Raw genomic sequence first — 57,671 nt, forward strand, 5'->3', positions numbered from 1 at the left:
CGCCAGGTGCCAAGCTGCCGACCAAGCGCGAGATGTGCGCGCAATACGGGGTGAGCAGCCAGACCATCGAGTCCGCCATGCTGGTCCTCAAGACCGAGGGCCTGCTCGACGGCCGCCAGGGCAAGGGCGTCTACGTCGCCCGTCCGGAGAGCGAAGGGTGACCGTCGACCTCATCTCGGTCGACGACGTCGAAGCGGCGGCCCGGGCGATCGCCGGCTCGGTGGTGCGCACCACCGTGTTGCCGGCGGCCTGGGCCCCCGGCCTGCACCTCAAGCCCGAAAGCCTCCAGCCTGTCGGTTCGTTCAAGCTCCGCGGCGCCACCAACGCGATCTCGCGGCTGACACCCGAGCAGCGCGCCCGCGGCGTCGTCACGCACTCGTCGGGCAATCACGGCCAGGCATTGGCGTACGCCGCCCGGGTCTTCGCCGCCCCTTGTGTCGTCGTCATTCCTGAGACGGCACCGGACATCAAGATTGCGGCGGTACGCGACATCGGCGCGGAAGTCGTCATGGTCCCGCCGAGTCAGCGGGTGGTGGTGGCGCAGAAGTTGGCCGACGAGCGCGGCCTCACGCTGATCCCGCCGTACGACCATCGCGACATCATCGCCGGTCAGGGCACCGTCGGCCTGGAGATTCTCGAGGACTGCCCGGACGTCGACGTGGTGCTCGTTCCCGTCGGTGGCGGCGGGCTCGCATCCGGTGTGGCGACGGCGATCAAGGCCCGCCGGCCCTCGGCGAAGGTGTTCGGCGTCGAGCCGGACCTGGCCGGTGACGCGCACGAGTCATTGCTTCGCGGCACCATGGTCACCTGGGACGTCGCGGACCTGATCAGGACCAGCGCCGACGGCCTACGGGTGCCGCTGAGCGAGCTCACCTTCGAGCATCTGCACGCCCGGCTGGACGGCATCGTCACCGTCACCGAAGCGCAGATCACGGCGGCCACGAGTCTGTTGGTGCGGCGGTCGCGCCTGGTGGTCGAGCCGAGTGGGGCCGTGTCGACGGCGGCGTTCCTGTTCCGGCGCGACCAGTTGCCGCCGGGCAAGACGGTCGCGGTCATCTCTGGCGGCAATGTGGACCCCGCGGTTCTCGCCGCAGCGGCGGCCGCCTGAATATCTTCGGGCCCGGTTGGGTACTGACGCTCCATCCACAAACCTGGAGGAGTGCCGGCATGTCCTACCCGACCAGTCCCGCGCGGCCGCGTAGCTCGGCCGCCCGCATCTGCACCATCATCGCGTTCGTCTTCGCCGTGCTCGCGGTGCTCATCTCGCCGCTGATCTTCGGCCTGCTCGGCCTGATCCTGGGCGTCGTCGGTGCGGTGCTCGGCGACAAGCCGCTCGGCTGGTACGCGGCCGGGGCCAGCGTCGCCGGCGCGGTGCTCGGCATCATCATCAGCTCCGCGCTGATGAACTGACGAAGGAAGGGTCCCTTGTTATCGCTTTCCGCATAACAAGGGACCCTTATTAACGCCCCGCGAAGTCAGTCGGCCAGGCCGACACGGTCGAGGACCCATGCCGCGATGAACGCCTCGTCCTTCCAAGCGTCGTAGCGGCCGCTCGGCCCGCCATGGCCCGCGCCCATCTCGGTCTTGAGCAGATAGTGCCCGCGCGGTGCGGTGGCCCGCAGCCTGGCCACCCACTTCGTCGGCTCGTGGTAGAGCACGCGGGTGTCGTTCAGGCTGCTGGCCGCCAGGATCGCGGGATAGTCCACATCAGACACGTTCTCGTAGGGCGAGTACGACTTCATGTACGAGTAGACCTCGGGGTCGGCGAGCGGGTTGCCCCACTCTTCCCACTCCATCACGGTCAGCGGCAGCGACGGGTCCAGGATGGACGTCAACGGGTCCACAAAGGGCACCTCGGCGACGATCGCGGTGAACGCCTGCGGTGCGAGGTTGGCGATCGCACCCATCAGCAGGCCGCCGGCCGAGCCGCCACGGGCGACCAGTCGGTCCGCCGAGGTCCAGCCGGCCTTCGTGAGGTGCTGGGCGCAAGCGACGAAATCGCTGAACGTGTTCTTCTTGGCCAGCAGCTTGCCGTTCTCGTACCAGTGACGCCCCATCTCGCCGCCGCCGCGCACGTGTGCGACCGCGAAGACCATGCCCCGGTCGAGCAGGGACAGCCGCGGCACGGAGAACCACGGGTCCATCGAGGCCTCGTACGAGCCGTAGCCGTAGAGCACGCACGGCGCCGAGCCGTCGCGCGGCGTGCCCTTGCGGCGGATCAACGAGATCGGCACGCGCGTGCCGTCGTCGGCCAGCGCCCACTCGCGGTGCTGCTCGTAGTCTTCCGGGTCGAACTCGCGCCCGTCCGGGCCTGGCTGGACCGGCTTGCGCTTGCGCAGCACCAGCTCGCCGGTGGCCAGTTCGTAGTCGTACACCGACTCCGGCGTGGTCAGTGACGTGTAGCGCAGCCGTACGCTGCCGGTCTGGTATTCCGGGTTGGCGTCGAGGTTGACGCTGTAGATCGGCTCAGGGAACCGCATGTCGTAGCCCTCGGTCTCGCCGAGCGGCAGGATGCGCAGGCCACTGAGGCCGTCGCGGCGCAGCGAGACGACCAGGTGCTCGGCGAACGCGTCGACCGACTCCAGCCGCGTGCCGGGCTGGTGGGGAACCATCGTCACCCAACTGGACGGGTCGTCGATCGACGTGTACGCGAGCTCGAAGTCCTCGGCGCCGTCGTTGTGCAGGATCAGGAACCGGTGTCCGTGGTGCTCGACCGAGTATTCGATGCCCTGCCGGCGGGGGGCGATCAGCGCGGGCTCGGAGGCCGGGTCGGCGGAGGAGATCACCCGCACCTCGCTGGTGATCTTGCTGCCGGCCTCGATCAGGATGTAGCGCTGCGAACGGGTCAGGTCGACTCCGACCCAGAAACGTTCGTCGGGCTCCTCGTACACGATCACGTCGTCGCTGGTCGGCGTCCCGACCGAGTGCCGCCAGACGCGGTAGGGGCGCCACGCGTCGTCGACGGTCAGATAGAAGAGCGTGCCACCGTCGTACGACCAGGCGGTGCCGTAGAAGGTGTCGGGCACCTCGTCGGGCAGTACCTCGCCGGTGCGCAGGTCCTTGATCTTCAGCGTGAAGCGCTCGTCGCCGATGAAGTCGGTCGAGTAGGCGAGCTGGTTGCCGTCGGGGCTGACGTCGAACGCGCCCAGCGAGAAGAACTCGTGCCCGTCGGCGAGGGCGTTGCCGTCGAGCAGGATCTCCTCGCCCGGCAGCGGTGCGCCGTCGCCGGTGGTCGGCGGTGTGGTCTGCGCGGGGTCGCCCGCCGGCACGCGAGCGTGGATCGGGTACTGCTGCCCCTCGACCGTGCGGGTGTAGTACCAGAAGTCGCCCATCCGGGTCGGCACCGAGAGGTCGGTCTCCTGCGTGCGCATCCGGATCTCGCCGAACAGCTTCTCCCGCAGCGGGGCCAGATGCGCGGTCACCGCTTCGGTGTACGCGTTCTCCGCCTGGAGGTGCGTGAGCGTGTCGGGATCGTCCTTTTCCGCGAGCCACGCGTAGTCGTCGATGATCGTGTCGCCGTGGTGAGTGCGTTCCTGCTGGACCCGCTTGGCGACAGGGGCTTTCGGCTCGTCGGTCACGCAGTCACGCTACCCGGCCCGGCGTTCGATGGCGTTGCGGGTCGTTCGAACATGTGTACGATTGCGCCATGACTTTGCCGGGGGGCTCCGACGTGGGGAGGCGGCTGGCTTCGATCTGTGGTGAGGGGTTCGCGCGCGAGGCCGGCCCCGCCGATGACGTGGTCGGCGTCCCCGCACGGTGGGTGGCCGCACCCGGCACGGTGGAGGCGGCCTCGGCGGTCCTGGCACTGGCCGCCGCCAACGATCTCGCGGTCGTCCCGCGCGGTGCGGCGACCAAGCTCGACTGGGGGGCACCGCCCGCCCGGCTCGACTTGCTGGTCGACACCGGTCGGCTGGCCGGCATCTGGCACCGCGACGCCGGCGAGCTCAGCGTCGAGGTCGGCGCCGGCACACCCGTGCGTGCCGTGCAGGCCGCGCTGGGCCAGCGTGGCCACCGGTTGGCCTGCGACCCCCGCTCGATCGGCGCGACACTCGGCGGCATCCTGGCGGCCGACGAGAGTGGCCCACTGCGGCACCGCTACGGCACGCCGTGCGAGCAGGTGGTCGGCGTGAGCTATGTCGACGCCGAGGGCCGGCTGCATCACTCCGCGGGCTGGTCGATGCGCGGTGCCGACGGCCCCGGGCTCAACCAGGTGCTGTGCGGCTCGCAGGGCGCGCTGGCCCTGCTGGTCTCGGCGACCCTGCGCACCCAGGCGGCGCCGGCCGCCCGGGTCTGGGTGACCCGCTCGGTGTGGACCCCGCTCGAAGTGCACGACCTGGTCCGCCAGGCGCTGGCCGCGTCGGTGGCCCCGTCGGCGATCGAGGTCGACCTGCCGGCACACCGGGCGATCCTGATCCCGCGCCAGCGCAGCCGCCAGGGTCCGGGCACCGTGGCCCTCCTGTTGGAGGGCTCGCGTGCCGACGTCATCGAGCGGGCCGAGCAGGTGGTCGGGGTGCTCGGCGGCGATGCCCGGGCGGTGGAGACGCCGCCGCGCTGGTGGCATCGCTATCCGTTCGAGCCGGGTGAGGTCGCGCTGCGCCTGTCGGTTCCGATCAGCGACCTGCACGCGGCCATCTACGCGTTGCGCGACGCGGTGGGCGGCCCGGTGCCGGTGCGCGGCGCGGCGGGCATCGGCGTCGTCCACGCGGCGCTACCGGCGAGCCTGGGCGGCGAGCGGGTGTCCGCGATCCTCACCGCCGTCCGTGGCGTGCTGCTGTTCCGCGGCGGCACCTGCGTGGTGACCTCGGCGCCGCCGGCGATCCGCCAGGCGATCGACATGTGGGGCCCGGTGGCCGCCCTGCCGACGCTGCGGGAGGTGAAAGAACGCTTCGACCCGCAGCGGCGCATGGCGCCGGGCCGCTACATCGGTGGCCTATGAGGCCTTCTTGCCGGGCGCGACGATCTCGTGCACCAGGCCATACTCGCGGGCTTCCTCGGCGGTGAGCTGGCGGCCGCGCGACAGGTCGTCCTCGATGCGGCTGCGGGGCTGGCCGGTGGCTTGGGCGATCCGCACGATCAGGTCGTCCAGGACACGCAGGTGATGGCCCGCGGCGTGGGCGACGTCCTCTGCGGTGCCGGAAACGCCCGCGGCCCGTGGCTCCCGGAGGCGGAACCGGGTGTGCGGGAAGGCCCGCCGGTGCGATGCGATCGCGTACAGGCCGACTGCCGCGCCGCCGATCTCGGCGGAGGCGAGGGCGTGCACGGGCGCGTGCATCACGTCGACGGCGTCGATGACGGCGAAGACCGCGTCCAGGTCGCCGTCGGGGCTGCGCAGGTGCAGCTCGACCGGGTCCTGGCCCTGCGCGTCGAGGGTGAGCAGCGTCGCGGCGGTCCGGGTGGCGGCCGCGCCGGTCACGATGCCCTGGAGCAGGACGATGCGCCGGTCGAAGAGCTTCTCCTCGAGCCACGGCGCCAACGGCGGCGCGCTGTCGGCCGGTTGCTGCTCGGACCACTGCGGTGTCCCGGGCGGCAGGTTCCACCGGCGTGGGTGCTCGTCGAGGGGCATCGTCAGTCCCTTCCGTCGTGGGCGCGACCGAGTCACCGGGTGCTCCGATGTCGACGGTCGTCGCCGCGGGTAGCTGAGACGGACCGGGCGGTCGACTGGGTGTCGAATCGCCGCGCGGCTGCGTCGAGCCCTCCGCCGACCGTATACCGGGCAGGCGGCACAGGCCGTGATCGTTCGCGCGCGGCGAACACCCTGGGCGGTCGGGTCTTGTGGCAGTTGCCTGCCGGGGCCGATTGGGTGGGCGGGTCAGGCGGGGGCGACCGGGGGATCGAGGGGTCCGCCGGCGTTGTCGTCGTCGCGGCGCGCGGCGCGGGTCGGGGTCTCGACCGGCTCGGTGGCCTCGTATTCGACCTTGCCGCCCGGGTGGAAGAGGGCGAAGCAGAGGGCCACGAACAGCGCGACGGCCATGCCGTAGAAGACCACGCGGCTGGCTTCCGCGTAGTCGCGTTGGATGGCGGCGAACGCGGCATCCCGGATCGAGGGCGGGAGCGCGGACGCCGCGTTGCTGGCACCGGTCGAAGTCATCAGGGAGTTGGCGGCGGTGGCCGCGTCGGCGCTGGGTACGCCCAGGCCGGACAGCGACGTCGTGATCTTGTCCCGGCCGACCTGGAGGAGCACCGTGCCCAGGATGGCCAGGCTCAGGCTCGACCCGTAGTTGCGCAGCGTCTGGGTGATGCCGGTGACCTCACCGTACGAGGCGTTGATCGCGCGGTTGACCGCGTCCGTGCTGGCCGGACCCAGGAAGAAGCCGATGCCGGCGCCGGAGAGGATGATCCAGTACCACTGGCTGCCTTCGGACAGGGTGGTCAGGCTGCGGGCCCAGAACGCGAAACCGATCGTGCCGAGCACGCAGCCCACGATCATCGGGCGGCGGGCGCCGCCCTGGTCGAGCATGCGGCCGCCGATCTGGGCCGCGACCACGAAGCCGCCGAAGAAGATGAGCAGGTAGAGCCCGGCGCCGCTGGCGGACTGGCCCAGTGAGATCTGCGAGTAGACGCTGGCGAAGAAGAACAGCGGCACGAAGGCCATCAGGCCGAAGAACAGGACCGCGTTGTCGATGGTGAACGCGCGGTCCCGGAAGATCCGCACCTTGATCAGCGGGGTCTCGGTGCGAAGCTCGACCAGCACGAAGATCACGAGGATCGCGAAGCCGGCGACGATGCACAGCCAGGTGCGCCAGCTATCCCAGCCCCACGAGCTCGCCTGCTGGAGGCCGAGCACGCTCAATGCCATGCCGGCGACGATCAACCCCGCGCCGCGCCAGTCGAGCTTTTCGCGGCGGTGGGCCGGGTTCACCCGGGCGTACCAGGTCAGCACGATCGCGATGATCGCCACCGGTACGTTCACCCAGAAGATCGCCCGCCAGGTGTACTGGGTGAGCCAGCCGCCCAGGATCGGCCCGATCGCGGTCAGGCCGCCGCTGATGCCGAAGAAGATCGCCAAGGCCCTGCCTCGCTGCCGCAGCGGAAAGGCGGCGACCACGATGGCCAGCGCGGCCGGGAACAGCAGCGCGGCGCCGAAGCCCTGGATGACCCGGAAGATGATCAACCACGCCTCGGCCCCGTCGCCCTCCGGGGTCGCGCCGCACAGGGCCGACGCGACGGCGAAGATGGTCACGCCGATCAGGACCATCCGCCGGTGGCCGAGGATGTCGGCGAGCCGGCCGCCGAAGGCGAAGAAGGCCGACAACGACAGCAGATAACCGTTGATCACCCACTGGATCGCGGACGCCGAGATGCCGAGCTCTCCGGAGATGTCGGGCACGGCGATCGACACGATCGTCTGGTCGATGAACGTCATCGCGACGGCGAACACCATCGCCGCGAGCGCGGTGTACTTGTTCGACCCGGGCTCAGCGGTGGGTGTCATCAATACACGCTAAACGGGCATAGCCCTCAGCGGGTTGTATTCGGTGGCGTGGCGGCCACGCACTGCAAGCCGTCGGCCGAGGTCACAGCGGTGTCGAACCCGGCAGCCACGAAACGCGCCGCCGCCCGCGCCGCGATCTCGTCGGACCGCCCTGGCGTGGGTCCACGGCCCCAACAGGCGTACATCGTGCCGCCCGGCACCAACAGCCGCCGCAGCAAGGCAAGCTCCTCACGCGCGGGCGTGGTCCAGAACAGATTCACGTTGATCGAGAAGATCTTGTCGAAGCGGCCCAGCTCACCGACCCCGTCGAGAGTGAACGGTGCCTGGACCACAGCCAGCCGCCCGGCCTCGACGCAGTCGGCGTTTCGGGCCAGCGTCTTCTTGACCGCCGTAAGCGATCGATCGATCGCTGTCATCGACCCGCTACGCAGGCGTCCACAGACCAACGCGGCCGCCGTCCCGCCACCGCAGCCGATCTCCATGATCCGCTCGGCCGGACCAGGATCGACCCGGTCGACCGACCACCGGATCCGATCCACGAGCTACCTCCCAGGTCCGTCTCCTACCGATCATCGCAGCCCTCGCTGAACCGGACCGCCGCCAACGAAGCTCCAGATCCCTTGATCACTTTCCAGCGGACGCGATCAAGCGCATGTCGCCCAGGTTGCTGTCGCTGGATGGGTGGCGTGGGCCGGTGGCGGGCGGCCATGCAGGGGTGGCTGGGCTGCTGCGGTCGGGTGGGTGCGGGGGCAGGGGCGAGCGGCCCGGGTGGTGGTGCGGGGCAGGTGGCGAGTGATTGTGGGTGCGTGGCCAGGGCTGTTGGCGCTGGGTGGGTGGCCAGGGCTGGTGATGCTGGGTGGGTGGCGCGGGCCGTTGACGAGTGGTCGTGCGTGGTTGGTTGGGCTGGTGGCCGCCGGTGGCTGGCTCGGGCTGTGCCCCGCCGATCGTCGCGGCCAGGCATGGCCGCGCTTATGGTCGACGACCCGCTGGCGTGTCGGCCGCCCGCGAGTGGCATCGCCTGGGAGCACACGTGTTCTTGCATGTACGTACGTGCAAGAACACGTCGGGGTTGGAGAACATCACCCGTCCCCGCGCGACACGCTCGCAGGAACGCAACACGCCGTCGCGACAACCTGGATGGGACGTCTCGGCTGACGAGGATCGGCCGGGCGCTGGGGCGGCCAACGGGCTGAATCGCCGAGATCGATGAGACATACGGCAGATGCCCTAGGCCGGAGGCAACCGCTCCGGGAGGGGGCGGCTAGTTGGGCAAGGCGTCGTTGCGGAGGACGAGGATCGCGATGTCGTCTCGGGGGGTGTCTGCGGAGAAGCCGAGCACAGTGGTTTTGAGTCGTGCCGCGACTACGTCCGCCGAGTACCCCGCCAACGGAGCCGCCGCGTCGCGTAGGCGTTCCGGGCCGAACAGGTCGCGTCCCCGGCGTCGCTCGGTGACTCCGTCCGTGTAGAAGACCAGGGCGTCGCCTGGGCGCAGGGTCAGCTCGGCCACCGGGGTCGCTACTTCGTCTAGCAGGCCGAGCGCAGTGCCACCCGTACCCACGAACGTCGCTCGGCCGTCGGCGCGGACCGCGACCGGGCGGTCGTGGCCGGCCAGGTGCAGTGAGACCGCGAGGTCGCCCTCGCCCGACGGGGCGGGGCCGACCGCGGCCAGCGCTAGCGTGCAGTAGCGCCCGCCGCCGCGTTCGACCAGCGTCTCGTTGAGTCGGGCCAAGGCCTCGGGGAGCGGCCGGCCGTCGTGGACCAGCACGCGGATCACGTCGCGGACCAGGCCGGTGACCGCCGCTGCCGGCACGCCCTTGCCGGAGACGTCGCCGACCACCACCAGCCAGCGGTCGTCGGTGAGTGGGACCACGTCGTAGAAGTCGCCGCCGACCTCGGCCGCGTCGCCTGTCGGCACGTACTCCGCCGCGAAGCCGATGCCCTTGACCACCGGTAGGACCGGCGGGAGCAGCGACTGTTGGAGGGTGTGTGCGACCTTGCGGCGCTCCTCGTGGATCCGGGCGTTCTCGATCGCCAGGCCGGCCCGTCGGGCCACGTCCTCGATCACCGCGATCTCGTCCGGGTCGTGGCGGTGACGTTGGTGCCGGCCTACCGCCAGCGTGCCGAGCCGCTGCCCGCGGGCCACCAGCGGCACCGCGAAGCCTTCCATGGGCGGACCGAGCGGCACCTGCGCCTCGGTCCGGGACGCCTCGCGCAGCCGGGACAGCATCGACTCCGGGCCGGACTCCGCGAGCACCGCGTGCAGGCGGGGGAGCATCGACTCGTCGGCGTGGCTCGCCGCGGCGAGGTGCAGCCGGCCCCACTCGTCGGTGGTGTGCACCGCGCACCACTGGCCCAGCCGGGGCACTACGAGCTGCGGGATCAGGGCCATTGTCAGCTGTACGTCGAGCGACTGGGCCAGCAGTTCGCTCGCCTCGGCCAGGAACGTGAGCCAGCTCTGGCGCCGCATGTCGGCACGGCGCAGCCGGTCGTTCTCCACATAGAGCGAGAGCCGTTCGGCCACCAGCGCGGCGAGCGGCTGGGCGTAGCTGGACGGCGCGGCGTCGAGCTCGAGCTCGCCGCTGTACGGCCGGTTGACCGCCAGCGGGGTCCGCAGCAGCTCGTCGTCCGGCCGGGGTGGGCGGCCGTAGCGCGCGAGTACCCGGGAGCCGGCACCGTCGCCGCGGTCGAGGCGGACCACGCCGCCGGCCGCGCCGACCATCTCCGCGACGCGGGAGAGCAGGTCGTTGGCGAAGTCGGGCAGTGGATCATCGGCGTACGGGTCCGGGGCGGTCTGGCTGAGCTGGGCCATCTCGGTCGCCGTGGGGGTCGGGCCGGGAGTGGGCGGGGCCGCGACGGGCACGCTGCCGAGCACCGCGCCGGTCGCCAACTGCCGGGGTACGACCGCGTGTGGCGAAACTGACCCGTCAGATCTGTCGAGCCGGAACCAGACGCCCTTGCGTGCCCCTTCGTGGATCGTGCCCCAGCGGGAGGCGAAATGGTCGACAAGCAACAATCCACGCCCCCTTTCCGAAATTTCGGAAATGTCCGAAGCGTCGGCTCGGGGTCTCGCCAGCACCGTCTCGATCGGCCCGCCCGCGAAGTCAGTGACCGTCACCGTCAGGCCGACGCCGTCGGCTGACACCTCGATATCGAGGTCAGTCCCCGCGTGGACGACCCCGTTGGTCGTCAACTCCGTGGTCAGCAGCAACGCCTCGTTGCTCAGGTCGTCGAGCCCGGCTTCGGCCAGAACGGCACGCACCAGGGCCCTCGCGGCAGCCGGCGTGCGCCGGTCGGCGGGCAGGCGTACATGACGGACGTGCTCGACCTGGCCCGCGACGCCCTCCCCTGACACGCTTAGCATCCTGCCCCGAAGCGGCGGAATGTTCCAAGCCGCCCGGTCTGGCAGCGGTAATCCGGAGGCGTGGCCTCGCGCCCGGCATGCGGCAAAGGCCATGATGGGAAGGCTGCCGGCGGCATCCCCCCGTCGACATCTCCCACGCAGACCGAGCGACCTCCCCACGCAGACCGAGCGAGGAACCATGACCACGGCGAAATCGATCACCGCCGCGGACCAGTCCGCCGCCGAAGACCCAAAGCAGCAGGCCGAGGCCCACGAGGCCCGCGAGGCCCGTGAGGCCTACGACGCCGACTCCAGGCAGCAGCGGCAGGAGCTGGCTGACGCACGGCGACAGCTCGACGAGCTGTCCGAGGGCCTGCGGCGAGTTGCCCGGGGCGACCTCAAGGTGCGCCTGCCGCGCCGGGCCGGCCTGGCCGGCGAGGTGGCCGACGCGTTCAACGACGTGGTCGCCACCCAGGAGCGGCAGCACCTCGACGTGCGCCGGATCGCCCGGATCGTCGGTCGCGACGGCCGGCTGACCGAGCGGCTCGACGAAGAGGGCTATGACGGCTCGTGGGCGGAGAGTCAGCGCGCGATCAACTCGTTGATCGACGACTTGGGCCGGCCGACCACCGAGATCGCCCGGGTCATCGTGGCGGTGGCCGACGGCGACCTGTCGCAGCACATGGCCCTCCAGATGGACGGCCGCCCGCTGCGCGGTGAGTTCCTGCGCATCGGTCGCACGGTCAACACGATGGTGGACCAGCTCAGCAGCTTCTCGAACGAGGTGACCCGCGTCGCCCGCGAGGTGGGCACCGAGGGTGAGCTCGGTGGCCAGGCCGACGTACGCGGCGTCGCCGGTACCTGGAAAGACCTGACCGACTCGGTCAACACGATGGCGTCCAACCTGACGCACCAGGTGCGGTCGATCTCGGCCGTGGCCACCGCCGTGGCTCGGGGCGACCTGAGTCAGAAGATCACCGTGAGCGCGCGAGGCGAGGTCGCGGCCCTGGCCGACACGATGAACTCGCTCACCGACACGCTGCGGCTGTTCGCCGAGCAGGTCACCCGGGTGGCCCGCGAGGTGGGCACCGAAGGCAAGCTCGGCGGCCAGGCGGCGGTGCCCAACGTCGCCGGCACCTGGAAGGACCTCACCGACTCGGTGAACTCGATGGCGAGCAACCTGACCGCCCAGGTCCGCAACATCGCCCAGGTGTCGACCGCGGTCGCGAACGGCGACCTCAGCCAGAAGATCACCGTGGCCGCGCAGGGCGAGATCCTCGAGCTCAAGGACACCGTCAACACGATGGTGGACCAGCTCAGTTCGTTCGCCGACGAGGTGACCCGGGTGGCCCGCGAGGTGGGCACCGAGGGCAAGCTCGGCGGCCAGGCCCAGGTGCGCGGGGTCTCCGGCACCTGGCGCGACCTCACCGAGAACGTGAACCAGCTCGCCGGCAACCTGACCAGCCAGGTCCGCAACATCTCCCAGGTCAGCACCGCGGTCGCGAAGGGCGACCTGAGCCAGAAGATCACGGTCGACGCCCGGGGCGAGATCCTCGAGCTGAAGAACACCGTGAACACGATGGTCGACCAGCTCAGCAGCTTCGCCGATGAGGTGACCCGGGTGGCCCGCGAGGTGGGCACCGAGGGCAAGCTGGGCGGCCAGGCCCAGGTCAAGGGCGTGAGTGGCACCTGGCGCGACCTGACCGACAACGTCAACTCGATGGCGTCCAACCTGACCAGCCAGGTCCGTAACATCGCGTCCGTCACCACCGCCGTCGCCAAGGGTGACCTCGGCCAGAAGATCACGGTCGACGCCCGGGGCGAGATCCTGGAGCTGAAGTCGACCGTCAACACGATGGTGGACCAGCTCAGTTCGTTCGCCGACGAGGTGACCCGGGTGGCCCGCGAGGTGGGCACGGAGGGCAAGCTCGGCGGTCAGGCCCAGGTCCGGGGCGTCGCGGGTACGTGGCGTGACCTCACCGACAACGTCAACTTCATGGCGTCCAACCTGACCAGCCAGGTCCGCAACATCGCCCAGGTCTCGACCGCAGTGGCCCGGGGCGACCTGAGCCAGAAGATCACGGTCGACGCGCAGGGCGAGATCCTGGAGCTGAAGAACACGGTCAACACGATGGTGGACCAGCTCTCGAGTTTTGCCGACGAGGTGACCCGGGTGGCCCGCGAGGTCGGCATCGAAGGTCAGCTCGGCGGTCAGGCCCAGGTCAAGGGGGTCAGCGGCACCTGGCGCGACCTGACCGACAACGTGAACTCGATGGCGTCCAACCTGACCGGCCAGGTCCGCAACATCGCCAGCGTCACGACCGCGGTGGCCCGGGGTGACCTCGGCCAGAAGATCACGGTCGACGCGCAGGGCGAGATCCTGGAGCTGAAGAACACGGTCAACACCATGGTCGACCAACTGTCGAGTTTCGCCGACGAGGTCACCCGGGTCGGCCGGGAGGTCGGCATCGAGGGCAAGCTCGGCGGCCAGGCCCAGGTGAAGGGCGTGAGTGGCACCTGGCGCGACCTGACCGACAACGTCAACCAACTCGCCTCGACGCTTACCACCCAGCTCCGCGCGATCGCGGAAGTCTCGACAAGTGTTACGCGCGGCGACCTGACCCAGCGGATCACCGTCGAGGCCCAGGGCGAGGTCGCTGACCTCAAGGACAACCTCAACCAGATGATCGTCACCCTGCGCGAGACGACGAAGAAGAACGCCGAGCAGGGCTGGCTCGACTCGAACGTGGCCCGGATCGGTGGTCTGTTGCAGGGCCAGCGGGACCTCGGCGAGGTGTGCCGCATGATCATGACCGAGGTGACCCCGCTGGTCGACGCCCAGCTCGGCGCGTTCTTCCTGGCCGACACCGACGAGGGTGTGGTCCGGCTGCGGCTGACGGCCTCCTACGGCTACGTCGCGCGCGACCACCACGTGATCTTCGGACCCGGCGAGGGCCTGGTCGGCCAGGCGGCCCTGTCCCGCCGGCCGATCCGGGTCGGCGCCGAGCCCACCGGCACGCTGACCCTGCGCTCAGGGATGCTCGACGCCCGGCCGCGTGACCTGGTCGTGCTGCCGGTGCTGTTCGAGGGCGAGGTGCTCGGCGTCATCGAGTTCGCCTGCATCGACGCGTTCTCCGACCTGCACCTCACGTTCCTGGAGCGGTTGGTCGCCACGATCGGCATCGCGCTCAACACCATCCAGGCCAACCGGCGCACGGAGGAACTGCTGGCCCAGTCCCAGCGGCTGGCGCACGAACTCCAGGAGCAGTCGGCCGAGCTGCAGCGCACCAACAACGAGCTGGAGGAGAAGGCGAAGCAGCTCTCCGACCAGAACATCAACATCGAGACGAAGAACCACGAGATCGAGCTGGCTCGGATCGGCCTGGAGGAGAAGGCGCGGCAGCTTTCCGCCGCGAGCGCGTACAAGACCGAGTTCCTGGCCAACATGAGCCACGAGCTGCGTACGCCGCTCAACTCCCTCCTACTACTAGCCCGGCTCTTGGCCGACAACACCGAGGAGAACCTGTCCGCGAAGCAGATCGAGTTCGCCCGCACCATCCACAGTGCCGGGTCCGACCTGCTCTCGCTGATCGACGACATCCTCGACCTCTCGAAGATCGAGGTCGGCCGGATGGACGTGGAACCGACGGAACTGAGATTTGACGAGATCCGGGGGTACGTCGAGCAGGCGTTCTCGCCGCAGGCGGAGGACAAGGGGCTGCGCTTCGAGGTGATGGTGGCGCCGGAGTTGCCGGACATGCTGATCACCGATGCCCAGCGGCTCCAGCAGATCCTGCGCAACCTGCTCTCGAACGCGGTCAAGTTCACCGACAGCGGCGAGGTGACGCTGCGCATCCAGGCCGCCGAGCCGAGCCAGGACCTCGACGCGCCGACGTTGCAGGCGGCCCACACCGTGTTCGCGTTCTCCGTGACGGACACCGGCATCGGGGTTCCCGACGACAAGCTCAGCCTGATCTTCGAGGCGTTCCAGCAGGCCGACGGCACGACCAGCCGGCGGTACGGGGGCACCGGGCTTGGCCTCTCGATCAGCCGCGACCTGGCCCGGCTCATCGGCGGCACGATCACAGTCGTCTCCGAGCCCGAGGTCGGTTCGACGTTCACGCTGCTCGTACCCGATGTGCTGGCTCCGGACGCGGTCGTCGCCCCGATGCCCGCACCAGCTCCACCGCGCACCACGGTGCCGCCGCTGCTGCGGCCGACCACCGAGCCGGTGCGCCAGCCCAGCGCGGCCAGCCGCGCGCTCGACGGCGCCACCGTGCTGATCATCGACGACGACGTCCGCAACGTGTTCGCCCTGACCAGCGCACTGGAGCTGCACGGCATGTCGGTGCTCTACGCCGACAACGGCGGCGACGGCGTGCGCTCCCTGGCCGAGCACCCGGAGGTCGACATCGTGCTGATGGACGCGATGATGCCGGACCAGGACGGCTACGAGACGACTCGGGTGATCCGCCGCAACCAGCACAACGCGGGCCTGCCGGTGGTCTTCCTGACCGCGAAGGCGATGCCCGGTGACCGGGAGTCGGCGATCGCGGCCGGCGCGAGCGACTACATCACGAAGCCGGTTGACCTCGACGAGCTGATCGACCTGATGGCGAGCTGGGTCCATGGCACCGCCGACCGCTTAACCCAAGAGGGAGGAGCCCTCGACGGCTAGGGTGGGGCGGTGAGTGGGACCGCGAAAGCACTTCTGGTCGATGACCGTAAGGAAAACCTCCTCGCGTTGGAGGCGATCCTCCAAGGTCTGCCGGTCAAGTCCGTGGCGGTCGAAGGCGGTGAGGCCGCGCTGAAACAGCTTCTCGTCGACGACTTCGCGGTCATCCTGCTGGACGCGCAGATGCCCGATATGGACGGCTTCGAGACGGCAAGCCACATCAAGCGGCGCGAGCGGACCCGGCACGTCCCGATCATCTTCCTCACCGCCGCGGACCGGGACGCGCAGCTCGCGTTGCGTGGTTACGCGGCGGGAGCGGTCGACTACCTGACGAAGCCGTTCGATCCGTGGGTGTTGCGCGCCAAGGTCTCGGTCTTCGTCGACCTGTGGACCAAGAGTCGTCAGCTCGCCGCGCACAGTGAGGACGTCCGCGAGCGGGACGCGCGTTGGAAGGGCCTGACCGAGGCCGTCGACGCGGCCACCGCCCTGCTGCGCTCCGACGAGGAAGGCTCGCGCGACCGCGCGATCGCGATGCTCGAACAGGCCCGCTGGGGCTAAGCCGCGGGGTCGCCGTTCTTGACCATCAGCGCTGAGCGGAGGCCGGTGATGTCGAGCACCCGCATGAGGAAGTCACCCACGTTGGTCAGCACGAGCACGCTCTGTGCGTCCCGGGCCTTGCGGCTGAGGACGACGAGCGTGCCGAGGCCCGTGGAGTCGCAGAACGTGACGCCGCCGAGATCGAGCGTGATCCGTGGGGTCGGCTCGGTCAGCACTTCGGTGATCGCGTTGACCAGACGGTTGCCGGTGAGCATGTCAATCTCGCCGACGAGACTCAGCACAGCCTCTTCGGGCGTGCGCCGCACGGTGATCGACAACTCCGGACGTTCCACGCCAGCAGCCTATCGCGATCTACCGTGCCCGGCCTGTCGAGAGGGTGTGGCAGGGGCGCCTGCCTGCCATCTCCTACACGCTGTCAGAATGGCAGCACCGTGACCGAAACATATTCGGCCGGCACCGCGCCGGCATCCGAGGCCCTGTTCCGCCGCGCCCGTGAGCTCACTCCGGGCGGGGTCAACTCACCTGTGCGTGCGTTCCGTGCGGTCGGCGGCACCCCACGCTTCATGGTCCGCGGCGAAGGCCCCTGGCTGTTCGACGCCGACGACCGCCGCTACCTCGACCTGGTCTGCTCCTGGGGCCCGCTGATCCACGGCCACGCGCATCCCGCCGTGGTCGACGCGGTCCAGAGCGCGGCCGCCCGCGGCACCAGCTTCGGCACGCCCACCCCGGGTGAGGTCGAGCTTGCCGCCGAGATGATCGCCCGGACCCCGATCGACCAGGTCCGCCTGGTCAACTCCGGCACCGAGGCGACGATGTCGGCGATCCGGCTGGCCCGCGGCTTCACCGGCCGGTCGAAGATCGTCAAGTTCGCCGGCTGCTACCACGGGCATGTGGACGCGCTGCTCGCGTCGGCCGGCTCCGGTGTCGCGACCTTCGCGCTGCCCGACTCGCCCGGCGTCACCGGCGCGTCGGCGGCCGACACGATCGTGTTGCCCTACAACGACCTCGCCGCGGTCGAGGCGGTCTTCGCCGCCGACGGTGCCGAGATCGCGGCCGTGATCACCGAGGCCGCGCCCGGGAACATGGGCGTGGTCGCGCCCCGAGAGGGCTTCAATGCCGGCGTCGCCCAGATCGCCCATGCCCATGGCGCGCTGTTCATCGTCGACGAGGTGATGACCGGCTTCCGGGTGACGCGGTCCGGCTGGGCCGGCATCGAAGAGACCGGCGCTGACCTCTTCACCTACGGCAAGGTGATGGGCGGCGGCCTGCCGGCCGCGGCGTTCGGCGGTCGCGCCGACATCATGGCCAGGCTCGCCCCGGCCGGCCCGGTCTACCAAGCCGGCACGCTCTCCGGTAACCCGCTGGCCTGTGCTGCCGGCCTGGCCTCGCTGCGGCTCGCCGACGATGCCGTCTACCGCCGCCTGGACGAGACCGCGGCCACCGTCGGCAAGCTCGCCGCCGAGGCGCTCGCCGCCGCGGGTGTGCCGCACCGGCTCTCGTACGCCGGCAACATGTTCTCGATCTTCTTCACCGACGCCGACGTGACCGATTTCGACGGCGCCAAGGCGCAGAACGTCGAAGCCTTCAAGGCGTTCTTCCACGCGATGCTCGACGCCGGCGTCTACCTCCCGCCGAGTGCGTTCGAGTCCTGGTTCGTGTCGACGGCGATCGACGACGCGGCCCTCGAAGTGTTGGCCGCGGCCCTCCCGGGCGCGGCGCGGGCGGCGGCGGACGCGGGGGGCGCGAGTTGACGACAACGGTGGTGCACGTGCTGCGGCACGGTGAGGTGCACAACCCAGACAAGATCCTGTACGGGCGGCTGCCCGGCTTCAAGCTCAGCGAGCTAGGCGGGCAGATGGCCAAGGCCGCCGCGCAGTCGCTCGCCGAGCGTGACGTCACGCACGTCGTGGCCAGCCCGCTCGAGCGGGCGCAGGAGACCGCCGAACCGATCGCGGCCCAGTTCGGCCTGCCGGTCGCGGTCGACGAGCGCCTGATCGAGAGCGCCAACTGGTTCGAGGGCAAGCGGGTCTCGCCCGGCGACGGTTCGTTCAGCGACCCGCGCAACTGGTGGGTGCTGCGCGACCCGCTGACCCCGTCCTGGGGTGAGGCCTACCGGGCGATCGCCGAGCGGATGTTCGCCGCCCTGCACGCCGCGCGGGTGGCCGCCGAGGGCCACGAGGCCGTCTGCATCTCGCACCAGCTCCCGATCTGGACGCTGCGCCGCTACGTCGAGCGCAAGCGGCTCTGGCACGACCCGCGCAAGCGTCAGTGCGGCCTGTGCAGCCTGACCTCGTTCCACTTCGATGGCACCAAGATCGTCGGCATCGGCTATTCCGAGCCGGCCGCGCACCTGGTCGCGCTGTCACCCAACGCCCGCAACGCCAAGGGCGCTTAGCGTGCGCCGTCGTGGGCTCCTCGTCGGGATAGCGGTCGCCGCGGTCGCGGTGGCCGCGATCGTGTACGTGGTCACCGGTCGCGGCGGCGATAGCTGGAAGGACCTGTGCGGCACCTCCAGCGAGGGTTTCATCGAGTGCACCGTCGGTAAGCGCCCGGCCGCGCCGGAGGTCAAGGGCGAACTGCTCGAGGGCGGCAGCTACGACTCGGCCGCGAGCGCCGGCAAGGTCGTCGTCGTCAACTTCTGGGGATCGTGGTGCGCGCCCTGCCGGGCCGAGATCGACGACCTCGAGGGCGTCTACGAGGCAACCAAGGGCAGCGGCGTCGACTTCCTCGGCATCAACATCCGCGACGGCCGGGACGCCGCGCTCGCCTTCCACAGCCAGCGGGTGGCGTACCCGAGCGTGTTCGACCCGTCGAGCAAGCTGGCGCTGGGCTTCCAGATCCCGCCCAACTCGATCCCGGCCACGATCATCCTCGACCGGGACGGCGACATCGCGTACGTGATCCGCCGAGCGGTCACCAAGGACCAGCTCCAGCCGATCGTCGAGCGGGTCGCGGCCGAGGCGTCCTGATGGGCGACACCTTCGGCAACCTGGCCACCAGCGGCCCGCTGTTCTTCGCGATCGGCGGGGCGGCGCTGGCCGGGCTGGTCAGCTTCCTGTCGCCGTGCGTGCTCCCGCTGGTGCCCGGCTACCTCTCCTACGTGACGGGCCTGGCCGGCACCGAGCTCGAGCGCAAGGTCCGCGAACGCAGCCGGGTGCTGGCCGGCACGATGCTCTTCATCGTCGGCTTCACCACGGTCTTCGTGCTGGTCGCGGTGCTGGTCAGCCGGGTCGGCTGGGCGATGGTCGAGCACCGCCGGGTCCTGGAGATCGTCGTCGGCTCGGTGATCATCGTGCTGGCGCTGGCCTTCCTCGGCGTCATTCCGGGTTTCCAGCGCGAGCTGCGGATCCAGGCACTGCCCAAGGCGGGCCTGCTCGCCGCCCCGGTCTTCGGTGCCGTGTTCGCGCTGTCCTGGGTGCCCTGCGTCGGTCCGACGATGGGCTCGGTCATGCTGCTGGCCGGCACGTCGGGCCAGGTCGACCGGGCCGTCGTGCTCGCCGTCGCGTACTGCCTCGGGCTGGGCATCCCGTTCGTGCTCTTCGGTTTGTTCTTCACGCGGCTGCTCGGGCTGTTCAAGCTGATCCGACGCAACAGCAAGTGGGTCACCCGGGTCGGCGGCGCGCTGCTGATCCTGATCGGTCTGGCGCTGATCACCGGCGGCTGGAACAGCTTCCTGATCTGGCTGCAGAGCAGCGTCGGCCCGGGGAGCATCGGCATCTGATGACCACCACGGAAACTCGGCCCGCACCGGCCACCGAACCGCCGCCGCGGCCGGGCTGGGGTAACTGGCTGGTCGGCCTGGCCCGCCGCCTCTGGCGGCAACTGACCAGCATGCGTACCGCGCTGGTGTTGCTGTTCCTGCTCGCCGTCGCGTCGATTCCCGGCTCGGTGCTGCCGCAGAGCAACGTCGCCGTCGAGCAGGTACAGAACTTCTACCGCGAGCACCCGACGCTGGCGCCCTGGCTCGCGAAGGTCGACGGGTTCAACGTCTTCGGTTCGCCGTGGTTCGCCGCGATCTACCTGCTGCTGTTCACCTCGCTGATCGGCTGCGTGGTGCCGCGCCTGCGCGACCACTACCGGGCGATCAGGTCGCGGCCACCGAAGGCGCCGGCCCGGCTGGACCGGTTGCCGCACCACGCCGAGGTTCCCGACTTTGACGGCGACCTGTCGGATGTCGCGGCGGCGCTGCGCAAGCGGCGCTGGCGGGTCGTCGTCAGCGACGACAGCGTGTCGGCCGAGAAGGGCTACCTCAAGGAGACCGGCAACCTGGTCTTCCACTGCTCGCTGCTGGCCGTGCTGGTCGCGGTCGCGCTCGGCTCCTGGTACGGCTGGCACGGCAACCGGATCCTGGTCACCGGCAAGGACTCCGGCTTCTGCAACAGCCTCCAGCAGTACGACGAGTCGAAGCTCGGCCCGCGCGTCGACGAGGGCAAGCTGCCACCGTTCTGCGTGACGCTCGACGACTTCGAGGCGTCGTTCCAGAGCAGCGGGCAACCCAAGCACTTCCGTGCGTCGGTGACCGTCGAGGGCGACGGGCCGACCCACAGCTCGACCTTCTCCGTCAACGACCCGCTGCGGCTCGACGGCGCCTCCCTCTACCTGTTGGGCCACGGCTACGCGCCGATCCTGCGCTACACCGACCGGTTCGGGAAGACGCAGACCAAGGAGGGTCCGTTCCTGTCCATCGACGGGATGCAGACCAGCACCGGCGCGATCTCGTTCCCGGACGCCAACGTCGACCCGTCGACCGGCAAGCGCGACGCGAACCTGCAGATGGGTTTCGACGGCATCTACATGCCGACGGCGCCTGCCCAAGCGCCGTTTCTGCGCTCGGATTTCCCGGCGGAGAACAACCCGGGGCTGCTGCTCACGGCCTATCGCGGCAACCTGGGCCTGGACGCCGGCATCCCTAGCTCGGTCTACCGGCTCGACCAGGCCCAGATCAACACGGGCCGACTCAAGCCGGTCGGCGAGGGCAAGCTGCTCAAGCCCGGCGAGAGCTGGACGCTGGACGACGGCTCGACGGTGCAGTTCGTGGGCACCAAGAAATACATCGTGCTGTCGGTGCGGCACGACCCGGGCCAGGGCATCGCGCTCGTCGCCGCGGTGCTCGCGCTCGGCGGCCTGATGGGCTCCCTGTTCGGGAAACGTCGCCGGGTCTTCTTCCGCCTGACTTCCCCGTCTCCGACATCGAGTAGTAGATTGCTCGAGGCCGGTGGCCTGCCGCGCACCGACTACCCCGGCTTCGCCGAGGAGTTCGCTTCGACCGTCGCCGCCGTGAGAGAGAAGACCTGATGGCCGCCTTGTCGGACACGCTGCTCGTAGTGGCCATGCTCAGCTACCTCGTGGCGATGATCTGCTACGCCGCCGTGTACGCGTTCGGCGACCGCGGCGCGGTGGCCAAGGTCGCGACGCGCGAGCTCGTCGGCGCCGGTGGCCCGCCGGTGGTCGAAGTCGTCTCAGAAGAGCGGAAGCCTTCACCCGGCCGGCCGTCCTGGGCCAGCCGCTTGGCCGGGGCCGTGCTGGTGCTCGCGGCGACCGCTCAGATCGGATCGCTGATCTTCCGCGGCGTCGCCGGCCACCGGCTGCCGTGGGGCAACATGTACGAGTACGTCCTCGCGGCCACCTCGGTCGCCGCGGTGGCCTGGATCATCGTGATGTTCCAGCGCCCGGCCCTGCGCCACCTGGGCCTGTACGTCGCGCTGACCCAGGTGGTCCTGCTCGGTGTCGCCGGCCTGCTCCTCTACGTGCCGGTCGGCCCGCTGGTGCCGGCCCTCGACTCGTACTGGCTGGCCATCCACGTCACAGCCGTGGCCATCTCGTCGGGCGTGTTCCTGATCGGCTTCGTGCCGGCGGGCCTGTTCCTCATCCGCTCCGGCTACGACAAGGGCCGGCACAGCTTCCCGTTCAGCCTCGGCGAGCGCCTTCCGGCCGCCGGCGTGCTGGAGCGGCTCTCGTTCCGGCTGCACGCGTTCGCGTTCCCGATCTGGACCTTCGGCGCACTGATCGCGGGCCCGATCTGGGCGGAGTCGGCCTGGGGCCGGTACTGGGGTTGGGACCCCAAGGAGGTGTGGGCGTTCATCTCCTGGGTCGTCTACGCCGGCTACCTGCACGCCCGGGCCACGCCGAGCGTCAAGCAGACGACGGCGACCTGGATCGCGGTGCTCGGCTTCCTGACGATGCTGATGAACCTGTTCGGCGTCAACATCTTCTTCACAGGCCTCCACTCGTACGGCGGCCTCTGACATTCAACCGATCGGCTGTTGGGTTGGGCCGATCCGCTCGCTAACCTCCTGATGATCATTTCTGACGGGGGAGTGAGATGCGCGTTCTTCGCGGCCTGGCGCTGTTGTGCGTCGGTGCGTTGGCGACGGCCGGATTCACGGCGATCGCCGGGAACGCCTCTGCGGCGGCCTCGACCATCTTCGTCTCGAAGGTGTGCGGCAGCGCGCCGGACGGGTCCGAGGCCAACCCCTACTGCACGATCTCGAAGGCCGCGGAGGTCGCGGTAGCCGGGCAGACGATCGCGGTGGACAAGGGCGACTACACCGAGTCGGTGGTCGTGCGGTCCGGGCAGCCGGGCAAGCCCATCAGGTACGTCGGATACCGCGGCGCCGGCGGCCAGGTGCGGGTCGTAAGCGCTGCCACCGGGAACGCCTTCGTCGTCTCCGGAGTACACGACGTCGTCATCGACGGGTTCTATCTGGTCGGCTCCGGCCTTACCCCGGCGGTGGTCGAGAGCTCGAGCGACATCACGATCTCGAACGGCTGGATTCTTTCGCCGACGGTGATCGGCATCGACATCAAGGGCGACTCGCATCGGGTGACGGTCAGCGGCATGTCGGCGTTGGGCATGCGCGCACCGCTCGTCGCGGTCGGCGCGGGCGCCACCGACACCGTGCTGGCGCAGAACAGTGTGCGATCGACGCGGGCACCGGGATACCCGCCGCACCCGGCCGTCGCCGTCACGGATGCCCCGAACACGACCGTCACCAACAACACGATCGTGACCGACTGCCTTGCCGGCATCGAGGTCACGGGCGCTTCCGGCGGGTTCGCCCTCTACAACTCGATCGTGCGTACCACCGCGGTCGGCACCCCCGGCCGGTGCGGGGCCTCGTCCGGACCTGATCCGGCGAGCGTGACACCCGTGACGGTCACGGCGTCGGCGACCACCGACGCGCACGTCGACTACAACGTGATCGACCCCGGCCATGGCGGGTCGCTGTACTCGTGGGCCGGCACGACCTACCCGAACCCTGGAGCGTTGGCCGCCGCGACCGGGCAGGGCGCGCATGACATCGGCGCCGACCCGAAGCTCGCCAACGTCTCGGACCCGCAGGCGGCGGGCTGGACGCTGACCGCCGAGTCACCGGCCATCGACTCGGCTCTGGCCGACGCGCCGGGGACGCAAGCCACGGACCTGCGGGGCAACGCGCACGCCGACAAGCCCGATACGGCGAACGCCGGAGCGGGCTTTGTCGACCGCGGGGCCGTCGAGTTCGTGCCAGCGCCCTCCCTGCGCTCGACGATGGTCCGGGCGCCGGGCGGCAGCGCGTTCGAGACGGTTGCCACCGCGACCGCGACCTCTCCCTGGACGACCGACGGACCCGTCGGCACGTTCACGCTTCACAAGAGCAACGAAAAGCGGATCGTCAACCGCACCGGCATCGCGCGGTTCTCGTTCGAAGAAGCCGGCCACGCGTGCGCCGTCGTCCAGTTCAGCCTCGACGGGTTCCGCGGCTCAGCGGAACCGCAGTACGACTCCGCCTGCATGATGCTCGGCGCCGCCTACACGGCCGTCACCCCGCGCCGCGTGCTCGACACCCGATCGGCGATCGGCGTTCCGAGCACGACGCCGGTGTATCGCAACGGCGAGGTCCAGGTTCCGCTGCCGGCTCCGGCCGCCACCGCCAGCGCGGTCGTCCTCAACGTCACGGCGACCAAGCCGACGACCGCCGGGGCGTTGAAGGTCTATCGGGAGCCCGGGTACGAGCCGAACGGCTACAGCGTCCAGTTCGCCGCCAACCAGACGATCGCGAACCTCGTGACCGTACAGGTCCGCGACGGCAAGGCCTCGATCTCCAACGAGAGCATGGGCACGGTTCACGTCGTCGCGGACCTGGTCGGCTACTACGCCGACGGCGACTCGGGGCTGCGGACCGCGACGCCCGCCCGGGTGCTCGACACCCGCTCGGCGATCGGCGTGCCCGGCACCGCCCCGATGGGCGCCCAGGGGCGCGTCACCGTCGACCTGTCGTCACGGGTGCCGGCGGGCACGACCGCGGTGGTGCTCAACCTGACGGTCACGAAGCCGACGCAGAGCGGCCACGTGACGCTGTTCCCGCCAGGGGCTGCGGTGCCCACGGCGTCGAACGTCAACTTCGTGGCCGGTCAGACCGTCAACAACATGGTGATCGCGCCGGTGGTCGGCGGCAGGATCGCGTTCGCGCACGGTGGTTCGGGCACGGTGCACGTGATCGCCGACCTCTCCGGCTGGTACGCGCCGGGTGTTGGCGACATGCTCCTGCCGACCTACCCAATCCATCTCGCGCGGCCTGGCCACATCGACGGTGTGACCGTCGGACCGGGTCAGACGCTGCGGGTTTTCGTCAACGCCAACGAATGCGGGTCGACGCCGTGCGAGCCGCGCACAGCCGTGGTCGCGAACGTGACCGCCATCCTGCCGCAGTCCGGCGGCTACCTGTCCGTCTACCCGTACGGCCAGGCGAGGCCGGTCATGTCGGCGGTCAACTTCACCGCGCACCAGATCGTCGCGAGCCAGGTCACCGTGGGCCTGCACGAGGACTCGTTCATGGTCTACAACAGCAGCTCCGGCAACGTCGAGGTCTCCATCGACCAGACCGGCCTCTACCTCGGATCGGTGAGCTAGCAACATGAAGCGCAGCTTCCTGGCATTCGTAACCGCCGGCGTCCTGGTGACGGCCGGCCTGGCCGTCACCGGCGGGACCGCCGCCGCGGCGGCGGACCCGCCGTCCACCATCCACGTGGCCACGATGTCCTGCGGCGGTGCGCAGGACGGCAGTGAGGCCAAGCCGTACTGCACGATCGCGCAAGCGATCGCGTTCGCCGTGCCCGGCCAGACCATCGCCGTCCGCGAAGGCACCTATTTCGGTACCGAGGTGCCGCGCTCCGGCGAGCCCGGCAAGCCGATCACGTTGGCCGCACGGCCGAGCAGCATGGGCACCGCCGTCACGATCATCGGTGAGCCGGCCTTCCACTTCGCGGGTGTGCACGATGTCGTGGTCGACGGTTTCCTGACCAACACCGGCGGACCTGGCGTCGTGGTCGAGAACTCCAGCGACGTCATGTTCACCAACGGCCGGATCACCGCCTCGTCGGGGCCGGGTGTCGAGATCAAGGGCGACTCGCGCCGGGTCACCGTCAGCTCCACACTCACGAACGTCAGCCGCGGGCCGGCCTTCGCGGTCGGCGGGGGCGCCACCGACACTCTGTTGGCTGCCAACAGCGTCAGGGGTATCCGGTACACCGGGGTCGCGCCCTACCCGGCCGTCGCCGTCGCCGACGCGCCGCGGACCACGGTCATCAACAACACGATCGTGACGGACTGCCTCGCCGGCGTTGACGTCAGTGGTGAATCGGCGGGGTTCGCCCTGGTCAACTCCATCGTGCGGACCACGACGGTCAGCACGCCGGGCCGGTGCTCGGGCTCACCCGCGCCCGATCCCGCGAACGTGGTGCCGGTGACGGTCGCCGGCGCGGCGACCTCCGACGGAACCATCGACTACAACGTCATCGATCCCGGACACGGCGGGGCGCTCTACTCCTGGGCCGGCGCGACGTTCGCCGACCCCAGCGCGCTCCACGCCGCCGCCGGGCAGGCGGCGCACGACCTCAAGACGGACCCGAAGCTGGCCGGCGTCGCCGACACCTCGTTCGGCCTGCGCCCCGGCTCGCCGGCCATCGACTCCGCTCTGGCCACCGCCCCGCGGCTCCCGGCGACCGACCTGCGCGGCAACGCGCACGCCGACAACCCCGACGCGGCCAACGGCGGCGGTGGCTACGTCGACCGTGGCGCGACGGAGGTCGTTCCGACTCCCACCGTCTCCTCGAAAATCGTCCACGCGGCCGGCGGCGGCGCGCTCGATGCGGTCGTCACGACCACGCGGACCTACCCCTGGCCGACCGATGGCCCGATCGGAACGTTCAGTTTTCGTGGCGACGGCCCGGCCACGGTGATCAACCGGACCGGGAGTGCGCGGCTGACCTTCGGCAACGCGGGCGCGGCCTGTGCCATGGTCATCCTCAGCCTCTACGGGTTCCCCACCGCCGCCTCGGCGTACTACGACTCGCCCTGCGTGATGCTCGGCGGCGGCTATGCCGCTGTCACCCCGCAGCGGGTGCTCGACACGCGGTCGGCGATCGGCCGTCCCGGCACCACACCGCTGTCGGGCGGCCAACAGGTCGACTTCGCCATCCCTGGTGCGGCGGCGACCGCCAGCGCGGTCGTTCTCAACGTCACCGTGACCAACCCGCAGAGCCCAGGCTCTTTGCGGGTCATGCGGTCCGACCTGTTTGAACCCGTCGGTGCCAACCTGCACTTCGTCGCGAACGAGACGATCGCCAACCTGGTGACGGTCCCGGTCCGCAACGGCAAGGTGTCGATCTACAACGACAGTGCTGGCACCTCGCACGTGCTCGCTGACCTGGTCGGCTACTACGCCAACACGCCGAACGGCCTGACCGCCGCCACGCCGGCGCGCGTGCTCGACACCCGGTCCGCGGTCGGCGTGCCGGGTACGAGCCCGGTGGGCCCGCAGGGCCGGGTCGTTGTCGACGTGTCGTCCCGCGTGCCGGCGGGCACCACCGCGGTGGTGCTGAACCTGACCGTCACCAAGCCGACCCAGAGCGGGCACATCACCCTGTTCCCGAACGGTTCCGCGGTGCCGACGGCGTCGAACCTCAACTTCGTCGCGGGTCAGACGGTGAACAACATGGCGATCGCTCCGGTGGTCGGTGGGAAGATCGCTCTCGCACACGGTGGTTCGGGCACGGTGCACGTGATCGCCGACCTGGCGGGTTGGTTCGCGCCCGGCGCCGGCGGGACGTTCCTGCCTACGTACCGGAGGCATCTCTTCGAGCCCGGCCAGAACGCGGGTGGGCTGATCGGGCCGGGACAGTCGGCGCGGGTCTTCGTCAACAAGAGCGACTGCGGATCCACTTCTTGCGAGCCGCGTACGGCCGTCGTCGCGAACCTGACCGTCGACAACGCCGGGGCGGCGGGCTACCTGTCGATCTACCCGTACGGCCAGCCCAAGCCGGTCGTGTCCGTTCTCAACTTCAACAAGGGCCAGACGGTCTCCACCCAGGCCACTGTCGGCGTCGCTGAGGACTCCTTCATGATCTTCAACAGCAGCTCGACCACGGTCGAGGTGTTCGTCGACCAGTTCGGCTTCTACTTCGGATCGGTGGCCTAGCACCATGTCCCGTCTGCGCCGCGGGCTGGCGCCGCTGATCGCCGCCGTGCTCCTGACGACGGTCGCGCTCCCGTTGGCCGGTGCCGACGCCGCCGAACCTGCGGACACCATCCACGTCACGCAGCGCTGCGACACCGTCATGGACGGAAGCCCGGAGCGTCCCTTCTGCTCGATCACCGAAGCCGTCAGGACGGCCCAGCCGGGTCAGACCGTCGAGGTGACGGCGGGCGAGTGGGGCGATGTCGTGGTCGCCACGTCCGGTTTACTGGGCCAGCCGATCACGATCAAGGGATTCCGGGGCTACGGCCAGCGCACAAGAGTCCGAAGTGTCCACCTCTCGGCCGTTCAACACGTGGTTGTCGACGGGTTCGACATCGTCGTTGACGGGTCCAAGTCGGCCGTGCTGATCGAGGACTCCAGCGACGTCACCGTCACCAACGGGTGGGCCAACACCGGGTCGGCTCCCACCGTCGACATCCGGGGTGACTCGCACCGGGTCACCGTGAGCCGCATGGTGGCCAGGGGATATCGGGCGCAGGTCTTCGCGGTGGGTGCCGGCGTCACCGACACCCTTCTGAGCCGCAACAGCGTCATGCTGGACCGCCTGTTCACCGGCGCACCGGCGGCGATCACCATCGCCGACGCGCCGCGGACGACCATCACCAACAACACGATCGTGACCGACTGTCTGGTCGGAGTGGCGGTCACCGGCGACTCGGCCGGGTTCGGCCTCTACAACTCGATCGTTAGGACCAACCTGCCGGACCGCCCGGGAGCCTGCACCCCGCCCGAGGCGCCGCTGCCGGCGAGCGCGATTCCGCTCACGGTCGAGGGCGTGGCCGCCACAGACAGCCAGCTCGACTACAACCTGCTCGACCCGGTGCACGGCGGGCCGCTCTACTCCTGGGCCGGCACGACCTATCCGAATCCGGCCGCCTTCGCCGCCGCCACCGGGCAGGGCACGCACGACATCGCCGCCGACCCGAAGCTCGTCACCGTCCAATCGACGAACGTGGGCTGGGGCCTGGGCTCCGACTCTCCGGCGATCGACTCCGCGCTCGCGACCGCGCCAGGTCTGTACGGCCCCGACCTGCGTGGTAACCCCGCGGCCGACAAGCCGGACGTTCCCAACAGCGGCGGAGCGTTCCTCGACCGCGGCTCAGTGGAACTGCTGCCCGAGCCGAAGGTCGCGCCAACAATCCGTTGGGTACTCGACTACGGGAACCCTGGAAGCCTGGAAGCTATCGTCTATGTGAACGCCGAGTACCCGTGGCTGACCAGCGCCGTTCGGGGCGGCGGGACGGCTTCCATCCAGATGATCAACACGCCCTCGGCGGAAACCGTCCTCACTGACAGCGGTTACGCCGCCTTCACCTACCCTCGGGCCGGCGTCGCGTGCGCCTCCGTCGTGTTCAGCACGGATGGGTTCCGCTCCCGCCCGCCGCTGCACCAGTCCTCGCCGTGCACCGTGCTCGGTTCCTCGTTCACCCCTTCGACCCCGCAGCGGGTGCTCGACACGCGGTCCGGCGGCGGCGCCCCGATGAGACCCAACAGCGACCTGGTGCTGCCGCTGCCGGCGCCGTTCTCGACAGCGGACGCGGTCGTCCTCAACGTCACCGTCACCCAGCCCACCGCCAACGGCTACCTGACTGTTTCGGCGCCCGGAAACAGGCCCGAGTCGTCGAACATCAACTTCGTTGCCAAGCAGACGATCGCCAACCTGGTGACCGTGCCGGTGAGCGAGGGCAAGGTGCGCTTCTCCAGCAGCGGTTCGGGCACCGTGCACGTGCTCGCGGACGTCGCCGGTTACTACGGCAACGCCGGGAAGCGCATGAAGGCGATGGCCCCGGCCCGGCTGCTCGACACCCGCAACGCGATCGGAGTGCCGGGCACGACCCCGATCGGCCCACAGGGCCGGGTCACCATAGACGCGGGGCTTTGGCTGCCCGCCGGCACGACCGCGGTCGCCCTGAACCTGACGGTGACGAAGCCGACCCAGAGCGGGCACATCACCGTGTTCCCGCCGGGCGGTGCGGTGCCGACGGCGTCGAACCTCAACTTCGTCGCCGGTGCGACCGTGAACAACATGGTGATCGCCCCGGTGGTCGACGGGAAGATCGCGTTGGCGAACGGTGGTTCGGGCACCGTACACGTGGTGGCTGACATGACCGCCGCGTTCGCGTCCGCTGGCACGAACACCTATCTGCCGACCTTCCCGACGCGGATCCTCGACACGCGCGCGAGCGGCAAACCGGTCGGCCCCGGCCAGGCGGTGCGAGTTTCGGTGGACAAGCGGGCGTGCTCCGGCCACCCGTGCGGTGCCGGCGCCATCGTGGCGAATGTGACCGTGACCGGCACGAAGTCCGCTGGCTACTTGACCGTCTACCCGTTCGAGCAGAACCGCCCGACGGCGTCGGCGATCAACTTCACCGCTGGCCAGACCGTGGCCAACCTGGTCACCGTCGGCCTGGGCGACAACTCGTTCCTCGTCTTCAACAGCAGCGCGGCCACCGTCGATGTGGTCGTGGACCAGGCGGGCTTCTACCTGTCACCGCCAATCTGAGGTCCATCACTATCCTGTCCCGATGCGACACACGTGGCGGGTATCGCCGGCCGGCCGGGTGATCGGCATCGTGTTCATGGCCTTCGGGCTGTGGGTCATGGTCCGCGCGGCGCTGGCCGGCGCGCGGGACGGTTATGACCTGGGCATCTGGTACGGGTTCGGCTTCGGCCTGGCCGCCGTGCTCGTGCCGCTGCTGTTCGCGCTGCGGCCGGCCGTGATCCTGACCGGCACCGACGTCGAGGTGCGCAACCCGCTGCGCACCCGACGCGTGCCGCTCGCCGAGATCACCGACGCCAAGACCGGCTACGGCGGCCTGCGCATCGAGACCCGCGACGGCCGCGCGATCACCGCCTGGGCGGTGCAGAAGTCCAACGTGGCCAGTTGGTCCGGTAGGCACACCCGGGCCGACGAGGTCGCCGACGCCATCCGCGCACAGGCAGTTTCCTGACCCAAGCAGCAGCCGCCGCCCCGGCGGCGTTGTCAGGGGTATGAGAGACGGGCAGGCGCATGGACGCTGATCTCGAGGCGGAGTTCAGCGAGTTCGTCGGCGCCCGGTCGCACGCGCTGTTCCGCACCGCGCTGGCGCTGACCGGACATCGCCAGCAGGCCGAGGACCTACTCCAGACGGTGCTCATCAAGGGCGCTCGGCACTGGCCGCGGATCCGCTCCGGTGCGCCGGAGGCATACCTGCGCACCGCGCTCTATCGCCAGCAGACCAGTTGGTGGCGGGGGCTACGCCGGCACCGCGAGGTCAGCACCGATGAAGTGCCGGAGACGGCCGTCGGCGTCGACCCGACCGCGACGGTCGACCTGCACCTAGCCCTGCGACAGGCGCTGCGCCGGCTCGCGCCCAAGCACCGGGCGGTGCTGGCACTGCGCTACTTCGAAGACCGCCCCGACGTGGAGATCGCGGAGATCCTCGGGTGCACCGAGTCGACCGTGCGCAGCCAGGCCGCTCGCGCCCTCGCCCGGCTGCGCGAGCTCGCGCCTGAGCTCGCCATGGCCGACGCCACGAAGCAGGAGGTGCGGCGATGAACGACCGACTCACGGGTGCGTTGCGGGAGACGTTCGAGCGGCTCGCCGACGACGGCCCTCCGCCGCAAGGGCTGGCGCGGTCGGCGCTGGCCGGGGCCCGGCGCCGCAGGCATGTCCGGTTCGGTGCCGCGGCCGGGCTGGCGCTGTGCGTCGCGCTGGTCGGCGGCATGGCTGTCGTCGGTGACCGCGGCGCCCAGCCCGCCGGAGGTCCCGGCGGCTCGGTCGTCGTCGCCTACAGCGGCATCCGGGACTGGGCCGTCGAGGATGGCAGTCGGGCCTACAACTACTCGTTGTTGCTCGACGCGGCCACCGGCACCTACCGCCGCCTTCCGTTCCCGTCCGTGGTCCCGTCGCCCGACGGGGAGCGGGTGCTGATCAGCACTGGCGACAACAGCGGAGACCACCCGAGCCGGCTCGGCATCATGGATCGCGCCACCAACGTGGTCCGCTGGATCGAGGCCGGGCAGGTGCCTCGGTTCCCCGGCGCCCAGGGCGACGGCGTGTGGTCGCCGGACGGCGGGCGGATTCTGTTTCGGTTCTCGCCTCAGGCCGCCCCGGCGGGCGTGGTGGCGGTCGACGCGGAGACCCTGCGCGCCGAGTTCGTGGCGGTCCCCGGTGTCTCCACCGGTGACGTAGGGCTGGGGTGGACGCCGGACGGCACCGGGTTCGCGTTGACGCCGTCGAGCGCGAACGAGGCGGGCACCAACGATGTCGCGGCGGAGGTGCTGTTCATGGGCCTCGACGGCCACGAGCGAGGCACTCTCAAGGTGCCGGATGATGCGCTGTGGGGCACACCGGCGTTCTCGCCCGACGGGCGGCGGCTGGCGCTGTGGGGGCCGGCCTTCAGAGACTCGCCCCTCTCGGTCGCGATCGTCGGTCCGAACACCGGCGCCGTCGAGGCCCGGTTCGCCGTTCCCGATGCCGGCAGCTTCCAGGGTTGGTCCGACGACGATCACCTGGTCTTCCGCGCCTCGGACGCCCGCACCGAGGCCGAGCAGGTCCTGATCGTCGACCTGTCGGGCGCGGTGACCAAGCGGCTGACCCCGCCCGACGGCGTCGCCGCGGACCGCGTCTACGTCGGCTCCGCGGGCGGCCTGCCGGACTCCGCAGCCGACCTGACCTTCTGAGCAGGGGGCCGAGACGGTGCGGCGCGGGTCATAGGCGAGACTGCTACCTATGGCCCGCGCCTTTCCGTATCCGGACCTCAAGGACTTCATCGCCGCCCTCGAGAGCGCCGGTGAGCTGCGGCGCGTCGGTGTGCCGGTCGACCCGACGCTGGAGATCAGCGAGGTGGTGACCCGCACCGTCCGGGCCGGCGGGCCGGCCCTGCTGTTCGAACGGCCGACCCGGGGCGAGATGCCGGTCGCGATCAACCTGTTCGGCACCGAGCGCCGCACCGCTATGGCGCTGGGCGTCGAGTCGCTCGACGAGGTCGGCGACCGGATCGGCGCGCTGGTCAAGCCCGAGCTCCCGGTGGGCTGGTCGGGGATCCGCGACGGGCTCGGCAAGGTCCTTCAGCTCAAGTCCGTGCCCCCGAAGAAGGTCAAGACGGCGCCCTGCCAGCAGGTCGTCTACCGGGGCAAGGACGTCGACCTCAACCGGCTGCCGGGGCTCCAGGTCTGGCCGGGCGACGGCGGGATCTTCCACAACTTCGGGCTGACCCACACCAAGCACCCGGAGACCGGCAAGCGCAACCTGGGCCTCTACCGCCTCCAGCAGCACTCGCACAACACGCTCGGCATGCACTGGCAGATCCACAAGGACTCGACCGCGCACCACGCGGTCGCCGAGCGGCGCGGCGAGCGGCTGCCGGTGGCCATCGCGATCGGCGCGGACCCGGTGGTCAGCTACTCCGCCAGCGCTCCGCTGCCGGGCGACATCGACGAGTACCTCTTCGCGGGCTTCCTGCGCGGCGAGCGGGTCGAGATGGTCGACTGCCTGACCGTGCCGCTGCAGGTGCCGGCGCAGGCGCAGATCATCATCGAGGGCTACATCGAGCCCGGCGAGCGGCTTCCCGAGGGTCCGTTCGGCGACCACACCGGCTTCTACACGCCGGTCGAGCCGTTCCCGGTGCTGCACGTCGAGTGCATCACCACGCAGCGCGACCCGGTCTACCAGTCGATCATCACGTCCAAGCCGCCGCAGGAGGACCACGGGCTCGGCAAGGCCACCGAGCGGATCTTCCTGCCGCTGCTCAAGCTGCTGATCCCGGACATCGTGGACTACGACCTGCCGTCCGCCGGGGTGTTCCACAACTGCGTGATCGTCTCGATCAACAAGCGCTACCCGAAGCACGCGCAGAAGGTGATGAGCGCGGTCTGGGGCGCCCACCTGCTCTCGCTGGCCAAGCTGATCGTGGTCGTCGACGACGACTGCGACGTGCACGACTACGCCGAGGTGGCGTTCCGCGCGTTCGGCAACGTCGACTACGCGCACGACCTGGTGCTCACCCAGGGGCCGGTCGACCACCTCGACCACGCGTCGTACCAGCAGTTCTGGGGTGGCAAGGCGGGCGTCGACGCGACCCGCAAGCTGCCGACCGAGGGTTACACCCGCGGTTGGCCGGACGAGATGACCATGTTGCCGGAGATCACGGCGCTGGTCGACAAGCGGTGGAAGGAGTACGGCATCTGATGGTCGCCGTGGCGGCACCGGCCCCGAACAGGGTCCGGGCCTTCATGCGGCTGGTGATGATCGAGCACTCGATCTTCGCTCTGCCGTTCGCCTACGTCGCCGCCCTGGCCGCCATGCGGCTCGACGGCGGCCGCGTGCAATGGGACACCCTGGTCCTGATCACCATCGCGATGGTCGGGGCCCGGACGGTCGCGATGGCCGCGAACCGGATCATCGACCGGCGGATCGACGCGCAGAACCCGCGCACCGCCAAGCGCGAGCTGATCACCGGCGAGGTGTCGCTGCGTACCGCCTGGATCGGCCTGTTGCTGTCCCTGGTCGTCTTCGAGGGCGCGGCGGCCGCACTCAACCCGCTCTGCCTGGTCCTCTCGCCGATCGCGCTGTTCCTGCTGGTCATCTACTCGTATGCGAAACGCTTCACCAACTACCCGCAGTTCTTCCTGGCCGCGGCGCAGGCGGTGGCCCCGGTCGGCGCCTGGATCGGCGTGACCGGGCAGTGGTCGTGGCCGGCGTTCGTGCTGGGCGTCGCGGTCGGCACCTGGATCGGCGGCTTCGACTGCATCTACGCGGTGCAAGACCTGGAGGCCGACCGTCGCATCGGCATCGGCTCGGTCCCGGTGAAGCACGGCGTACGCGGCGCCCTGATCATCTCGGCGGTGACCCACGTGGTCACGGTCGCGTTCTACATCTGGTTCGGCCTGCTGGCGGACCTGGGCTGGCTCTGGGGCGCCGGGGTCGCGATCACCACGATCGTCCTGGTCTACGAGCACGCCATCGTGAAGCCCACGGACCTGTCCCGAGTCAACAGGGCTTTCTTCACCGCGAACGGCGTGATCGGCATCGTCCTGTTCGCCTTCGCCCTCCTGGACCTGGTCGCCCTCCAGGGCCTCGGCGCTTAGGCCCGACTGCCCACCCACTCCTCGACCACGGTGGGCATCGGGTAGCGGGGGGACTCCAGCGACCAGTCGATCGTGCCGCGGACCGAGTCGGCTACGCCCTCGACGTAGCGGCGGACCGCGGCGTCGATGCGGGTGCCGAAGGCCGGCACTGCCGCGCGTAGCTCGACGAACCGGGTCATCCGCTCCTGCCAGCGGCCGATCACCTCACGGGTGGCGGCGTCCCGGGCCAGGCCCCGCTCCCGGGCCGTGGCCAGCACCAGGTTGTGTCCCGCCGAAACGTCCTCGTCGCGTTCCAGCGACAGCAGATCGTTGAACCAGGAGAGCAGGTCGTTGCCGGCCGCGCTGATCTCGCGTAGGACCGGGTGGTGGTAGACCGCCTCCGGGATCCGCATCCGTCCCGCGCCGGCGAACTCGATCAGGGCGTACGACACGTAGGCCGCCGAGGTGGCCCGGCGGAGCTGGATGTATTCCACGATGCCGGGGCGGCGGCCGACCCACTTGTTGCTGGCCTCGACCAGGATGCCGTCGAGGTGGTGGCGCAGCGCGTCGTTGATGCGGTCGACCGACATCTCGGAGAGGTCGCCGGTGATCGCCCGCCACGAGTCGAGCAGCATCGCCCGCATCGGTTCGCTCAGCCCGGGTGCCGGCTGCCGGCCGTCGCTGTCGATGGTGGCGAAGACCCCGTCGACGGTGGCGCGGACCTGGTGCAGCGGCGGTGCGGCGTCGCCGTCGACGGTGTCGTCGAGTAGGAAGAACCAGGTGAACAGCGCCGTCACCAGGCGCAGGTCGGTCTCGTCGGCGTCCGGGTAAAGGCGGCCGGCGTAGCGGGCGAAGCCGCTGCGGCGCAGCCGCTCGGCGGTCTCGGCCGCGATGCCCCGTTCGGTCATCCAACCGGTCAACCAGTTCTGCGCGGCGTCGGCGTGCGGAGAGATCCGCGGCGGGATGGGGCAGAACAGACCGGGCGTCACCATGGGCAGCGGCCTCCCGAGGGCGGGCCGGGTGGGGCACGCCCGGCTCATAGGCTTGACCGTATGCGAACGCCGTGGGTGGTAGGGGTCTCGGGAGCATCTGGTACGCCATATGCGGCTTCGGTGCTGCGCGGGTTGATCGATGCCGGGGAGCCGGTCGATCTCGTCGTGTCCCGGGCCGCTCGGCTGACGATCCTCGACGAGACGGGGTCACCGCTGCGCGACGGGCACTGGAAGGACGACCTGGCCCGCTGGCTCGGCCGCGACCTGGGCGGAGCCGACCTATTGTTCTGGCCTGCCGGCGACCTCGCGGCCGGGCCGAGCAGCGGCTCGTACCCGGTGCGCGGCATGGTGGTGGTTCCGGCCAGCACGGCGGCCTGCGCCGGCATCGCCCTGGGCCTGTCCAAGGACCTGCTTCAGCGGGCGGCGGAGGTCAACCTCAAGGAGCGGCGCCCGACGGTGCTGGTGCCCCGGGAGACCCCCGTGACCCGCAGTCACCTGCTGCACCTGCTGGAACTCGACGCCGCCGGCGCGGTCGTGCTGCCGGCGAGCCCGGGTTTCTACGGTGCGGGTGCGACGGCGACGGCGGCCCAGTTGGTCGACTTCGTGGCTGGCAAGATCCTCGACGCTATCGGCGTCGCACATGATCTTTCGCCACGCTGGACCGGCGTCATCGGCGGTACGTCCGGGAACCCGCCCAGCGGGCCCCAGACGGACGCTTGAGCCGTCAGTGCAGGCCGGCGTTCGTCGGCCCGTGGTTGCCGCTCTGTGGCGGCCCTGAGTTCGGCGAACGGTTCGCGCCGTCATCGAGGTCGTCGAGTACGCCTTCGCCCTCGAGCAAGGCACGTACCTCGGACTCCCGGAAGCGTCGGTGTCCACCTGGTGTCCGGATGCTCCCAATTCGGCCCGCCGCAGCCCATCGCGTCACGGTCTTGGGGTCGACCCGGAAGAGCGCAGCCACCTCGCCCGGCGTCAGCAGACGGTCTCCAGTGTCCACGGTCCCCTCCTCGCGTCAGCGAAAGCCTCTCGAACTGGTCTCAGATGTGCGCCCCGGCAGTGCGCGAGAGGCTTTCATAGGGACGTACGGCCATTAGAGCACCGTGAGAGTGCACTGTCCTGGAATCGGGGAAAACGCACTATGTGGGAAGATCCTCGGTAAAATTGCGAGCCGTACTCTCCTTTGACCATGTTTCACGCGGACCGGCGAATCGTCCACTCCCGGCCCCGGTTAGGGTCTACAGGACGTGGATGCCATCGACCTGCGACTCGTGGAGTTGTTGCGTACCAACGCCCGGCTGTCCTTCGCCGAACTGGCCAGACAGGTCGGCCTCTCGGCACCGGCGGTGCACGAGCGGGTCGGAAAGCTCGAATCGTCCGGTGTGGTGCGTGGCTACCGGGCCGACATCGACCCCGAGGCGATCGGGCTCGGCGTGACCGCGCTGATCAGCGTCGTCGAGGAGTCGACCACCGACGCCGACGACCTCCAGGAGCTCCTTCGCGAGTTGCCCGAGATCGAGACCTGCTACTTCATGGCCGGCGTCGAGTCGTTCCTGCTGACGGTGCGGGTGGGCACGATCGCCGAGCTCGAGCGCCTGATCGTGCGGCTGAACCGGACACCCGGGGTGGCTTCGACGCGTACCGCGATCGCCCTGTCGGCCAAGTGGGAGAACCGCCCGCGTCCGTTGTCGCCACACTCGGATTAGCCTGCACCCATGGAACAGCTCGACCGATGTGACGCCGCTGATCGGGCGTGGGTGACCGAAGCGGTCGGCGCGGTCGAAGCCGACGCGAACCGTTCCGCCGACACCCACCTGCTGCCTTTCCCGCTGCCGCGGGAGTGGGGGGTCGACCTCTACCTCAAGGACGAGTCGGTGCACCCGACCGGCTCGCTCAAGCACCGCCTGGCCCGCTCGCTGTTCCTCTACGGGCTCTGCAACGGCTGGATCGGCCCGCGCACCACCGTCGTCGAGGCGTCGTCCGGGTCGACGGCGGTCTCCGAGGCCTACTTCGCCCGGATGCTCGACCTGCCGTTCATCGCGGTGATGCCGGCGTCGACCTCGGCCGAGAAGATCGCGTTGATCGAGTTCCAGGGCGGCAAGTGCCATCTGGTCGACGACCCGTCCACGGCGGTCGACACCGCCCGTCGGCTCGCCGCCGACCTCCGCGGCCACTTCATGGACCAGTTCACGTACGCCGAGCGGGCCACCGACTGGCGTGGCAACAACAACATCGCCGAGTCGATCTTCAACCAGATGTCCCGTGAGCGGCACCCGCTGCCGGCCTGGGTGGTGGTCGGCGCGGGCACCGGCGGCACCAGCGCGACGATCGGCCGGTACGTCCGGTATCAGCGGTATCCCACCAAGATCTGCGTGGTCGACCCCGAGAACTCGGCCTTCTATCCCGCGTACGCCGCCGGCGACTGGTCGGTCAGCACCGGCCGCGGGTCGCGGATCGAGGGCATCGGCCGCCCGGTCGTCGAGGCCTCGTTCCAGCCACACGTCGTCGACCGGATGTTCGAGGTGCCGGACGCGGCGTCGCTGGCCGCGATGCGGGCGGCCTCCGCGGTGCTCGGCCGCCGCGTCGGAGGCTCCACGGGTACGAACCTGTGGGGCGCTTTCGCCCTGATCGCGGAGATGCGCGCGGCCGGTGTACCCGGCTCGGTGGTGACGCTGCTCTGTGACGGCGGCGAACGCTACGCCGACACCTACTACGCCGACGAATGGGTGGCCGCGGCCGGCCTCGACCTGGCACCGCACCTGCGGGTGCTGGAGAGCTTCCTGGCCTCCGGGCAGTGGCGGGGTTAACCCCGCTTGGCCAGCCCCGGGTAGTCGACCACGAAGCCGGCGTCGTCGACCGTGAGGTCAGCGCGGAAGCTGTCGCTCTCGTAGCGGATCCGTTTGCCACCCAGCGGCGTGTACGTGTGCTCGCCCGCGACGATCTCCAGGCTGGGCAGCAGGACCCACGCGGTCACCACGGTGTGGGGCCGGTCGGGCGCGGCGTTGAGCAGACCCAGCCGGCGGATCACCAAGGTGTTGGTCAGCGGTGAGCCACCCAGGTCGACGTCGAGCGCGCGCTCCAGCCGGGAGGCGTCATCGATGCCGGGGATGCCGACCCGCCGTTGACCGGCGGCGACCAGCGCCGCGTCCAGATCACCCTGCTCGCCGGTGGTGGCCCGCCAGCGGCCGGTGGCCCGCTGCAACCGGACCGTCCGCATCCAGCCGGCACCCTCGACGCTGACGTCCAGCCGGGCTGTCTGCCAGTTCTCGTCGACGATCAGCTCGTAGCGGGCCAGGAAAGGGATGGGGTCGACCGCCTGCTGGGTGCCGCGCGCGACCAGCCCGCGCCGATCGTCGAAGACGACGGTTTCGGCGCCGGGCAGGTCGGTGCGAGTCCACAGCAGAACCTTCGGCAACGTGGCCATGCGATCACGTTACCGAAGGTCCGGCGATCTAGTGGGTACGGCGCGGGCCGCTGCGCGGACCGCTGCGGGGTCCGCGGAAGCCGTGGCGGTCGCTGCCGCCACCGTGCCGCTCGCCGTTCGGGCGCTGCGGCCGACGCGGCTCGAGGTCCGGCTTCACCGGGACGCCACTGGGCTCCCGTGCGCCGGTCAGCTCGGCCAGCGCGGCGTCACCGGAGCGGACCCGGGTCTCGGCGGGCTCGACGCCCGCCTTGCCGAGCATGGCCAGGGTGCTGCGGCGCTGCTTGGGCAGCACCAGCGTGGCCACCGAGCCGGACTCGCCGGCCCGGGCGGTGCGCCCGGCACGGTGCAGGTAGTCCTTGGCGTCGCGCGGCGGGTCGATGTGCACGACCAGCGTGACCCCGTCGACGTGGATGCCGCGAGCGGCGACGTCGGTGGCCACCAGCACGGTGGTCCGACCCTCTTTGAACTCGGCGAGGGTGCGGGTGCGGGCCCGCTGGGTCTTGCCGCCGTGCAGGCCGCCGGCCCGGACACCGACCGCCGCGAGCTGCTCGACCAGCCGGTCGACGCCCATCTGGGTGCGGGCGAACATCATCGTGCGGCCGTCCCGAGCGGCGATCGACGCCGCGACCTGGAACTTGTCGTGCGGCGGGATCAGCAGCAGGTGGTGATCCATCGTCGTGACGGAGGCGGAGGCCGGCTCGGTCGAGTGCGTGACCGGGTCGGTCATGAACCGCTTGACCAGCGAGTCGACGTCGTTGTCCAGGGTCGCCGAGAAGAGCAGCCGCTGGGAGCCGGCCGGCGTCTTGGCGAGGAGCTCGGTGACCTCGGGCAGGAAGCCCAGGTCGGCCATCTGGTCGGCCTCGTCGAGGACCGTGACCTCGATGTCGTCGAGCGAGCAGATGCCGCGGTTGATCAGGTCGCCGAGGCGGCCCGGGGTCGCGACGATGACCTCGACGCCGCGCTGCAACGCGTCGATCTGACGGTCGTACGGCACGCCGCCGACCGCGGTCTTGAGGAAGACGCCGAGCGCCTTGCCCAGCGGCAGGAGTGCGTCGTTGACCTGCATGGCCAGCTCGCGGGTGGGCACCAGGACCAGTGCGCGCGGGTGCTTGGGCCGAGCCCGCTCGCCGCGGGCGACCCGGGCCAGCACCGGCAGGCCGAAGGCGAGCGTCTTGCCGGAGCCGGTCTGGCCGCGGCCGAGCACGTCCTTGCCGGCCAGCGCGTCCGGGACGGTGGCCTTCTGGATCTCGAACGGGGTGACAATGCCTTCCCGGGCCAGGGCCCGGACCAACTTCTGCGGCAGGCCGAGCGCCGCGAAGCCTTCTTCGGCTGTTTCAGTGCCCTCGGGCGCGGCAGACGGGTCAAAGATGGACGGAAACGTGCTGGCGTCAGCAAACGCGGTCAAGTGGGGCCTCTCGTGGGCGGGCCATCTCGCGCGTCAACATCAAAAGTTCAGGGTGCACGCTTCGCAAGATCGCCCATGGGGCGCGGAAACGCGCCGGTCTATGAACTTGACGAGTGTACGGTGCGTGGCCGCCTGACGTCATATCGAGGCGGCTACCCGTGTGCGGCATCACGCCCGCGAGTTACCCGAGGAACCCCGTGATCGAGTTGCTGACGAACAGGACGACGAGCACCCCGATGCCGATCAGCACGCCGAGGCCCACCGCGAGGAACAGGCCGACCTTGGCGTAGCTGCGCTTGGCCGGGGCCGGCTCGGACCGCCCCTGGGCCAGGATGTGGCCGGTCAGCGAGCCGGAGTTGTCCAGCGTCGCGGCGGGATAGGCCGTCGTCATCTGCGCCGGCGGCTCGTCCGACTGGCCGTAGAGCCGGCCGGGCCGCTGACCCTGCGCCCACCGGTGGTAGTCGGCCGCCGCCGGTGAGGTGCCCGGCGCGGTCGGGTTGATCGACTCAGGCCAACTCGGCAGCGCCGGGGCAGGTGTCGTCGACGCGGCCGCAGCGGTCACCGGTGGCGGTGGGAACGGCGGGGCGGGTGACGGGCCCGGTGGCGGACCGGGTGGCGGCACCGGCGGGCCCGGGGGAGTCGGCGGCTGCGGCTCGGGCACAGGTGGGACCGGCGAGGGCGGCGGCTGCGGCACCGGAGACGGCGGCACCGGCGGTGGGCCGGGCGGTGTCGGGCCTGGGCCGGGCGCCGGGCTCGGTGTCGGGCCGGGCGCCGGGCTCGGTGTCGGGCCGGGCGCCGGGAACGGCGACGGCGCCGGCTCGGGGCCGGGGAACGGCGGCTGCGGGCGCAGCGGCGGCTCAGGCGTCGGCTCCGGAGGCGGGGTGGGCCGCCGACCGGGCACGGGGCGATCGGGACCCGGTCCAGGCTCCGGCTCGGCGGGTTTCGGCTCGTCCGGCGCCGGTTCTGGCTGGTCAGGCCGCGGCTCGTCCGGTCGAGGGCGGTCCGGCTCAGGTTCCGGGTCGGGTTCGGCCGGGCCGGAACCGGATTTCGGAGCACCACCCCCCAGGTCGGCCTCGCCGGCCCGGTAGACCCGGGCACTGCCGCTGCTGACGGACGGCACTCCGTAAGGAAGGTCCGCGGCGGACGGCCTCCGGGCGCCCGGCACGGTGACGCGCGCCTTGACGACCCCGGCCGGCTTGGCCGCTTCGACCGGTTGGCCGACCGCTTCGCCGGCCGCCAGCGGCGCGGCCGCGGGCGGCGTGCTGGCCGACCAGCCGGAGCGCTGTGCGGGAATCGCGGACGCGGCCGGGTCGCCCTCGGTCGCGACCGGCTCGACCCCGGGCAGCGAGTAGCCCGGTGCGGCCGGGGTGGCGCTGGGGCCGGCGGCCGGCTCGGGCCGGACGTAGCCGGGCGACTCCTGCTCCGCCTTGTTGAACGGCACCGCGAAGCCGGACCACGGCGACTCGTCGGCGACCGGGACCTTGGGCACCCGCCGGTCCAGCGGCGGCACCGGCCCCTTGGCCGCCACCGGTGTGATCGGGGCGGCCCTGGTCGGGAGCGGTGCCTCGGCGGGCGCGGCGCTCTCGCCGGCCCGGTAGGTGCCGGGCACCGAAGGCGCGGCGACGTGCTCCGCGTCCGGCGCCGTGCTGGTGCGCACCGACGCCCGCCCGACGGCGGAGGTCGTCGTGGCACCGGCCGGCGCCGTCGGGATGTGCGAGATCTCCGAAACGGGCGTCGGCCGCGTCCAACCGGGCGCGGGGTCGGGCCAGAGCGCACCGCCGTCGGCCGGCGGCGGTGGCGGCTCGTACGCCTCCGGTAGCTCTTCTTCCCCAGCCGACTTGGGCAGCACCGTGCCCACCGGTGGTGGCGCGGGCAGCGGCGGCAGATCGGCGGCCAGGCCGCTAGGCGGCGCTGACTCGTCGATCTGTGCGTCGTTGGACTGCTGCGGCTTCTCGTCCATCGCTGCCTCCCTGCCCGCCGCCGGACGCGCGCGTGTACGCCCGGCGCGGCGTGCCAATGTCACATCGTGGCACAACCGCACACCCCGGCATGCCGGGAAGTGGCCTCAGCTCCCTGACGTGCCGGTCGGCGTGGCGGCCGAGTCGGTCGGTGGCACGTCCTCCTGTGTCGCCGGAGGCGTGGTCGGCTCCTTCTCGTCCGTGGTGGGCGGAGCTGTGGTCTCCTCCGGCGGATCGGTCGGCGCCTCCGTCGTCGGCGGCGGCTCGGTGGTCGGCGGCGGCTCCGTCGGTGGCTTGGTCGGCACATCCACCGGAGGCTTCGTCACCGGCGGCTTGGTCGGCGGCTTCGTCGGAGGCTTGGTCGGAGGCTTCGTCGGCGGCGTGGTGGGCGGTGGGGTGGCGGCCTGCTGCGCCGGGAAGATCCGGGTGGCGCCGTAGAACCGTGACCACCAGACCGTCGACACCTTCACCACGTCGCCGGTGGTCGGCGCGTGCACCATCTTGCCGCCACCGATGTACATGCCGACGTGGTGCACGCTCTGCCAGCTCGACCCGGAGGCGAAGAAGATGAGGTCGCCGGGCAGCAGCGCGGACCGCGACACGCTGCGGTTTCGGCTGTAGTAGTACTGGTCGCGGGCCACGCGGGGCAGGTCGCGGAAACCGGCCGCCCGGTAGGACGCCCACATCAGGCCGGAGCAGTCGAACGAGTTGGGACCCTCGGCCGCCCAGACGTACGGGTCGCCGAGCTGAGCCAGCGCGTACCGGACGGCGACCATCGCCTTGTCGTTGGCCTTCATCCCGGCGACGCTCTCGCCCGAGATGTACTGGGCGCCGAGCCGCTGCTCGGAGCGCTCCTGCTGACGCTCGTACGCCTCGACGGCGTCGATGTTGTCGGCCCGCAGCGTGCGCAGGGCGTCTTCCTTGGTCTTGCGGCTCTTCTCGAGCGACCCGACGTCGGTGAGGAGCTGCTGGTGCTTCGTCTGCATCGCGGCGTAGTAGGCGGTCGCGTTCTGCTCGGCGAGCCGCGCCCGCTCGACCTCGTCGCCGGCGATCTCCGGGTGCGGCCCGGTCGACTGACCGGTCAACATCCGTTGCAACGTGTCGAGATCCTGCATGTCGCGGTCGTAGATGCCCGGGGGCAGTGCGGCCGCGGCCTTGAGCGCGTCGGCGGCGGCGCTGTCGGCATTGCGCTGGGCGGAGGCCAACTGGTCGCGCATCGTTCGCAGGTTGGCGTCGGCCAGCGACAGGTCGGACGCTGCCTGGTCACGCTGCTGCTGGAGCTCCAGCACCCGCTCGCCGAGCAAGGCGACCTCGGTCGCGCTGGCGTTGATCCGGGCGGCCAACGGGCCGCTGGCGACCGGGGACGGCAACTGCGGAATGTTCGTCGCCGGCGGCTGGCCGGGCAACTGGATCGTGCCGAGCGGCTCCGGGCGGGAACCGGCGTCCGGCACGGTGTTGGGCAGGGGCGGATCCGCCGCCCGGGGAACGGCCAATGCGGGCGTGCCGAAACCGGCGGCCGCAGCGGCGGTCGCCGTGAGCAACGCGGCCCACGCCACTGGTCTGATGACCCGCATGTCCGGGCCGTCGTGGCGGTTGGGCTGCCGGCGCGTCATGATCCTCCCCGGTTGTCGCGTTGTGACGGGCGAACGCCGGACGGCACATTACGTCCCGGTTAGGACGTGAGGAGCCCTCTGGTGTATCCCGTCACACTCGTTACTACCGCAAAACTGTGGTCACTGTCGATGGCAGCAGCGGTAACGAGACGCTGAGAACCGGTGAACGGTGGTAGCCAATCAGTGATCATCGGCCGGCGGCACGTACGCTCGCCTGCATGGACGAGGCACGTAAGCACGAGCTCGAGGAAAAGGTCTACGCGGGTATCCGACTTTCCCGTCAAGACGGTGTGGACCTCTACGAGTGCGATGACCTGGCCTGGCTCGGCCGGCTGGCCCACCACAAGCGCACAGAGCTCAACGGCGACCGGGTGATGTTCAACATCAACCGGCACCTCAACCTGACCAACGTCTGTTCGGCCAGTTGCGCATACTGCTCGTTCCAGCGCAAGCCGGGCGAGAAGGACGCGTACACGATGCGCATCGACGAGGCCGTCCGCAAGGCCAAGGAGATGGAGAGTGAGCAGCTCACCGAGCTGCACATCGTCAACGGCCTGCACCCGACGCTGCCGTGGCGCTACTACCCCAAGGTGCTGCGCGAGCTGAAGTCGGCGCTGCCGAACGTCAACCTCAAGTGCTTCACCGCGACCGAGGTGCAGTGGTTCGAGAAGATCAGCGGGCTGTCCGCCGACGCGATCCTCGACGAGCTGATGGACGCGGGCCTCGAGTCGCTGACCGGCGGTGGTGCGGAGATCTTCGACTGGGAGGTCCGCCAGCACATCGTCGACCACGAGTGCCACTGGGAAGACTGGTCGCGGATCCACAAGCTGGCGCACAGCAAGGGCATGAAGACCCCGGCCACGATGCTGTACGGGCACATCGAGGAGCCCCGGCACCGCGTCGACCACGTCATGCGGCTGCGTGAGCTGCAGGACGAGACCGGTGGCTTCGCGGTCTTCATCCCGCTGCGCTACCAGCACGACTTCGTCGACTCGCAGGACGGCAAGGTCCGCAACAAGCTCCAGGCGCGCACCACGATGGCGTCCCCGGCCGAGTCGCTCAAGACCTTCGCCGTGTCCCGCCTGATGTTCGACAACGTGCCGCACGTCAAGTGCTTCTGGGTGATGCACGGCCTGTCGGTCGCCCAGCTCTCGCTGAACTTCGGCGTCGACGACCTGGACGGCTCGGTGGTCGAATACAAGATCACGCACGACGCCGACTCGTACGGCACGCCCAACACGATGCACCGCGAAGACCTGCTCAACATGATCGGGGACGCCGGCTTCCGGCCCGTCGAGCGGGACACCCGCTACAACGTCGTCCGCGAGTACGACGCTCCTCCGTCGCTGGCCGAGCGCCGCGCCGAACCGCAGGACGTGATGTCGTGAGCCCCACCGTCAAGTACACGCTGGCCCGGCTCGGGCTCTTCGTGGTCATCTTCGCCGTGCTGCTGCCGGTGCCGATGGGCCTGTTCCTCAAGCTGATCCTGGCGGTGGCCTTCTCGGCGACGGTCTCGTGGTTCTTCCTGCGCACGTGGCGCGACCAGATGGCGCAGCAGCTCGCCGACACGGTCGACAAGCGCCGCGCCGACAAGGCCAAGCTCCGCTCCGCGCTGGCCGGCGACGAAGAGCCGCCGGCCAGCGTTTCCTAGCTACCAGTTGGTCGAGCCGGCCACCTTCGGCCAGGGCTTCCACCACGGCTTGATCAGGTAGGCGATGCCGCCGGTGCCGCCCGAGGTGCCGCCGCTCGCGTTGATCCGCTTCGTGCGCAGCCAGATCTGCTCGAACTGGCTGCGCTTGTAGACGTTGCGGACCACGTCGTTCGACGAGCTGGCCGGGTCGTTGATGATGACGTCGCCGTCCATGGTGAAGCCGACGATCACGAACAGGTGCCCGGACGTGCCGTAGTTCGCCCCGTCCAGCTCGCTGGCCAGGAAGGACTGCGAGGTGACGATCGGGATGCCGGCCGCGATGAAGCGCTCCGCCTCGTCGAGCGAGTGCAGCCGGGTGACCTTGCCTTCCAACCCGGGATACGACGCCGCGTACGCGGTGTTGAACGGCCAGTTCCCCGCACCGTCGTACGTGTAGTCGTAGGTCATCCGGGCCGCGTGGTTGACCGACGGGTCCGGGTAGGTCGGGTCGACCCACGCGGTGTCCGCGGCCGAGGGCTTGCGGCCCCAGTACTCGACGACCATCTCGGTCGAGGTGGGCGAGCACCAGGCCTCGCCGCCGCCGTCGTACTCGGGATAGTGCCCCTCGTGGATGTTCTGTGAGTAGGTCGGCACCGCCAGTTCCTTGCCCCAGGCGATGTGCCCGGCGCTCGGCGGCACGGTGAACCGGTCGGGCACATAGGACGACATCGCGCCCAGCGCCCAGACCCGTGGCGCGGCGAACTGGCCCGGCGCCTTGTAGAGAGTCAGCCGCAACTGGTACGAGCGCAGCATCACGCCGGTGGCGACGTCGTCGATCGAGAACGTGTCGGTCCAGATCGTCGAGTACGGGTCGCCCTGCCGGTTCACCGACGTGCGCCGGATGTCCTCGTCGCCGGACGCCCAGCGCCCCATCACGTACCACGGAGTCTGGTTACCGGTGTTGTAGGTGCCCTGCATCTCGACCTGGATCCAGGTGCCGCGCGGCGTCTCGGCGTTCCACGAGGCGATGAGCTCGCTCGCGTCGAACCCGACGTCGCGCTTCGGCGAGGTCCAGGTGGCGTAGTTCCAGCTTCGGGTCACGCCGGTGTGCGGATCGGTGTATTCGGTCGTCCCCTGTGGACGCAGGATGGTCACGCCACCCTGCAGGCCGGGAACGCCCGGAATGCCCGGCAGAGCCAGGGTGCCCTGGTGCGTGCCGGTACGCCAGTCGCGATAGGTCGACCAGCCCTGGTACGTGATCTGTTCGTCATGGACGGGCGTCGAGGTGGCGGCGCCAGCCGGTGCCGCGAACCCGGCAATCAAGGCAACCGCGCCGAAAACCGCGACGGCCGCCCGCGCTGATGCGTTCATGGCTGTCACTATCGCTGGCGAAAGGAAGTTTCACCAGACCGCATTTCGCTGAAGTTCATTGCCGGCAGGATGATCGACCTGGCATGCCCCCGCACAAAGACCCATATTGATATGACCATGAAACGGGTGGTGAGGTTCGACCAACGTTCCTCCACCTACCCCCATGGAGGTCATGCATGGCCATCCGTCTGGGCCGGCGCCGCGCGCTGACCGCACTGGTCAGCACCGCGATCGTCGGCCTGCTAGTCGCCTCGGCCAACCCGGTCTCGGCGAAACCGGCGCCCGGCGGGCCGCGCGCCGTGGTCGCGCCGTCGGCCGAGTACCGCGTTCTCGGCCCGAAGACCCTGGCCGAACGCAACGCCGTCGCTCGCACCGGTGCCGCGATCGACTACGTCGAGCACGGCGTTCTCAACGTCACCGCCACCGCGGTCGAGGCCGCCGCCATCGGGCGGCTCGGCTTCAAACTGGAGCGCGTCACGGCCCCAGCGGCCAGTGGTGGCCCGACGGCGCTGGCGTTCCCGCCCGCGGACTCCAACTACCACGACTACGCCGAGCTGACCGCCGTGGTCAACCAGGTCGTCGCGGACCACCCGTCGATCGCCCGCAAGCTGTCGATCGGCAGCTCGTACGAGGGCCGCGACCTGATGCTGATCAAGATCTCCGACAACGTCAACACCGACGAGGCCGAGCCGGAGATCCTGTTCAACGCGCAGCAGCACGCGCGTGAGCACCTGACCGTCGAGATGGCCATCTACCTGCTCAACCTGTTCACCGACAACTACGGCTCGGACTCCCGGATCACGAACATCGTCAACAGCCGGGAAATCTGGATCGTGCCGAGCGTCAACCCGGACGGCAGCGAGTACGACATCGCCACGGGGTCCTACCGGAGCTGGCGCAAGAACCGGCAGCCCAACTCCGGCTCGTCCAATGTGGGCACCGACCTCAACCGCAACTGGAGCTACCAGTGGGGTTGCTGCGGCGGATCGTCCGGCACGACCAGCTCGGAGACCTACCGTGGCCCGTCGGCGTTCAGCGCCCCGGAGACCCAGCGCCTGCGCGACTTCGTCAACAGCCGGGTCGTCGGCGGCCAGCAGCAGATCAAGGCCAACATCGACTTCCACACGTACTCGCAGCTCGTGCTCTGGCCCTTCGGCTACACCACCGCCAATACGGCGACCGGGATGACCGCGGACCAGTACAACACGTTCGCCACCCTCGGGCAGCAGATGGCCGCGACCAACAGCTACACGCCCGAGCAGTCGTCCGACCTCTACATCGCCGACGGCACGAGCATCGACTGGATGTGGGCAGCCCACAACATCTGGGCGTACACCTTCGAGATGTATCCGGGTTCCGCCAGCGGTGGCGGCTTCTACCCGCCCGACGAGGTGATCCCGGCGCAGACCAGCCGCAACCGCGAAGCCGTGCTGATGCTTTCCGAGGCCGCGGACTGCCCGTACCGCGTCATCGGCAAGGAGGCGCAGTACTGCGGTGGCGGTGGCGGCACGACCGTCTACTCCGACACCTTCGAGACGGCCACCGGCTGGACCACCAACCCGTCCAGCACCGACACCGCTACCAGCGGGCAGTGGGTACGCGGTGACCCGGCAGCGACCACGTCGAGCGGTGCCAAGCAGCTCGGCACCACCGTCAGCGGCACCAACGACCTGGTCACCGGCGCGTCGGCCGGCACCGCCGCGGGCGACTTCGACATCGACGGCGGCCTGACCAGCGTCCGCTCGCCGGCGATCACCCTGCCCGCCAGCGGCACCCTGACGCTGAGCCTGTCCTGGTATCTCGCCCATGGCACGAACTCGTCGTCGGCGGACTTCTTCCGGGTCAGCGTGGTGCACAACGGCGGCACGACGGCCGTCTTCAGTCAGGCCGGCGCGGCCACCAACCGCAACGGTGCGTGGGCGGTCGCGAACGCCAACCTGTCCGCGTACGCCGGGCAGTCGGTCCGGATCCTGATCGAGGCGACTGATGCCTCGACCGCTTCGCTCGTGGAGGCCGGCGTCGACGACGTCCGGATCACCCAGAGCTGAGTATCGACGTCACCGGCGTCCCGTGGGCAACCGCGGGGCGCCGGTGATGCGCCTAACGGCCGCGTAACAGCCCTGCCGGTCATGGTGACCTCTGGGTTACCGTGCTCCCGACCCGAAGCAGCGAAGCCGGTGTGAACCCGGCGCTGTCCCGCAACTGTGATGCCCCTGTTCCAAGGGGACAAGCCAGGTCGCCTGCCGGGGTCGCGAACCAGCGCTCTCGAGGAAGGGCGCCTCGCAGGCCGGGCGAACCCCTGTCGGCGAAGCACCAGACCTCGACCGACAGGAGGCACTGATGCGATATCCGGCCCGTTTCGTCGCCGTCGCTCTCGGCGCGGCCCTCGCGCTCACCGGCTGCGGCTCCGGTGGCAACACGGAGAACGGCGGCACTCCGCCGAACACCGACGTCAGCGCCACCGCCGACTTCCCGGCGACCGTCGGCGACGTCACCGTCGCGGCCAAGCCGACCAAGATCGTCTCTCTGTCGCCGACCGCGACCGAGATGCTCTTCGCGGTCGGTGCCGGCCCGCAGGTGTTGGCGGTCGACGACCAGTCCAACTTCCCGGCCGAGGCGCCGAAGAGCGACCTGTCCGGTTACCAGCCCAACGCCGAGGCGATCGCCGGCAAGTCGCCCGACCTCGTCGTGGTCTCCAACGACACGAACAACGTGGTCGCCCAGCTCACGCAGTTGAAGATCCCGGTCTACCTCGCGGCGGCCGGCAAGACGATCGACGACACGTACCGGCAGATCACCGACCTGGGCGCGCTGACCGGCAACCGGCCGGCGGCGGAGGACCTGGCCAAGCGGATGAAGGTCGAGGTCGACAAGCTGGTCGCCGACGTCCCGAAGCGGACGACCAAGCTGACCTACTACTACGAGTTGGGCCCGGAGCTCTACTCGCTGACCTCCAAGACCTTCGTCGGCGCGCTGCTGGGCCAGCTCGGCCTGGAGAACATCGCGGACCCCGCCGACGCGGACGGCAAGAGCGCTGGCTATCCGCAGCTCGCCGCCGAGTCGCTGGTCAAGGCCGACCCCGACCTGATCTTCCTGTCCGACACGGTGTGCTGCCAGCAGAGCGCCGAGACGGTCAAGGCCCGCCCCGGCTGGGCCGGCATCACGGCGGTGAAGACCGGGCAGATCGTGCCGCTCAACGACGACATCGGCTCGCGGTGGGGCCCGCGCACCGTCGACCTGCTCCGTCAGGTCGCGGACGCGGTGTCCAAGGTGCCAGCCTGAAACCTTTGAGAATCCCCGGCGTACGGTGGCCGTGGCTGCTCGGCGGTGTGCTCGCCGTGGCGGTCGCGGCCATCGCCGGGCTCGCCTTCGGTCCGGTCTCACTGCCGCCCGGCGGGGTCGCCGCCGAGCTGCTGGACCTGATCCCGGGCGTCGACATCCATAGTGGACTAACGGAGCGCGACGCCGCGATCCTCCTGCAGCTAAGGCTGCCCCGGGTGGTGCTGGCGCTGCTCGCCGGCGCGATGCTGTCGCTGGCCGGCGCCTGCTACCAGGGCGCGTTCCGCAACCCGCTGGCCGACCCGTATCTGCTGGGCGCGGCGGCCGGCGCCGGGCTCGCGGTGACCGCGGTTGTCGCCCTGCGCGGAGCGGACCTGGGTTCCCTGCCACCGAGCGTGCCGCTGGCGGCCTTCGCCGGCGCGCTGATCGCGGTCGCGCTGACCTACCTGCTCGGCGTCGGTGGCCGGGACCGCAGTCCGGCCTCACTGATCCTCGCCGGCGTCGCGGTGTCCGCGTTCCTCGCCGCCGGGCAGACGTACCTCATGCAGCGCAACGCCGACGACATCCGGGCCATCTACTCGTGGTTGCTCGGGCGGCTGGCCACCAACGGCTGGCACGAGGTGCGGCTGCTGCTGCCGTACGCGGTCGTCACCACGGTCGTCGTGCTCGCCCTGCGCCGCGAGCTCGACGTGCTCTCGGTCGGTGACGACGAGGCGAGCAGCCTCGGCCTGCACCCGCAGCGGTCCCGCTTCATCCTGATCGCGGCGGCCTCACTCGGCACCGCCGCGGCGGTGTCGGTCTCTGGGCTGATCGGGTTCGTCGGCATCGTCGTGCCCCACATCGTGCGGATGCTCGCCGGCGGCAGCTACCGCGCGATCCTGCCGCTGTCGATGCTGTTCGGCGCGGCGTTCCTGGCGCTGGCCGACCTGGCGGGGCGGACGTTCGCCGCGCCCGCCGAGATCCCGATCGGTGTGGTCACGGCGTTCGTCGGCGGACCGTTCTTCGTGCTCGTCCTGCGCTCCGCGAAGCGGGTGCTCACATGACCGCCATCTCCGTTCGCGACCTGCACGTCACGCTCGGGAAGTCGCCGATCCTGCGCGGCGTCGATCTGTCGGTCGCGTCCGGCGAATGGGTCGCGGTGATCGGGCCCAACGGCGCCGGCAAGTCGACGCTGCTGCGGGCGATCGGCGGCCTGCTGCCCACGTCGGGCGCGGTCTCCCTGCTGGGTACGCCGGTTGAGCGCCTGCGCCGCCGCGCCCGCGCCCGCACGGTGGCCACCGTCGCGCAGTCGCCGGTCGTACCCCCGGGGATGTCGGTCTTCGACTACGTGCTGCTCGGCCGCACGCCGTTCGTCTCGCTGCTCGGCCGCGAGTCGGCTGGTGACCTGGCCGCGGTGCGCGCCCTGCTGGACCGCCTCGACCTGAGCGGGTTCGGCGACCGCGAGCTCGAGACCCTCTCCGGTGGCGAGCGGCAGCGGGCGTTCCTGGCACGGGCGCTGGCCCAGGAGCCGTCGCTGCTGCTGCTGGACGAGCCGACCAGCGCGCTCGACATCGGCCACCAGCAGGAGGTGCTCGAACTCGTCGACACGCTGCGCCGCGACCAGGGTCTGACGGTGCTCGCGACGATGCACGACCTCTCGATCGCGGGCGGCTACGCGGACCGGTTGGTGCTGCTGGCCGAGGGTGCGGTGGTCGCGGCCGGCACCCCGCGCGAAGTGTTGACCGAGGAGCTCCTGTCCCGCTTCTACCGGGCCAGGGTCCGAGTCGTGGACGGCGTCGACGGGCCGCTCGTGGTTCCTGTCCGTTCTGACCCGAAGTGATCCGTCCGGTCAGCCGAGACTGTCCGAGCGGTTCCTAGGTATTCGTGATAATCGACGGATTTTGTGGTTACCGTCGGAGTTTGTGAGCGTTCTTACGCACCGCACCGCATGGGTGCCCAGCGACGACCACACCCCTCATGACGACGCCGCCGAACTGGCGGCCGCGTGGGTGCTCGAACAGGCCCGAGCCCACGCCCTCCAGCCCCTCCTGCGCGACCCCGGCAAGGGTGGCAATCCTGGACGGGGTCATGCCGTGCTCGCCTACCTGCCCGACTACGACGACGTGCACAACTCGCTCCAGGCCGCCCGCTACGGCGCGTTCGCCGCCGTGGAGTCCGGTGCCCACCCGCTGATCGGATGGGCGATGGTGACCCGCGCCGTCAACCTGACGACCGGACAGATCACCGTGGACAGCCGCAGCGAGACCCTGAAGGAGGCCATCGAACGCATCCACTTCTTCGACAACAACGGCTGGACGCGCGGCTTCGGTGCCGAGAGCGCCAAGCGCATCCTCGGCGACCTGCCGCCGCCGGACCGCGACAAGGACCTGCTGTTAGGCAGCCTTTGCGCCCTCGGGTCGCGGGGCCGGGCACTCGAGCGACTCGGCGATCTGGCTCAGCGGGTGTGGAAGAAGATATCCACGGGCGCTGATCCAGAGTAAGTTCGGTCGGCATGTGGATGCGGAAAGCGTCGATGGCCGCCGTCTCACTGGGCGTGCTGGCCGTCTCGACGGGGTTCACCCATACCCCGTCACCGTCCTGGGAGCTCTCTCCGACCGACAGCACCGCGCGGCTGCGCGGCCTCTCCGTGGTCAGCGCGGCCACGGTCTGGGCCAGCGGCAGTCAGGGCACGGTCCTGCGTACGGTCAACGGGGGTCGCACCTGGTCCTCGGTCGGCCCTCCGGAGGCCGCGGCGCTGGAGCTTCGTGACATCGAGGCCTTCGACGCCCGGCGGGCGGTCGCGCTGTCCATCGGCACCGGCGAGGACTCCCGCGTCTATCGCACGGCGGACGGCGGCCGCACGTGGACGGAGACGTACCGCAACACCGACCCGGCAGCTTTCTACGACTGCCTGACCTTCCTCGACGAGCGACACGGGTTGGCCCTGTCGGACCCGGTCGACGGCAAGTTCCGCATCCTGTCCACGAGCGACGCGGGTCGTTCGTGGTCGGTGCTGCCGTCGGCCGGGATGCCAGCGGCCCTGCCGGGCGAGTTCGCGTTCGCGGCCAGCGGCACCTGCCTGGTCTCGTCCGGCGGCCGCGCCTACTTCGCCACCGGCGGCGGGGCCAGCGCCCGGGTCTTCCGCAGCGACGACCGGGGCTTGTCCTGGAAGGTGTCCGGCACCCCGGTGCCCAGCGGCCCGTCGGCCGGCATCTACTCGCTGGCCTTCCGCGACCGCGACCACGGTGTGGCGGTCGGCGGCGACTACGCGACCCCGACCGCGGCCCCCGACGGCGCGGCCATCACCCGCGACGGCGGCCGCACGTGGACACCGGCGGCGGACGAGCCGGGCGAGTACCGCTCGGGCGCGGCCTGGATGACCCGCCTGGGTCCGGTGCTGGCGGTGGGTCCGACCGGCAGCGACATCTCCTACGACGGCGGCCGGAAGTGGTCGCTGTTCGACTCGGGCAGCTTCGACGCGGTCGAGTGCGCCGGGCTCTCGGTCTGCTACGCCTCCGGCGAGCAGGGCCGGATAGCTAGATTGCGCTGGTGACCAGCCACATCCTCGAACAGCTCGACAATGCGGCCGACGAGGCTTTGTTTCCCTACCTCGACAACGGCTACTACTACCCGGTCGACGTGCGCCTGCACGCCTTCCGTGACGACCACCGCTGGGCGCTGGTGATCGAGACAGTCGGCTATTCACCGCGCGCCGCGAACCTGCACGACGTGCTGCATGTCTTCGGCAACTGCCTCACCCAGGGCGAGCCGGGGTTCGAGAACGAGGACTTCCTCGACCGCGTCGACAACTGGGACGAGGTCGAAGACGCCGATGAGTCGGAGGTCTACGCGGGCGGCCCGCTGGTGGTCCGCGGCCAACAGATCGAGGTCGGCGCCGATCGTGGCGCCGACCTGGTCGACGTGCTGCGGCTGCTGACGCCGGCACACCGGGAGGCGCTGCTCGCCGACGAGGCTGAGCTGCGCCGCCGGATCCCGGCCGACCTACCCGAGATCCTGCGGCTGGACGAGTGGCGCCAGCCGGTCGACGACGAGCTGCCGAGCGAGTGCGCGACGTTCCGGCAACTCGCCGAGGTGCTCTCGACCGGCGACCGCACGCGTTACCAGCCGTCGCCGGTGCCCAACACCCACTGGACCCATTGGCCGGACGCCGGCACCCTCTAGTCCCTCAGCACGGCCGGGAGCGGCGCCGTGTGCAGGACGGCCAGGCGGCTGACCGCTCGGGTGAGCACCACGTAGAGGCGGTGCAGGCCGCGGGGCTCGGCTTCGACGATGGCGGCCGGTTCGACGACCACCACGTGGTCGTACTCGAGACCCTTGACGACCGACGCCGGGACGACCGTCACCCGCGCCTCGCTCTCGACGTCGTCGGCGGTCGCGTTCTCGATGCCCGCCTTCGTCAGCGCGGCGCGGAGGCCGTCCACCGCGGTGTCGGCCGCGATCACGCCGACCGATCCGTCGTAGCTGAGGGCCGCGCGGACCTCGTCGACCATCGCGGCTTCGAGGTCGGTGACCGCTTCGATGGTCAGCCCGCCGTCGTTACGCAGCGAGCGGGCGGCGGGCACGTCGACCGCCAGGACGGGCAGCAGGCGGTTGGCGAACGCGACGACCGCCGCCGGCACGCGGAAGCCGATGGTCAGCGGGACCACTTCGGCGTCCGGCTTGCCGAGGTGGCGCAGGGTCTCGCGCCAGTCGGCGGCGGCCCACGGCGCGGTGCCCTGGGCGAGGTCGCCGAGCAGGGTGATCGAGCCGTGCTCGCTGCGCCGGGCGATCGCGCGGGCCTGCATCGCCGAGAGGTCCTGCGCCTCGTCGACCACGACGTGGCCGAAGCTCGGTCGGCGCTCGATCAGGCCGGCGGCCTCGTCGACCAGGACCAGGTCGGCGGTGGTCCACTTGGCCGACTTGAGCGAGCGGGGAGCGGCCGGCCAGCGGATCAGCTCGCGCTCGTCGTCGGTCAGCACCCCGGCCGGCGGGTCGATGAGGATCTCCGCGACCAGGGCCTCCGGCGTGACCGCCGGCCAGACCTGGTCGAGGAAGTCGGTGACCTGCTTGGCCTTGCCCATCCGCCGGAGCCAGGCGTCGTTGGGCGAGTCACCCCGGCGCGCCTCGGACTGGCGTTGCAGCAGGCTGACCACCCGGGCCCGGATCCGTTCGCGGGCCGTGCCGTAGGGCAGGTTCTCGGCCCGCACGTCGTCGACCAGCCGGCGGAGGACCTCGGCACCGATCCGCCAGCGGTACGACCCGTCGGGCACCGTCATCGGCTCGACGTCCCCGCCGATGTGGGCGTCGAGGGCGGTGGCGAGGACGGCGGCCATCCGGGCGTCGTGCTTGACCGTCGCGGCGGCCGTGGAGTCCTCGGCGCGTACCCGGACGGCCGCGATCAGGTCGTCCACCGTCGCCTGCTCGACCTCGACCTCGCCGAGTGCCGGCAGCACCGCGGAGATGTAGGACAGGAACGCCCGGTTCGGCCCGACCACCAGCACGCCCGACCGGCGCAGGCGCTCGCGGTGTAGGTAAAGAAGGTAGGCGGCGCGGTGCAGGCCCACCGCCGTCTTTCCGGTGCCGGGCGCGCCCTGCACGCAGATCGAGACGTCCAGGTCGGCCCGGACCAACTCGTCCTGCTCCGGCTGGATGGTGGCGACGATGTCGCGCATCGGGCCGACGCGGGGCCGCTCGATCTCGGCGGTCAGGATCCGGCTGGCGGTGCCGAGCTCCTCGCCCCGGTCGAGATGCTCGTCCTCGAAGCTGGTCAGCAGCCCGGCGGCGAACCCGAACCGGCGGCGCACCGCGATGCCCTGCGGTTCGCGGGCGCTGGCCCGGTAGAACGCGCGTGACACGGGCGCACGCCAGTCGAGCACCATCGGCTCGCCGTCGTCATCGGTGACGTGCCGGCGCCCGACGTGGTAGCGGTGCCCCGCGTGGTCCTCGGCGGCCGGGCTGCTGCCGAAGTCGAGCCGCCCGAAGAACAGCGGGGTGTCCGGGTCGTCGGCCAACTCGGCGACGCGGCGGGCGAGCGTACGCCCGAGCGTCTCGGCGGTGTAGGCGTCACCGGCGACGTTGCCGCCGGTGCTGAACAGGGCTTCGGCGCGGTCGCGCATCCGGCGCAGGGCGGCCCGGGACGCGGTCAGGTGCGCCCGTTCGCCGTCGAGGTCGGTCTCGAGATCGGAAGCGGGCTCGGTGGCATCGGTGTTCACAAGGTGATCAGCGGGCAGGGTCATCCGAGGAAACCTTCCGGCGGTGGTCAGTGGGACTCGGGAAGACCTGGGCCGCCCGGAACTCCGCGCGGAGCAAGCTCAATGCTCCAGCCGGTGCCGGCAGTGCCCGGTAACCACGCTTCCAGCGCGGCGGCGCTCCACGTTACGCCCGCCCAACCGACCATTCCACCGAATATCGACGCGAGGTATAGCGATCGCTATACTCGCCTGGTGGTCGCGGGCGAGTGGGACGTCTTCGTGGTCAACGAGGTATTGGAGTGGATCAATGAGCTAGACGCCGCAGCCCATGCGCGGGTGGTCCAGGCAATCGATCTACTGGCCGAGGTCGGCCCTGGTCTTGGCCGGCCGCTCGTAGACACCGTCGCTGGATCGGAGCAGGAGGACGCCGGTGAATAGCTACGTGCGCTGGCAGGACGTTCGTCGTGAGCAGGTGCGGCGGGCCGGGGGCGAGGCCGCCGTCGCTGCCGGCAAGGACGAGTTGCTGGCCGAGGTGGTGGGGCGGCGGCTGGCCGAGATCCGCCGTGCCCGGGGGTTCACCCAGCAGCAGGTCGCGGAACGGATGGGTGTCACCAAGGGGCGCGTATCCCAGATCGAGCAAGGGCAGATCTCCGGCCAGGAGGTGGTGGCCCGGTTCGCCGCCGCGCTCGGTGGCCGACTACAGCAGGCCATCTACTTCGACGACGGTGACATCGCCGCCATCGCGTGACCCGGCACCGCCGGCCCGGGAGGTGGCCGGCGGCGGTGGGACGATGTGGGTATGGCGGAGGTCGGGCAGGAACGGCGTCAGATCACGGATCCGAAGATGATGCGGGCCTTGGCGCATCCGGCGCGGTTGGCGATCTTGGAGCACCTCAACTCCACCGGGCAGGCGACGACCGCCACCGAGTTCGCGGAGATCGTCGGGTTGTCGCCCAGCGCTACCAGCTATCACCTTCGTGAGCTGGCCAAGGTCAACATGATCGAGGAGGCGCCGAGTCGGGGGGACGGGCGTGAGCGGGTCTGGCAGAGCCCCGTGCATTCCTTTCAGATCGACCTCGAGCGGGGCGACGATCCCGAGCGGCGGGCCGCCGAAGAGGCGCTGATGGCGGTCTACCTCGACCGGGACCAGGCCCGGCTGCGGGCGTACCTGTCTCGTTCCCGGGACGAGTCGCAGGAATGGCACGACGCCGCGGGGCTGACGACCTCGACGATCTTCGTCACCGCGGAGGAGCTCAAGGGC

The 57,671-nt window shown here is 70.4% G+C and carries 48 protein-coding genes, 1 pseudogene and 1 riboswitch (2 of these 50 only partly in view); of the genes and pseudogenes, 35 read left to right on the forward strand and 14 right to left on the reverse strand.

Annotated elements, in window-relative coordinates:
• The 3 genes in view from BLV39_RS02945 to BLV39_RS02955 are tightly spaced (at most 59 nt apart) and all read left to right on the forward strand, a layout consistent with a single transcriptional unit that may run on beyond the window.
• Window positions 1–161, forward strand: the 3' portion of a protein-coding gene (locus BLV39_RS02945; RefSeq protein ID WP_089252336.1) for a winged helix-turn-helix domain-containing protein. It extends 73 nt beyond the left edge of the window; the window shows 161 of its 234 coding nt (coding positions 74–234); its start codon lies off the left edge, out of view; the stop codon is at window positions 159–161.
• Window positions 158–1,108: a threonine ammonia-lyase gene (locus BLV39_RS02950; RefSeq protein ID WP_239083683.1), complete on the forward strand. Its 951-nt coding sequence runs from the start codon at window positions 158–160 to the stop codon at window positions 1,106–1,108. Before BLV39_RS02945 ends, BLV39_RS02950 begins: the two co-directional genes overlap by 4 nt.
• A 59-nt stretch (window positions 1,109–1,167) precedes the next feature.
• Window positions 1,168–1,410, forward strand: coding sequence for a hypothetical protein (locus BLV39_RS02955; RefSeq protein ID WP_090786794.1), 243 nt, complete (start codon window positions 1,168–1,170; stop codon window positions 1,408–1,410).
• 65 nt (window positions 1,411–1,475) lie between these two features.
• Here BLV39_RS02955 and BLV39_RS02960 read toward each other — a convergent pair whose 3' ends face one another.
• Window positions 1,476–3,578, reverse strand: a complete 2,103-nt coding sequence (locus BLV39_RS02960) for a S9 family peptidase (RefSeq protein ID WP_090786797.1) — start codon at window positions 3,576–3,578, stop codon at window positions 1,476–1,478.
• Window positions 3,579–3,646: 68 nt separating this feature from the next.
• On the opposite strand from BLV39_RS02960, the gene BLV39_RS02965 reads away from it, so the two are divergent.
• A complete protein-coding gene (locus BLV39_RS02965) occupies window positions 3,647–4,936 on the forward strand; it encodes an FAD-binding oxidoreductase (RefSeq protein WP_090786800.1) in 1,290 nt (429 codons plus the stop codon).
• Here the strand turns inward: BLV39_RS02965 and BLV39_RS02970 are convergent.
• From BLV39_RS02970 to BLV39_RS02985, 4 genes are all read right to left on the reverse strand, one after another.
• The gene (locus BLV39_RS02970) at window positions 4,931–5,563 is read right to left on the reverse strand and encodes an ATP-dependent Clp protease proteolytic subunit (RefSeq protein WP_090786803.1); all 633 of its coding nucleotides are present in this window, start codon (window positions 5,561–5,563) and stop codon (window positions 4,931–4,933) included. The two genes, BLV39_RS02965 and BLV39_RS02970, sit on opposite strands and share 6 nt — an antisense overlap.
• Before the next feature lie 246 nt (window positions 5,564–5,809).
• The gene (locus BLV39_RS02975; protein ID WP_204082780.1) at window positions 5,810–7,432 is read right to left on the reverse strand and encodes an MFS transporter; all 1,623 of its coding nucleotides are present in this window, start codon (window positions 7,430–7,432) and stop codon (window positions 5,810–5,812) included.
• A gap of 26 nt (window positions 7,433–7,458) precedes the next feature.
• Window positions 7,459–7,971, reverse strand: coding sequence for an SAM-dependent methyltransferase (locus BLV39_RS02980; RefSeq protein ID WP_090786805.1), 513 nt, complete (start codon window positions 7,969–7,971; stop codon window positions 7,459–7,461).
• A gap of 722 nt (window positions 7,972–8,693) precedes the next feature.
• The gene (locus BLV39_RS02985) at window positions 8,694–10,793 is read right to left on the reverse strand and encodes a SpoIIE family protein phosphatase (RefSeq protein ID WP_090786808.1); all 2,100 of its coding nucleotides are present in this window, start codon (window positions 10,791–10,793) and stop codon (window positions 8,694–8,696) included.
• Between the two features lie 178 nt (window positions 10,794–10,971).
• Between BLV39_RS02985 and BLV39_RS02990 the strand changes: the two genes are divergently transcribed.
• Window positions 10,972–15,450: a HAMP domain-containing protein gene (locus tag BLV39_RS02990; RefSeq protein WP_090786813.1), complete on the forward strand. Its 4,479-nt coding sequence runs from the start codon at window positions 10,972–10,974 to the stop codon at window positions 15,448–15,450.
• 9 nt (window positions 15,451–15,459) lie between these two features.
• Window positions 15,460–16,005: a response regulator gene (locus BLV39_RS02995; protein ID WP_090786816.1), complete on the forward strand. Its 546-nt coding sequence runs from the start codon at window positions 15,460–15,462 to the stop codon at window positions 16,003–16,005.
• On the opposite strand, the gene BLV39_RS03000 is transcribed toward BLV39_RS02995, so the two are convergent.
• Window positions 16,002–16,337 carry an STAS domain-containing protein gene (locus tag BLV39_RS03000; RefSeq protein ID WP_090786819.1) on the reverse strand — a complete coding sequence of 112 codons (336 nt, stop codon included), beginning with the start codon at window positions 16,335–16,337 and terminating at the stop codon, window positions 16,002–16,004. The genes BLV39_RS02995 and BLV39_RS03000 overlap by 4 nt on opposite strands.
• 99 nt (window positions 16,338–16,436) lie before the next feature.
• Between BLV39_RS03000 and hemL the strand changes: the two genes are divergently transcribed.
• The 14 genes from hemL (at window position 16,437) to mqnP (ending at window position 34,595) form a co-directional block, all read left to right on the forward strand.
• Window positions 16,437–17,756, forward strand: a complete 1,320-nt coding sequence (gene hemL, locus BLV39_RS03005; protein WP_090786822.1) for a glutamate-1-semialdehyde 2,1-aminomutase — start codon at window positions 16,437–16,439, stop codon at window positions 17,754–17,756.
• Window positions 17,753–18,400, forward strand: coding sequence for a histidine phosphatase family protein (locus BLV39_RS03010; protein ID WP_090786825.1), 648 nt, complete (start codon window positions 17,753–17,755; stop codon window positions 18,398–18,400). Before hemL ends, BLV39_RS03010 begins: the two co-directional genes overlap by 4 nt.
• A gap of 1 nt (window position 18,401) precedes the next feature.
• Window positions 18,402–18,974 carry a TlpA family protein disulfide reductase gene (locus BLV39_RS03015; protein ID WP_373315318.1) on the forward strand — a complete coding sequence of 191 codons (573 nt, stop codon included), beginning with the start codon at window positions 18,402–18,404 and terminating at the stop codon, window positions 18,972–18,974.
• Window positions 18,974–19,726, forward strand: a complete 753-nt coding sequence (locus BLV39_RS03020; protein ID WP_090786832.1) for a cytochrome c biogenesis CcdA family protein — start codon at window positions 18,974–18,976, stop codon at window positions 19,724–19,726. Before BLV39_RS03015 ends, BLV39_RS03020 begins: the two co-directional genes overlap by 1 nt.
• Entirely contained in the window at window positions 19,726–21,300 is a 1,575-nt protein-coding gene (gene resB, locus BLV39_RS03025; RefSeq protein WP_090786835.1) for a cytochrome c biogenesis protein ResB, read from the forward strand. Before BLV39_RS03020 ends, resB begins: the two co-directional genes overlap by 1 nt.
• Window positions 21,300–22,250, forward strand: a complete 951-nt coding sequence (ccsB, locus tag BLV39_RS03030; RefSeq protein ID WP_090786838.1) for a c-type cytochrome biogenesis protein CcsB — start codon at window positions 21,300–21,302, stop codon at window positions 22,248–22,250. The genes resB and ccsB overlap by 1 nt, the downstream gene beginning before the upstream one ends.
• A 77-nt stretch (window positions 22,251–22,327) precedes the next feature.
• Window positions 22,328–24,898 carry a right-handed parallel beta-helix repeat-containing protein gene (locus BLV39_RS03035; protein ID WP_090786842.1) on the forward strand — a complete coding sequence of 857 codons (2,571 nt, stop codon included), beginning with the start codon at window positions 22,328–22,330 and terminating at the stop codon, window positions 24,896–24,898.
• A 4-nt stretch (window positions 24,899–24,902) separates the two neighbouring features.
• Window positions 24,903–27,464 carry a right-handed parallel beta-helix repeat-containing protein gene (locus BLV39_RS03040; protein ID WP_090786845.1) on the forward strand — a complete coding sequence of 854 codons (2,562 nt, stop codon included), beginning with the start codon at window positions 24,903–24,905 and terminating at the stop codon, window positions 27,462–27,464.
• Window positions 27,465–27,468: 4 nt separating this feature from the next.
• A complete protein-coding gene (locus BLV39_RS03045) occupies window positions 27,469–30,027 on the forward strand; it encodes a right-handed parallel beta-helix repeat-containing protein (RefSeq protein ID WP_090786848.1) in 2,559 nt (852 codons plus the stop codon).
• A gap of 22 nt (window positions 30,028–30,049) precedes the next feature.
• Window positions 30,050–30,475 (forward strand): PH domain-containing protein, encoded by a 426-nt coding sequence (locus tag BLV39_RS03050; RefSeq protein WP_176984747.1) that lies wholly within the window; start codon window positions 30,050–30,052, stop codon window positions 30,473–30,475.
• A gap of 59 nt (window positions 30,476–30,534) precedes the next feature.
• The gene (locus BLV39_RS03055) at window positions 30,535–31,062 is read left to right on the forward strand and encodes a SigE family RNA polymerase sigma factor (protein WP_090786854.1); all 528 of its coding nucleotides are present in this window, start codon (window positions 30,535–30,537) and stop codon (window positions 31,060–31,062) included.
• On the forward strand, window positions 31,059–32,189 hold the full coding sequence (locus tag BLV39_RS03060) for a TolB family protein (RefSeq protein WP_090786857.1): 1,131 nt from the start codon (window positions 31,059–31,061) through the stop codon (window positions 32,187–32,189). The genes BLV39_RS03055 and BLV39_RS03060 overlap by 4 nt, the downstream gene beginning before the upstream one ends.
• A gap of 49 nt (window positions 32,190–32,238) precedes the next feature.
• On the forward strand, window positions 32,239–33,696 hold the full coding sequence (locus tag BLV39_RS03065; protein WP_090786859.1) for a menaquinone biosynthesis decarboxylase: 1,458 nt from the start codon (window positions 32,239–32,241) through the stop codon (window positions 33,694–33,696).
• Window positions 33,696–34,595, forward strand: coding sequence for a menaquinone biosynthesis prenyltransferase MqnP (gene mqnP / locus BLV39_RS03070; RefSeq protein WP_090786863.1), 900 nt, complete (start codon window positions 33,696–33,698; stop codon window positions 34,593–34,595). Before BLV39_RS03065 ends, mqnP begins: the two co-directional genes overlap by 1 nt.
• Here mqnP and BLV39_RS03075 read toward each other — a convergent pair.
• On the reverse strand, window positions 34,592–35,614 hold the full coding sequence (locus BLV39_RS03075) for a terpene synthase family protein (protein WP_239083685.1): 1,023 nt from the start codon (window positions 35,612–35,614) through the stop codon (window positions 34,592–34,594). The genes mqnP and BLV39_RS03075 overlap by 4 nt on opposite strands.
• Window positions 35,615–35,626: 12 nt before the next feature.
• Between BLV39_RS03075 and BLV39_RS03080 the strand changes: the two genes are divergently transcribed.
• Complete coding sequence (locus tag BLV39_RS03080) at window positions 35,627–36,286, forward strand: UbiX family flavin prenyltransferase (RefSeq protein WP_090786869.1); 660 nt, start codon at window positions 35,627–35,629, stop codon at window positions 36,284–36,286.
• Between the two features lie 4 nt (window positions 36,287–36,290).
• Here the strand turns inward: BLV39_RS03080 and BLV39_RS03085 are convergent, their stop codons facing one another.
• Window positions 36,291–36,560 (reverse strand): BldC family transcriptional regulator, encoded by a 270-nt coding sequence (locus tag BLV39_RS03085; protein WP_090786872.1) that lies wholly within the window; start codon window positions 36,558–36,560, stop codon window positions 36,291–36,293.
• A 247-nt stretch (window positions 36,561–36,807) separates the two neighbouring features.
• On the opposite strand from BLV39_RS03085, the gene BLV39_RS03090 reads away from it, so the two are divergent.
• On the forward strand, window positions 36,808–37,266 hold the full coding sequence (locus tag BLV39_RS03090; RefSeq protein WP_090786875.1) for an Lrp/AsnC family transcriptional regulator: 459 nt from the start codon (window positions 36,808–36,810) through the stop codon (window positions 37,264–37,266).
• Between the two features lie 9 nt (window positions 37,267–37,275).
• Window positions 37,276–38,367 (forward strand): L-cysteine desulfhydrase Cds1, encoded by a 1,092-nt coding sequence (cds1, locus tag BLV39_RS03095; RefSeq protein ID WP_090786877.1) that lies wholly within the window; start codon window positions 37,276–37,278, stop codon window positions 38,365–38,367.
• Here cds1 and BLV39_RS03100 read toward each other — a convergent pair.
• The 4 genes from BLV39_RS03100 to BLV39_RS03115 form a co-directional block, all read right to left on the reverse strand.
• On the reverse strand, window positions 38,364–38,984 hold the full coding sequence (locus tag BLV39_RS03100; RefSeq protein WP_176984748.1) for a putative glycolipid-binding domain-containing protein: 621 nt from the start codon (window positions 38,982–38,984) through the stop codon (window positions 38,364–38,366). The two genes, cds1 and BLV39_RS03100, sit on opposite strands and share 4 nt — an antisense overlap.
• 28 nt (window positions 38,985–39,012) lie before the next feature.
• Window positions 39,013–40,353 (reverse strand): DEAD/DEAH box helicase, encoded by a 1,341-nt coding sequence (locus BLV39_RS03105; RefSeq protein WP_090791076.1) that lies wholly within the window; start codon window positions 40,351–40,353, stop codon window positions 39,013–39,015.
• A gap of 217 nt (window positions 40,354–40,570) precedes the next feature.
• On the reverse strand, window positions 40,571–42,349 hold the full coding sequence (locus tag BLV39_RS03110; protein ID WP_090786880.1) for a hypothetical protein: 1,779 nt from the start codon (window positions 42,347–42,349) through the stop codon (window positions 40,571–40,573).
• Between the two features lie 105 nt (window positions 42,350–42,454).
• The gene (locus BLV39_RS03115) at window positions 42,455–43,960 is read right to left on the reverse strand and encodes a C40 family peptidase (protein ID WP_090786882.1); all 1,506 of its coding nucleotides are present in this window, start codon (window positions 43,958–43,960) and stop codon (window positions 42,455–42,457) included.
• 218 nt (window positions 43,961–44,178) lie between these two features.
• Between BLV39_RS03115 and mqnE the strand changes: the two genes are divergently transcribed.
• Window positions 44,179–45,348, forward strand: a complete 1,170-nt coding sequence (gene mqnE / locus BLV39_RS03120) for an aminofutalosine synthase MqnE (RefSeq protein ID WP_090786885.1) — start codon at window positions 44,179–44,181, stop codon at window positions 45,346–45,348.
• Window positions 45,345–45,611, forward strand: coding sequence for a DUF4229 domain-containing protein (locus BLV39_RS03125; protein WP_090786888.1), 267 nt, complete (start codon window positions 45,345–45,347; stop codon window positions 45,609–45,611). The genes mqnE and BLV39_RS03125 overlap by 4 nt, the downstream gene beginning before the upstream one ends.
• Here BLV39_RS03125 and BLV39_RS03130 read toward each other — a convergent pair whose 3' ends face one another.
• Window positions 45,612–46,961 carry a C39 family peptidase gene (locus BLV39_RS03130; protein ID WP_090786891.1) on the reverse strand — a complete coding sequence of 450 codons (1,350 nt, stop codon included), beginning with the start codon at window positions 46,959–46,961 and terminating at the stop codon, window positions 45,612–45,614.
• Window positions 46,962–47,137: 176 nt separating this feature from the next.
• Here BLV39_RS03130 and BLV39_RS03135 point away from each other — a divergent pair, with 176 nt between their 5' ends.
• The 7 genes from BLV39_RS03135 to BLV39_RS03165 all read left to right on the forward strand — a co-directional run bounded on the left by BLV39_RS03135 (window position 47,138) and on the right by BLV39_RS03165 (window position 54,401).
• Window positions 47,138–49,009 carry a M14 family metallopeptidase gene (locus BLV39_RS03135; protein WP_090786894.1) on the forward strand — a complete coding sequence of 624 codons (1,872 nt, stop codon included), beginning with the start codon at window positions 47,138–47,140 and terminating at the stop codon, window positions 49,007–49,009.
• Between the two features lie 65 nt (window positions 49,010–49,074).
• A riboswitch (cobalamin riboswitch) is annotated at window positions 49,075–49,223 on the forward strand.
• 75 nt (window positions 49,224–49,298) lie between these two features.
• On the forward strand, window positions 49,299–50,243 hold the full coding sequence (locus BLV39_RS03140) for an ABC transporter substrate-binding protein (RefSeq protein WP_373315329.1): 945 nt from the start codon (window positions 49,299–49,301) through the stop codon (window positions 50,241–50,243).
• On the forward strand, window positions 50,240–51,283 hold the full coding sequence (locus tag BLV39_RS03145) for a FecCD family ABC transporter permease (protein ID WP_239083703.1): 1,044 nt from the start codon (window positions 50,240–50,242) through the stop codon (window positions 51,281–51,283). The genes BLV39_RS03140 and BLV39_RS03145 overlap by 4 nt, the downstream gene beginning before the upstream one ends.
• Window positions 51,280–52,059: an ABC transporter ATP-binding protein gene (locus BLV39_RS03150; protein WP_090786903.1), complete on the forward strand. Its 780-nt coding sequence runs from the start codon at window positions 51,280–51,282 to the stop codon at window positions 52,057–52,059. Before BLV39_RS03145 ends, BLV39_RS03150 begins: the two co-directional genes overlap by 4 nt.
• An 82-nt stretch (window positions 52,060–52,141) precedes the next feature.
• Window positions 52,142–52,720, forward strand: coding sequence for a hypothetical protein (locus BLV39_RS03155; RefSeq protein WP_143049626.1), 579 nt, complete (start codon window positions 52,142–52,144; stop codon window positions 52,718–52,720).
• Between the two features lie 11 nt (window positions 52,721–52,731).
• Window positions 52,732–53,772, forward strand: coding sequence for a WD40/YVTN/BNR-like repeat-containing protein (locus tag BLV39_RS03160; RefSeq protein ID WP_244895836.1), 1,041 nt, complete (start codon window positions 52,732–52,734; stop codon window positions 53,770–53,772).
• A complete protein-coding gene (locus tag BLV39_RS03165) occupies window positions 53,769–54,401 on the forward strand; it encodes a DUF7003 family protein (protein WP_239083686.1) in 633 nt (210 codons plus the stop codon). Before BLV39_RS03160 ends, BLV39_RS03165 begins: the two co-directional genes overlap by 4 nt.
• Here BLV39_RS03165 and BLV39_RS03170 read toward each other — a convergent pair.
• Entirely contained in the window at window positions 54,398–56,455 is a 2,058-nt protein-coding gene (locus BLV39_RS03170) for a HelD family protein (protein ID WP_090786914.1), read from the reverse strand. The two genes, BLV39_RS03165 and BLV39_RS03170, sit on opposite strands and share 4 nt — an antisense overlap.
• A 207-nt stretch (window positions 56,456–56,662) precedes the next feature.
• Here BLV39_RS03170 and BLV39_RS03175 point away from each other — a divergent pair.
• The 3 genes and pseudogenes from BLV39_RS03175 to BLV39_RS03185 all read left to right on the forward strand — a co-directional run.
• Window positions 56,663–56,824 (forward strand): annotated as a pseudogene (locus BLV39_RS03175) (type II toxin-antitoxin system RelE/ParE family toxin); the annotation flags it as partial.
• Window positions 56,825–56,840: 16 nt separating this feature from the next.
• Window positions 56,841–57,158 (forward strand): helix-turn-helix domain-containing protein, encoded by a 318-nt coding sequence (locus BLV39_RS03180; RefSeq protein WP_090786917.1) that lies wholly within the window; start codon window positions 56,841–56,843, stop codon window positions 57,156–57,158.
• A gap of 51 nt (window positions 57,159–57,209) precedes the next feature.
• Window positions 57,210–57,671 carry the 5' portion of an ArsR/SmtB family transcription factor gene (locus BLV39_RS03185; RefSeq protein ID WP_090786920.1) on the forward strand. The gene runs 117 nt beyond the window's last position, so only the first 462 of its 579 coding nucleotides appear in the window; its start codon is at window positions 57,210–57,212; its stop codon lies off the right edge, out of view.

Origin of the sequence: Asanoa ishikariensis (genome assembly GCF_900107455.1) — a bacterium.
In the GTDB taxonomy this organism is placed as follows: domain Bacteria; phylum Actinomycetota; class Actinomycetes; order Mycobacteriales; family Micromonosporaceae; genus Asanoa; species Asanoa ishikariensis.

What these genes read in the sequence shown, in the direction of transcription:
- BLV39_RS02955 (WP_090786794.1), top strand. Translation starts at nt 1,168, where the DNA reads ATGTCCTACCCGACCAGTCCCGCGCGGCCGCGTAGCTCGGCCGCCCGC.
- BLV39_RS02965 (WP_090786800.1), top strand. Translation starts at nt 3,647, where the DNA reads ATGACTTTGCCGGGGGGCTCCGACGTGGGGAGGCGGCTGGCTTCGATC.
- BLV39_RS02970 (WP_090786803.1), bottom strand. Translation starts at nt 5,563, where the DNA reads ATGCCCCTCGACGAGCACCCACGCCGGTGGAACCTGCCGCCCGGGACA.
- BLV39_RS02975 (WP_204082780.1), bottom strand. Translation starts at nt 7,432, where the DNA reads ATGACACCCACCGCTGAGCCCGGGTCGAACAAGTACACCGCGCTCGCG.
- BLV39_RS02985 (WP_090786808.1), bottom strand. Translation starts at nt 10,793, where the DNA reads ATGCTAAGCGTGTCAGGGGAGGGCGTCGCGGGCCAGGTCGAGCACGTC.
- BLV39_RS02990 (WP_090786813.1), top strand. Translation starts at nt 10,972, where the DNA reads ATGACCACGGCGAAATCGATCACCGCCGCGGACCAGTCCGCCGCCGAA.
- BLV39_RS03020 (WP_090786832.1), top strand. Translation starts at nt 18,974, where the DNA reads ATGGGCGACACCTTCGGCAACCTGGCCACCAGCGGCCCGCTGTTCTTC.
- resB (WP_090786835.1), top strand. Translation starts at nt 19,726, where the DNA reads ATGACCACCACGGAAACTCGGCCCGCACCGGCCACCGAACCGCCGCCG.
- ccsB (WP_090786838.1), top strand. Translation starts at nt 21,300, where the DNA reads ATGGCCGCCTTGTCGGACACGCTGCTCGTAGTGGCCATGCTCAGCTAC.
- BLV39_RS03035 (WP_090786842.1), top strand. Translation starts at nt 22,328, where the DNA reads ATGCGCGTTCTTCGCGGCCTGGCGCTGTTGTGCGTCGGTGCGTTGGCG.
- BLV39_RS03040 (WP_090786845.1), top strand. Translation starts at nt 24,903, where the DNA reads ATGAAGCGCAGCTTCCTGGCATTCGTAACCGCCGGCGTCCTGGTGACG.
- BLV39_RS03045 (WP_090786848.1), top strand. Translation starts at nt 27,469, where the DNA reads ATGTCCCGTCTGCGCCGCGGGCTGGCGCCGCTGATCGCCGCCGTGCTC.
- BLV39_RS03050 (WP_176984747.1), top strand. Translation starts at nt 30,050, where the DNA reads ATGCGACACACGTGGCGGGTATCGCCGGCCGGCCGGGTGATCGGCATC.
- BLV39_RS03055 (WP_090786854.1), top strand. Translation starts at nt 30,535, where the DNA reads ATGGACGCTGATCTCGAGGCGGAGTTCAGCGAGTTCGTCGGCGCCCGG.
- BLV39_RS03060 (WP_090786857.1), top strand. Translation starts at nt 31,059, where the DNA reads ATGAACGACCGACTCACGGGTGCGTTGCGGGAGACGTTCGAGCGGCTC.
- BLV39_RS03065 (WP_090786859.1), top strand. Translation starts at nt 32,239, where the DNA reads ATGGCCCGCGCCTTTCCGTATCCGGACCTCAAGGACTTCATCGCCGCC.
- mqnP (WP_090786863.1), top strand. Translation starts at nt 33,696, where the DNA reads ATGGTCGCCGTGGCGGCACCGGCCCCGAACAGGGTCCGGGCCTTCATG.
- BLV39_RS03075 (WP_239083685.1), bottom strand. Translation starts at nt 35,614, where the DNA reads ATGAGCCGGGCGTGCCCCACCCGGCCCGCCCTCGGGAGGCCGCTGCCC.
- BLV39_RS03080 (WP_090786869.1), top strand. Translation starts at nt 35,627, where the DNA reads ATGCGAACGCCGTGGGTGGTAGGGGTCTCGGGAGCATCTGGTACGCCA.
- cds1 (WP_090786877.1), top strand. Translation starts at nt 37,276, where the DNA reads ATGGAACAGCTCGACCGATGTGACGCCGCTGATCGGGCGTGGGTGACC.
- BLV39_RS03100 (WP_176984748.1), bottom strand. Translation starts at nt 38,984, where the DNA reads ATGGCCACGTTGCCGAAGGTTCTGCTGTGGACTCGCACCGACCTGCCC.
- BLV39_RS03110 (WP_090786880.1), bottom strand. Translation starts at nt 42,349, where the DNA reads ATGGACGAGAAGCCGCAGCAGTCCAACGACGCACAGATCGACGAGTCA.
- BLV39_RS03115 (WP_090786882.1), bottom strand. Translation starts at nt 43,960, where the DNA reads ATGACGCGCCGGCAGCCCAACCGCCACGACGGCCCGGACATGCGGGTC.
- mqnE (WP_090786885.1), top strand. Translation starts at nt 44,179, where the DNA reads ATGGACGAGGCACGTAAGCACGAGCTCGAGGAAAAGGTCTACGCGGGT.
- BLV39_RS03130 (WP_090786891.1), bottom strand. Translation starts at nt 46,961, where the DNA reads ATGAACGCATCAGCGCGGGCGGCCGTCGCGGTTTTCGGCGCGGTTGCC.
- BLV39_RS03135 (WP_090786894.1), top strand. Translation starts at nt 47,138, where the DNA reads ATGGCCATCCGTCTGGGCCGGCGCCGCGCGCTGACCGCACTGGTCAGC.
- BLV39_RS03150 (WP_090786903.1), top strand. Translation starts at nt 51,280, where the DNA reads ATGACCGCCATCTCCGTTCGCGACCTGCACGTCACGCTCGGGAAGTCG.
- BLV39_RS03160 (WP_244895836.1), top strand. Translation starts at nt 52,732, where the DNA reads ATGTGGATGCGGAAAGCGTCGATGGCCGCCGTCTCACTGGGCGTGCTG.
- BLV39_RS03170 (WP_090786914.1), bottom strand. Translation starts at nt 56,455, where the DNA reads ATGACCCTGCCCGCTGATCACCTTGTGAACACCGATGCCACCGAGCCC.